This window comes from Mesorhizobium qingshengii (assembly GCF_027563465.1).
Taxonomy (GTDB): domain Bacteria; phylum Pseudomonadota; class Alphaproteobacteria; order Rhizobiales; family Rhizobiaceae; genus Mesorhizobium; species Mesorhizobium qingshengii_A.
Window position 1 is genome coordinate 1 of sequence record NZ_JAPFQA010000019.1, and the last position, 57,494, is coordinate 57,494.

Annotated in this window: 49 protein-coding genes and 7 pseudogenes (1 of these 56 running past the window's edge); 29 read left to right on the forward strand and 27 right to left on the reverse strand. The window is 60.4% G+C overall.

Annotated elements, in window-relative coordinates; all coding sequences use genetic code 11:
• From OOJ09_RS27185 to tnpA, 3 genes are all read right to left on the reverse strand, one after another.
• The coding region (locus tag OOJ09_RS27185; protein WP_269908154.1) for an IS66 family transposase zinc-finger binding domain-containing protein at positions 1 to 463 on the reverse strand (463 nt) is incomplete at its 3' end.
• Positions 464 to 517: 54 nt separating this feature from the next.
• Positions 518 to 871, reverse strand: coding sequence for an IS66 family insertion sequence element accessory protein TnpB (gene tnpB, locus OOJ09_RS27190; RefSeq protein ID WP_269908155.1), 354 nt, complete (start codon positions 869 to 871; stop codon positions 518 to 520).
• Positions 852 to 1,325 carry an IS66-like element accessory protein TnpA gene (tnpA, locus tag OOJ09_RS27195; RefSeq protein ID WP_269908156.1) on the reverse strand — a complete coding sequence of 158 codons (474 nt, stop codon included), beginning with the start codon at positions 1,323 to 1,325 and terminating at the stop codon, positions 852 to 854. The genes tnpB and tnpA overlap by 20 nt, the downstream gene beginning before the upstream one ends.
• A 65-nt stretch (positions 1,326 to 1,390) precedes the next feature.
• On the opposite strand from tnpA, the pseudogene OOJ09_RS27200 reads away from it, so the two are divergent.
• Together OOJ09_RS27200 and OOJ09_RS27205 are read left to right on the forward strand one after the other, a co-directional pair.
• Positions 1,391 to 1,570 (forward strand): annotated as a pseudogene (locus OOJ09_RS27200) (L,D-transpeptidase); the annotation flags it as partial.
• A gap of 275 nt (positions 1,571 to 1,845) precedes the next feature.
• The gene (locus tag OOJ09_RS27205; RefSeq protein WP_269908157.1) at positions 1,846 to 2,262 is read left to right on the forward strand and encodes a rhodanese-like domain-containing protein; all 417 of its coding nucleotides are present in this window, start codon (positions 1,846 to 1,848) and stop codon (positions 2,260 to 2,262) included.
• Positions 2,263 to 2,469: 207 nt separating this feature from the next.
• Here OOJ09_RS27205 and OOJ09_RS27210 read toward each other — a convergent pair whose 3' ends face one another.
• The 3 genes from OOJ09_RS27210 to OOJ09_RS27220 form a co-directional block, all read right to left on the reverse strand.
• Entirely contained in the window at positions 2,470 to 3,093 is a 624-nt protein-coding gene (locus tag OOJ09_RS27210; RefSeq protein WP_269908158.1) for a transglutaminase-like cysteine peptidase, read from the reverse strand.
• Between the two features lie 144 nt (positions 3,094 to 3,237).
• On the reverse strand, positions 3,238 to 4,113 hold the full coding sequence (motA, locus tag OOJ09_RS27215; RefSeq protein WP_269908159.1) for a flagellar motor stator protein MotA: 876 nt from the start codon (positions 4,111 to 4,113) through the stop codon (positions 3,238 to 3,240).
• Positions 4,114 to 4,215: 102 nt separating this feature from the next.
• Positions 4,216 to 4,857 (reverse strand): NrsF family protein, encoded by a 642-nt coding sequence (locus tag OOJ09_RS27220; RefSeq protein WP_269908160.1) that lies wholly within the window; start codon positions 4,855 to 4,857, stop codon positions 4,216 to 4,218.
• 127 nt (positions 4,858 to 4,984) lie between these two features.
• Between OOJ09_RS27220 and OOJ09_RS27225 the strand changes: the two are divergent.
• The 5 genes and pseudogenes from OOJ09_RS27225 to OOJ09_RS27245 all read left to right on the forward strand — a co-directional run.
• Positions 4,985 to 5,610, forward strand: a pseudogene (locus OOJ09_RS27225) (PLP-dependent transferase); the annotation flags it as partial.
• A 208-nt stretch (positions 5,611 to 5,818) separates the two neighbouring features.
• A pseudogene (locus OOJ09_RS32090) lies at positions 5,819 to 6,045 on the forward strand (class D beta-lactamase); the annotation flags it as partial.
• Positions 6,046 to 6,239: 194 nt separating this feature from the next.
• Positions 6,240 to 6,622 (forward strand): annotated as a pseudogene (locus tag OOJ09_RS27235) (phosphatidylglycerol lysyltransferase domain-containing protein); the annotation flags it as partial.
• A 373-nt stretch (positions 6,623 to 6,995) separates the two neighbouring features.
• Positions 6,996 to 9,038, forward strand: coding sequence for a lytic transglycosylase domain-containing protein (locus OOJ09_RS27240; RefSeq protein ID WP_269908161.1), 2,043 nt, complete (start codon positions 6,996 to 6,998; stop codon positions 9,036 to 9,038).
• 756 nt (positions 9,039 to 9,794) lie between these two features.
• Positions 9,795 to 10,802 (forward strand): alpha/beta fold hydrolase, encoded by a 1,008-nt coding sequence (locus tag OOJ09_RS27245; RefSeq protein WP_269908162.1) that lies wholly within the window; start codon positions 9,795 to 9,797, stop codon positions 10,800 to 10,802.
• A gap of 173 nt (positions 10,803 to 10,975) precedes the next feature.
• Here OOJ09_RS27245 and OOJ09_RS27250 read toward each other — a convergent pair.
• Positions 10,976 to 11,466 (reverse strand): annotated as a pseudogene (locus OOJ09_RS27250) (IS5/IS1182 family transposase); the annotation flags it as partial.
• Positions 11,467 to 12,059: 593 nt separating this feature from the next.
• Between OOJ09_RS27250 and OOJ09_RS27255 the strand changes: the two are divergent.
• Positions 12,060 to 14,042, forward strand: coding sequence for a M23 family metallopeptidase (locus OOJ09_RS27255; protein ID WP_269908163.1), 1,983 nt, complete (start codon positions 12,060 to 12,062; stop codon positions 14,040 to 14,042).
• Between the two features lie 73 nt (positions 14,043 to 14,115).
• On the opposite strand, the gene OOJ09_RS27260 is transcribed toward OOJ09_RS27255, so the two are convergent.
• A protein-coding gene (locus tag OOJ09_RS27260) for an IS3 family transposase (protein WP_269908164.1) occupies positions 14,116 to 15,305 on the reverse strand; the annotation gives its coding sequence in 2 pieces (ribosomal slippage) (positions 14,116 to 15,053 and positions 15,053 to 15,305; 1,191 coding nt in all).
• Between the two features lie 101 nt (positions 15,306 to 15,406).
• Between OOJ09_RS27260 and OOJ09_RS27265 the strand changes: the two genes are divergently transcribed.
• Positions 15,407 to 16,075 carry a DUF1007 family protein gene (locus tag OOJ09_RS27265; protein WP_420107552.1) on the forward strand — a complete coding sequence of 223 codons (669 nt, stop codon included), beginning with the start codon at positions 15,407 to 15,409 and terminating at the stop codon, positions 16,073 to 16,075.
• 5 nt (positions 16,076 to 16,080) lie between these two features.
• Here OOJ09_RS27265 and OOJ09_RS27270 read toward each other — a convergent pair.
• A pseudogene (locus OOJ09_RS27270) lies at positions 16,081 to 16,746 on the reverse strand (pyridoxine 5'-phosphate synthase).
• Between the two features lie 681 nt (positions 16,747 to 17,427).
• Here OOJ09_RS27270 and OOJ09_RS27275 point away from each other — a divergent pair.
• Complete coding sequence (locus tag OOJ09_RS27275; protein WP_269908165.1) at positions 17,428 to 17,694, forward strand: hypothetical protein; 267 nt, start codon at positions 17,428 to 17,430, stop codon at positions 17,692 to 17,694.
• Between the two features lie 960 nt (positions 17,695 to 18,654).
• Here OOJ09_RS27275 and OOJ09_RS27280 read toward each other — a convergent pair.
• From OOJ09_RS27280 to OOJ09_RS27300, 5 genes are all read right to left on the reverse strand, one after another.
• Positions 18,655 to 19,596, reverse strand: coding sequence for a transglutaminase-like cysteine peptidase (locus OOJ09_RS27280; protein ID WP_269908166.1), 942 nt, complete (start codon positions 19,594 to 19,596; stop codon positions 18,655 to 18,657).
• Between the two features lie 213 nt (positions 19,597 to 19,809).
• Entirely contained in the window at positions 19,810 to 20,256 is a 447-nt protein-coding gene (locus OOJ09_RS27285; protein ID WP_269908167.1) for a hypothetical protein, read from the reverse strand.
• A gap of 187 nt (positions 20,257 to 20,443) precedes the next feature.
• The gene (locus OOJ09_RS27290; protein WP_269908168.1) at positions 20,444 to 22,210 is read right to left on the reverse strand and encodes a peptidoglycan D,D-transpeptidase FtsI family protein; all 1,767 of its coding nucleotides are present in this window, start codon (positions 22,208 to 22,210) and stop codon (positions 20,444 to 20,446) included.
• 4 nt (positions 22,211 to 22,214) lie between these two features.
• On the reverse strand, positions 22,215 to 22,958 hold the full coding sequence (locus tag OOJ09_RS27295) for a transglutaminase domain-containing protein (RefSeq protein ID WP_269908169.1): 744 nt from the start codon (positions 22,956 to 22,958) through the stop codon (positions 22,215 to 22,217).
• 114 nt (positions 22,959 to 23,072) lie between these two features.
• Positions 23,073 to 23,990 (reverse strand): hypothetical protein, encoded by a 918-nt coding sequence (locus tag OOJ09_RS27300; protein WP_269908170.1) that lies wholly within the window; start codon positions 23,988 to 23,990, stop codon positions 23,073 to 23,075.
• 173 nt (positions 23,991 to 24,163) lie between these two features.
• On the opposite strand from OOJ09_RS27300, the gene OOJ09_RS27305 reads away from it, so the two are divergent.
• Complete coding sequence (locus tag OOJ09_RS27305) at positions 24,164 to 24,400, forward strand: hypothetical protein (RefSeq protein WP_269908171.1); 237 nt, start codon at positions 24,164 to 24,166, stop codon at positions 24,398 to 24,400.
• Between the two features lie 434 nt (positions 24,401 to 24,834).
• Positions 24,835 to 26,088 carry a type II restriction endonuclease gene (locus tag OOJ09_RS27310; RefSeq protein WP_269908226.1) on the forward strand — a complete coding sequence of 418 codons (1,254 nt, stop codon included), beginning with the start codon at positions 24,835 to 24,837 and terminating at the stop codon, positions 26,086 to 26,088.
• A 459-nt stretch (positions 26,089 to 26,547) separates the two neighbouring features.
• Here OOJ09_RS27310 and OOJ09_RS27315 read toward each other — a convergent pair whose 3' ends face one another.
• Positions 26,548 to 27,561, reverse strand: a complete 1,014-nt coding sequence (locus OOJ09_RS27315) for an iron ABC transporter substrate-binding protein (protein ID WP_269908172.1) — start codon at positions 27,559 to 27,561, stop codon at positions 26,548 to 26,550.
• Positions 27,562 to 27,780: 219 nt separating this feature from the next.
• The gene (locus OOJ09_RS27320; protein ID WP_269908173.1) at positions 27,781 to 28,578 is read right to left on the reverse strand and encodes a YdcF family protein; all 798 of its coding nucleotides are present in this window, start codon (positions 28,576 to 28,578) and stop codon (positions 27,781 to 27,783) included.
• 42 nt (positions 28,579 to 28,620) lie between these two features.
• Here OOJ09_RS27320 and OOJ09_RS27325 point away from each other — a divergent pair, with 42 nt between their 5' ends.
• Complete coding sequence (locus OOJ09_RS27325) at positions 28,621 to 29,235, forward strand: cytochrome b (RefSeq protein WP_269908174.1); 615 nt, start codon at positions 28,621 to 28,623, stop codon at positions 29,233 to 29,235.
• Here the strand turns inward: OOJ09_RS27325 and OOJ09_RS27330 are convergent.
• The 4 genes from OOJ09_RS27330 to OOJ09_RS27345 all read right to left on the reverse strand — a co-directional run bounded on the left by OOJ09_RS27330 (position 29,218) and on the right by OOJ09_RS27345 (position 34,253).
• A complete protein-coding gene (locus tag OOJ09_RS27330; protein WP_420107553.1) occupies positions 29,218 to 29,649 on the reverse strand; it encodes a YqaA family protein in 432 nt (143 codons plus the stop codon). The genes OOJ09_RS27325 and OOJ09_RS27330 overlap by 18 nt on opposite strands.
• 22 nt (positions 29,650 to 29,671) lie before the next feature.
• Complete coding sequence (locus OOJ09_RS27335) at positions 29,672 to 31,192, reverse strand: multicopper oxidase family protein (RefSeq protein ID WP_269908176.1); 1,521 nt, start codon at positions 31,190 to 31,192, stop codon at positions 29,672 to 29,674.
• A gap of 30 nt (positions 31,193 to 31,222) precedes the next feature.
• On the reverse strand, positions 31,223 to 31,711 hold the full coding sequence (gene cueR, locus OOJ09_RS27340; protein WP_269908177.1) for a Cu(I)-responsive transcriptional regulator: 489 nt from the start codon (positions 31,709 to 31,711) through the stop codon (positions 31,223 to 31,225).
• Positions 31,712 to 31,790: 79 nt separating this feature from the next.
• Positions 31,791 to 34,253, reverse strand: coding sequence for a heavy metal translocating P-type ATPase (locus tag OOJ09_RS27345; protein WP_420107556.1), 2,463 nt, complete (start codon positions 34,251 to 34,253; stop codon positions 31,791 to 31,793).
• A 265-nt stretch (positions 34,254 to 34,518) separates the two neighbouring features.
• On the opposite strand from OOJ09_RS27345, the gene OOJ09_RS27350 reads away from it, so the two are divergent.
• Complete coding sequence (locus tag OOJ09_RS27350; protein ID WP_269908179.1) at positions 34,519 to 34,722, forward strand: heavy-metal-associated domain-containing protein; 204 nt, start codon at positions 34,519 to 34,521, stop codon at positions 34,720 to 34,722.
• Positions 34,723 to 34,785: 63 nt separating this feature from the next.
• Positions 34,786 to 35,240, forward strand: a pseudogene (locus OOJ09_RS27355) (DUF4396 domain-containing protein); the annotation flags it as partial.
• 325 nt (positions 35,241 to 35,565) lie between these two features.
• Here OOJ09_RS27355 and OOJ09_RS27360 read toward each other — a convergent pair.
• From OOJ09_RS27360 to OOJ09_RS27390, 7 genes are all read right to left on the reverse strand, one after another.
• Complete coding sequence (locus tag OOJ09_RS27360; RefSeq protein WP_269908180.1) at positions 35,566 to 36,564, reverse strand: heparan-alpha-glucosaminide N-acetyltransferase; 999 nt, start codon at positions 36,562 to 36,564, stop codon at positions 35,566 to 35,568.
• 280 nt (positions 36,565 to 36,844) lie between these two features.
• Entirely contained in the window at positions 36,845 to 37,057 is a 213-nt protein-coding gene (locus OOJ09_RS27365; protein ID WP_269908181.1) for a cold-shock protein, read from the reverse strand.
• Positions 37,058 to 37,243: 186 nt separating this feature from the next.
• Positions 37,244 to 37,801 (reverse strand): DUF922 domain-containing protein, encoded by a 558-nt coding sequence (locus OOJ09_RS27370; protein WP_269908182.1) that lies wholly within the window; start codon positions 37,799 to 37,801, stop codon positions 37,244 to 37,246.
• A 51-nt stretch (positions 37,802 to 37,852) separates the two neighbouring features.
• Positions 37,853 to 38,080, reverse strand: coding sequence for a hypothetical protein (locus OOJ09_RS27375; RefSeq protein WP_269908183.1), 228 nt, complete (start codon positions 38,078 to 38,080; stop codon positions 37,853 to 37,855).
• Between the two features lie 87 nt (positions 38,081 to 38,167).
• Positions 38,168 to 40,522, reverse strand: coding sequence for a phosphoketolase (locus tag OOJ09_RS27380; protein ID WP_269908184.1), 2,355 nt, complete (start codon positions 40,520 to 40,522; stop codon positions 38,168 to 38,170).
• Positions 40,523 to 40,526: 4 nt separating this feature from the next.
• Positions 40,527 to 41,732 carry an acetate/propionate family kinase gene (locus tag OOJ09_RS27385; protein ID WP_333474491.1) on the reverse strand — a complete coding sequence of 402 codons (1,206 nt, stop codon included), beginning with the start codon at positions 41,730 to 41,732 and terminating at the stop codon, positions 40,527 to 40,529.
• Positions 41,729 to 42,994 (reverse strand): hypothetical protein, encoded by a 1,266-nt coding sequence (locus tag OOJ09_RS27390; RefSeq protein ID WP_333474492.1) that lies wholly within the window; start codon positions 42,992 to 42,994, stop codon positions 41,729 to 41,731. Before OOJ09_RS27390 ends, OOJ09_RS27385 begins: the two co-directional genes overlap by 4 nt.
• A gap of 366 nt (positions 42,995 to 43,360) precedes the next feature.
• Here OOJ09_RS27390 and OOJ09_RS27395 point away from each other — a divergent pair, with 366 nt between their 5' ends.
• The 14 genes from OOJ09_RS27395 to OOJ09_RS27460 all read left to right on the forward strand — a co-directional run.
• A complete protein-coding gene (locus tag OOJ09_RS27395; RefSeq protein WP_269908187.1) occupies positions 43,361 to 43,750 on the forward strand; it encodes a hypothetical protein in 390 nt (129 codons plus the stop codon).
• 169 nt (positions 43,751 to 43,919) lie between these two features.
• Positions 43,920 to 44,537, forward strand: coding sequence for a DUF305 domain-containing protein (locus OOJ09_RS27400; protein WP_269908188.1), 618 nt, complete (start codon positions 43,920 to 43,922; stop codon positions 44,535 to 44,537).
• Positions 44,538 to 44,549: 12 nt separating this feature from the next.
• Entirely contained in the window at positions 44,550 to 44,828 is a 279-nt protein-coding gene (locus OOJ09_RS27405) for a DUF5676 family membrane protein (RefSeq protein WP_269908189.1), read from the forward strand.
• Between the two features lie 20 nt (positions 44,829 to 44,848).
• Positions 44,849 to 45,337 (forward strand): hypothetical protein, encoded by a 489-nt coding sequence (locus tag OOJ09_RS27410; RefSeq protein ID WP_269908190.1) that lies wholly within the window; start codon positions 44,849 to 44,851, stop codon positions 45,335 to 45,337.
• A 199-nt stretch (positions 45,338 to 45,536) separates the two neighbouring features.
• Entirely contained in the window at positions 45,537 to 46,967 is a 1,431-nt protein-coding gene (locus tag OOJ09_RS27415) for a multicopper oxidase family protein (protein WP_269908191.1), read from the forward strand.
• A gap of 77 nt (positions 46,968 to 47,044) precedes the next feature.
• A complete protein-coding gene (locus tag OOJ09_RS27420) occupies positions 47,045 to 49,489 on the forward strand; it encodes a heavy metal translocating P-type ATPase (protein WP_269908192.1) in 2,445 nt (814 codons plus the stop codon).
• Between the two features lie 109 nt (positions 49,490 to 49,598).
• Positions 49,599 to 49,820, forward strand: a complete 222-nt coding sequence (locus tag OOJ09_RS27425; RefSeq protein WP_269908227.1) for a hypothetical protein — start codon at positions 49,599 to 49,601, stop codon at positions 49,818 to 49,820.
• A 150-nt stretch (positions 49,821 to 49,970) separates the two neighbouring features.
• Complete coding sequence (locus OOJ09_RS27430; RefSeq protein WP_269908193.1) at positions 49,971 to 51,356, forward strand: MBL fold metallo-hydrolase RNA specificity domain-containing protein; 1,386 nt, start codon at positions 49,971 to 49,973, stop codon at positions 51,354 to 51,356.
• Complete coding sequence (locus tag OOJ09_RS27435; RefSeq protein WP_269908194.1) at positions 51,353 to 52,864, forward strand: thymidine phosphorylase family protein; 1,512 nt, start codon at positions 51,353 to 51,355, stop codon at positions 52,862 to 52,864. Before OOJ09_RS27430 ends, OOJ09_RS27435 begins: the two co-directional genes overlap by 4 nt.
• Positions 52,861 to 53,766 carry a ribose-phosphate diphosphokinase gene (locus tag OOJ09_RS27440; protein ID WP_269908195.1) on the forward strand — a complete coding sequence of 302 codons (906 nt, stop codon included), beginning with the start codon at positions 52,861 to 52,863 and terminating at the stop codon, positions 53,764 to 53,766. Before OOJ09_RS27435 ends, OOJ09_RS27440 begins: the two co-directional genes overlap by 4 nt.
• Positions 53,767 to 53,826: 60 nt before the next feature.
• Positions 53,827 to 54,369, forward strand: a complete 543-nt coding sequence (locus OOJ09_RS27445; protein ID WP_269908228.1) for a Chromate resistance protein ChrB — start codon at positions 53,827 to 53,829, stop codon at positions 54,367 to 54,369.
• A gap of 31 nt (positions 54,370 to 54,400) precedes the next feature.
• Positions 54,401 to 55,618 carry an MFS transporter gene (locus tag OOJ09_RS27450; RefSeq protein WP_269908196.1) on the forward strand — a complete coding sequence of 406 codons (1,218 nt, stop codon included), beginning with the start codon at positions 54,401 to 54,403 and terminating at the stop codon, positions 55,616 to 55,618.
• A 93-nt stretch (positions 55,619 to 55,711) separates the two neighbouring features.
• Entirely contained in the window at positions 55,712 to 56,263 is a 552-nt protein-coding gene (locus tag OOJ09_RS27455) for a phosphatase PAP2 family protein (protein ID WP_269908197.1), read from the forward strand.
• Between the two features lie 11 nt (positions 56,264 to 56,274).
• Positions 56,275 to 57,494 carry the 5' portion of a bifunctional DedA family/phosphatase PAP2 family protein gene (locus tag OOJ09_RS27460; protein ID WP_269908198.1) on the forward strand. 820 nt of this gene lie beyond the right edge of the window, so the window shows 1,220 of its 2,040 coding nt (coding positions 1-1,220); its start codon is at positions 56,275 to 56,277; its stop codon lies off the right edge, out of view.

Genomic DNA, 57,494 nt, shown 5'->3' on the forward strand with positions numbered 1-57,494 from the left:
CATATTTGAACCGCACATTCTGCAGGACCTTCGCCTTCACCTCGACATGAAGCTGCTCGGTAACGGTCTCGCCCATGCGATGCATCTGGCCGGCGCAGCAAGGACACGCCTTCTGATCGTCGGGAAGGTCGTACTCGACACGCTCGCGCGGCAGGTTTTCCGGCAAGGCCTTGCGGCCGCGCTTCTTTCCGGTCTTGCTTTCGACCACTGGCAATCCAGTATCCGGAAGGTCGGCGACATCGTCATCTTCGCCGTCGGCGTCATCCTCATCCGCGGCCTGTTCGGCTTCATTGAAGAGACGATCAATGTGCTTTTCGCTCTTCGGCGCAAAACGATGCAGTCGTGCAAGCGCCAGCTCTTCCTCGAGTTTGACGACGCGGTCGGCGAGTTGACGGTTCTGCGCCTGCAGCGCAGCAATACGCGCCATCAACTCTTCAACAGTCGGTTCGCCGGGTCGATTCATCAGATTCTTGAATCGAAAGCATGCCGCCGCGTCAATCGCTCAATTCGAGAGCCCTCAACCGGCAACCTGATATTGCCGCACCGGATGGCGGACCATCGCATCGATATCGATGCCGTCGAGAATCCAGTGCAATTGCTCGGTCGTAAGCGTGACCACCGCTGCCTCCCGGCGCGGCCACCGGAACTTGTCCTCGGTCAGCCGCTTCAGGACCAGCACAAAGCCCGACCGATCGAAGAACAGGAGCTTCATCCGGTCGCGACGGCGATTGCAGAACGCAAAAACCGCCGCAGCAAACGGATCGAGCGCCATCGTCTCTTGGACCAGAACCGCAAGGCTGTTGATGCCGGCCCGGAAGTCGATCGGCTCGCGGTGCAGGTAGACTTTCAGGTTAGCGCCCAGTCTGAACATGACCCAGTGCTCCGATGGTCGCCGTCAATGCATCCACATCACCGCATTCCAGCGTCAGCTTCACGCCGTTCGGCAGTGACGCGCTCACCTTGGCTGGAGAGGAAAAAAGCGCAGTCCTTTTCGATGCCGACCCACGCACCCCATCGCAAGTCCCCGGCAAATCCACCGCAGCCATGCTGCTCTGTCGCAGCAAGGCCCGATCGGAGGTGCTTTCAATCTGAACCGGGAGAAACGCCGGTGATGAGGACGGCGGGAGGGACTGGGTCTCCGTGCGCTTCTTTATCCACTTCCGAAGAAGGTTCGCATTGACCCCATGTTCGAGCGCAAGCCGCGATACCGACACACCAGGCTCAAGGCAGGCCGCGACAAGACGGTCCTTCGATGCGGGGTCGTATCGGCGTCGCCCGTTCCGACCGACAAGCCTCACCCGCAGCTTCTGCTCATCTTCTTCCATAACTTGGTGTCCACCTATTTTGGTGGACACCTCATGCATCAACCCACTCAATGGCAAAAGGTGCGGGGAAATTCGCGCTCACTCTTTATCGGAACGGTCGCGATACCTACTATCGGATTCACGGCACGACAGAGCCTTGGACGATCGGCCGGGCGGTATCCAACGGCTGCATTCGAATGCTCAATGAGCATGTGGCCGATCTCTATGAACGCGTCCCGATCGGAACGATCGTCGTTGTTCTGTGACACAGAGAAAATGTCATCATCCATGTTCGACAGGAGGCTTCGCTGCAGCGCTCTATTGGATACGGCACTCCAAGACGAAATGCGCATCCTGGAGCGTCTTCGTTCCGCTGGTCGAAATCTGCTGGCGGATAGGTCCAACGCTTGGTGCCTTACGACGGAAGTGTGAGAGATATTCGCGCGCGCATGCGCTAGATTGGTGTGCCCGCCCAGACAGAAAAGGGAGGGCCCATGCCGGGCGGTCGTATGGAACCCGCTAGGAATATGGAGGCAGCAAAATGGGACCGGAAAAAAGTGAAATCAATCGACGGACCGCCGTTTTGATCGCAATAGTGTCAGCGGTCACGATGTCTGGCGGCTCGACCGAGGCGGAGGAGGCAAAGTTCACGACCCTGACGAGTTTTCAGTTGGCCGAGATGCTGAAGAAAAAGGACTTCTTCTTCGTGAACGTGCACACGCCATATGAGGGCGAGATCAGAAATACTGACGCCTTTATTGTCTTCGACAAAATCGCGGATAATCTTGACAAGCTTCCGAAGGATAGATCTGCAAAGATCGTACTGTATTGTCGAAGTGGGCGAATGAGCGAAATAGCGGCACGGGAGTTGACGCAACTCGGTTTCAGCCAAGTGTCACATTTATCGGGCGGAATGATCGATTGGAAGAAGACCGGCTACGATATCCTTGAAAAGTAGCGTGCGTGCGGGGAATAGCAACGAGGCTCGGCTGGCAAACGGAAGTCAGTCTCGACTTCCTGACGCCTGCGAGGCTTAGAGCTTTGCCTAAGCAGGTCGGCTATATGTGATCTGTAGTCTGGACCTGGGCGGGAGCTGACATCCCACGCCCCGAGTTCATGCACATAGCCTGAGAAAAAATGTCCGCCTTAGGCGAGACGCACGTCCCTATTGAACCGCGCCAACCAGGACGGGTTGGCCTTCACGGATCGAGACCCATTGTCCGGTGTTGTCGATCGCCTGACGCTTCAAGAAAGTATAGTCTGTCTCATCCCACTGGCGGACTTTGTCGGTCAGATTGTCCAAGAGATAATCGCCCTTGTCGGTGCGCACCGTCAGCACCGCATGGCCTTCGCCGTCGGGCTTGCGCAGGACAGTGATCAGAAGATCGGCTAGCGACATTCCCATGCGGTTCAGTTCACGGCGTTTCTCGAGCACATAGTCCTCGCAGTCGCCGACGCCCCGGTCCGGATAAGCCCAGACCTCATCCTTGCCGTAGATGTCCAAGTCACTCATCGGCTTGATCGCGGCGTTGACCTTTGCGGTGACGCTGGTCAGTTCTCTCCACAGCGCGTCGGTCATGGTGGCGGGTGCCAGTTTGCTTGGGCGAATGGAGCATTCGGCCGGATTGGCCTTGCAAAAATCGTAGTGTCCGATCGGCTGCGAGGTGAGGCCGCCCGTTACCATCGGATGGGCAGCAACGGCAGACACCGCAGCCAATGCCAAAACTACCAATCCCAACGCAGTCCCGGCAGCCGTGCGCACGATCCGCGCCGTCGAAAAGGAAAACATTGTCCCCGCTCGTCCCTGATTGTTAACGAAACGTTAACGACCATTTACAGTGCGTGTCAATGATGCGGCCCGCCAGATCAGCGGCATGGTTACTGACATGTCTGTGGCGACTGCGACAAACGGTCGCCGAACACCGAGAGGCGTTCAGGCGGCCTTCTTCTCGGCGGAGCCGGTGTTCATCGTGCTCTGCTCGACGGCGTCGATGGTCGGCCGTTCATAGGACGAGATGGTCTTGCGGCCGAACTCGATCGCCACCTGCGGCAGCGCGCCGTTCATGTAGGCCAGCAGCGTCTGCTTGACGATGATGTAGAGGCGGTTGTTCTTCTCGCGCACAGTCTTGATCTTGGTGGCGACCGGCCCGACCACCGCATAGGACAGGAAGATGCCAAGGAAGGTGCCGACCAGGGCAGCGCCAATCAGGCCGCCGAGAATTTCCGGCGACTGGTCGAGCGCCCCCATCGCCTTGACCACGCCAAGCACCGCGGCGACGATGCCAAGCGCCGGCAAGCCGTCGCCGACCGCCACCAGCGCGTGATAGGCCTTCATCTTGTCGGACTTGATGGTCTGGATTTCCTCGTCCATCAGCGCCTCTATCTCATGCGAGCGGGCATTGCCGATGATGATGATGCGGCAATAGTCGCAGATGAAGGCCATCAGGTCGTGGTTCTTGAGCACGGTCGGAAAGGCCTGGAAGATCGCCGACTCCTCGGGGTTGTCGATATGCGCCTCGACCTCGCTGCGCGACTTCGAGCGCAGCTCGCGCATCAGGCTGTGCAGCACGCCGAGCGTTTCCAGATAGTCCTGCTCTTTCGGCACCGCTTGCTTGAAGGCTTCAAGGATGCCCCTGCCGGTATCCTTGACCGTCTTCATCGGGTTGGCGACCAGGAAGGTGCCCAGTGCCGCGCCGCAGATGACGACGGCTTCCCATGGCTGGACCAGCACGCGAAGATGGCCGCCCATGGCCATGAAGCCGCCAAGGACGCAGCCGAGCGTCACCACAAGTCCAATCAGAATGCCCACGACAGGTCCTTCCAAATTTCAGGTCAGGATCCTCGAGTATCCCGCGTGTCTTGTGTGAGGCTTGTTGAGCTGCACTGGGGGGTATCCGCCACCCCGAGAATGTCACCAACGCCGCGCAAATATGTTCCCGCTCACGGCTCCAATTGCGGCCAAGCCTGCGATAGCGATCGTATACCACGTGGCAACAAAAAGCGGCGAGTCGTCCGTGCACTGGGCCGCGTAGAGCGTCGCCGCAATCGCTCCCGCAAATATCCCACAAACCGCGCCTGCAAGGGTCGGCCTCGTCGGCGCGCCATAGCGCAGGACCGTCTGAAAAATGGCCAGGGGACCGATGCCAATCAGGGGAATGTAGGTCAGGCAAACCATGCTGTTCTTGCCAATCATCCTCGCCGACCAGACATCCGGAGGAAGAACGAAAAGTTCGACAACCACCGCAATGGCGATGAGGACGGGAGCGATCGCCAAATACGGAATTGCTTTTCGCCACGCGTCGTCTGGGCGGGAAAGTGCGCGAGCAGGACCAAACGCACTCGCAGCGAGCGATATCGTCACAACGAACTTGAACAGAAAACGCGGCGTCCGGGCGGCAGCGAGGATGTCCGGTCGCAGGCCGAGCGTCGCGAAGAAGACGATAGCCGCAATCAGAATTGCCAGTCCCAACGCGCCTAGCCAAACTGTGGAGAGCGGCACCACAGGCCGTCGAGCGTCTGTAGCCAACGCCCTGATGAGATCACTTGTGTTCATTGCAATTCAGCCCGAGTAGTCGATTAAAGGCGCTGCTCTTACCATATTCGTTCAAAGACCCGCCGTGGTTACCTCGATTCATATGTTTAATAGCCGCCGGTGGCCAGCCAGTCTCCAACAGCTCCTAATGACCGTACATCTGATAGGCGTAGGTGACACCTGCCAATCGGATCTGGCGGTGGTGCGGCGTGACGGCAAGAGGATTTGGTGCGGCAAATGCCCGTCCGAACCTGATCGCAGAAGTTCTCCGCAAGCAAGCGCCAGCGGCAAAGCGGGTGGTGTGAGACCGGTCCTTTGTCAGTGTGGTTCTACCACGCCTTGAGCGCAGAAGGGCTTCCGGCGATCTGCATCGACGCCCGGCATGCCAAGGCCGCGCTCGACATGGCGCCCAAGAAGACTGACGCCAATGATGCCGATGGCCTGGCACATCTGGCTGAGGTTGGCTTCTACGGTGAGGTACGGGTGAAGGGCTATGACAGCATGCTGATCCGCACGCTCGTCGCCGCGCGGACAAGGCTGGTCAGGATCACGACCGAGCTGTCCAACCAAATCCGCGGGCTCATGAAGACGTTCGGGCTGGTGATTCCACGAACGCCCTCCAACCCGCTCTGGACGATCACCGACATCGCAGCAGCCGCCGAGATCACCCACAAGGCCTGCGCCAAGCTGGCGGTCGACTCGACCTGCGCCTTGCCGGTCCACGCCCGCCCGCTGACCCTGGGCGCCGACATCGTCATGCATGCCGCGACCAAGGACGATGACTTCCGGGGCCGCATCAAGACCGTGCCGGCGGGTGGATGGGGCTTTTCGCATGCTGCGCTTCCGCTTGGTGTTCAAGCCTTTGCTTCGATCAGGCTTTTACGATCTGTTTAGGTTAACCACACGTATCGCATTTGAGACAAAATCGAGACAAGAGACCTCGCTAAGCCGCTTCTGACATCCCCTCATGAGCGAGCTCCAAATGCGTCACATTGACCGTCTTCCATTCATCTTTGCCGCAGTCCTGTTCCTGCTTGCGTGGTTATTGGGTTTTCCGATGCGTGCCCAATCCGCGCCGCTTGAGGATGTCCAATGCACCGGTGATTTTGGATGCCGCGAGCGGCAAGACACTTTATCAGGACGGCATTTGTGACCAGCGTTTCAGCCCGGCCTCGACATTCAAGGTCCCCCTTGTCCCTCATAGGGTATGGGAATCCTGGACGACGAGAGCGCTGGCTCCGGTTGTCTGAACAGTTTCCCGCGAACTATAAGTGGGGTTCGGCCGGGTTTCATTGATTCGATTGCGCCGGGTGTCGGGCGTGAAGCAGGGAGGGCGATAGCCCGAGCGTAGTCGCATCCAACACCCGGCGGCGGAAAATTCATGCCGCCGCCATGGTCGCGGCTTCATCATGTATGCGCGTTCAGGCGGGAGCCTTATCGCGCTTGGTGGCCCGATCGGGCCGGTGGAGGGCGCCAAGCTCGCCTGGGCCTTTCACGATCTTGCCGACCGTTCGGCTGTCCGCACCGCCTTTTATGGCGTGGAGCCGGACCAACTGCCATGTATCTCGACATGGGCCTGGTCACACTGAAGCATGGCGAAGTCGCGCGCGTCGATTTAGCCGCGTTCAATCTCGACGGCCTGCGCCGCCAGCCGCTCCGCTACGCCGATCGCCGCGCCGAAAAGGACGGTCTGGTCTTCGAGGTCGTCGAGGCCAACGACGTGGCGCCACTGCTTGGCGAATTGCGACAGGTGTCGGACGCCTGGCTGGAGATGAAAGCGGGCAGCATCCCGGTCCATTTGCGGGTTTTGGGCCGTTGCTTTGCCCGACCTTCCTACCCCTATCCCATAGCCCTGGGGGCTACAGTTCTCCTCGACAAGGTAAAGAAACCGGTCCGAGGCGTCGGCGACAACGGTTCGGCGGAATAGACCGAGAGGGAACTCCACCTGCGGCAGGTAGGCCGGGTCGACCGAAAAGGGCTCCGATGATCTATGGGGCAATGGCCACTTGGGGAGCGAAAGCGACGCTCGTTCCAAAGCCAGCCAGCGCAATTCGAACGACCTCTGTAACCTTTGTTTACGGGCTCTTCATGACATCCACCTAGGCTTTACCCTATTTGTGCCTGTTGATAATGTGCAAGGGCAGAGAATGACGGAACCCATGGCGACCAGACGGCCTCATATTCTCGCGTTGTTCGGCGCCTTTGTCGCGCTGACGCCGAGCGTGGCGGTTAGCGACAGCATCGACATGCAAGTCACGTCGGCCATTCCGACACCTAGCTTGCATGACCCGAGCCTGGAGAACAAAGGACTATCGCAATTCGCCAGCGTTTCCCGGCTAAAAACGGGCCTCGATGCGCTCGCAGCTGGCGACATTCCCGGCGCCCGTGCCGTGCGTGATGCTCTTCCCGCCAACTCGCTCGACCAGCACATCCTTGCCTGGGCGATTGCGCTGTACGGCGGCGACAAGGTTCCGAGCGGCGACATCGCCGCCGCGGCAAAGATGTTGCCCAACTGGCCGGGCACCGTTGCCTTGCGCAAGAACAGCGAGCGCGCGCTCTATCGCGAGAACCCTGCCCCCGACATCGTTATCAGGGCGTTCGACGGCAGCCAGCCGTCGACATTCGAAGGCGTGATGGTTCTCGCCCGCGCCTATGTCTCGTCCGGCAACGCCAAGGCGGCGCGTTCGGTGCTGTCACCGTTCTGGCGCACCGCGATCCTGGAAGCCAAGGACGAAACCGCGCTGATCAAGGAATTCGGCAGCCTGATCCCGGCCGCGGATCACCGTTTTCGCATGGAGCGCATGTTCTATGCCGATCGGGTTGGCTCCGCGCAGCGCGTCGCCAGCCTCGCCGGCGCCCAACAGCTTGCGGAGGCCTGGGCGGCGGCGGATAGAGGCGACAAGAACACCGCCAAACTGCTGAAGGCAGTGCCGGCGGCGCAGCGTTCGGCCGGCTATTTCTTCGCGCAGGCCGAATATCTGCGCAAGCAGGAGAATTTTGCCGGCGCCGCTTCTGTCGTGATGCAGGCGCCGACCGATCGCGAAGCGCTGGTCGATCCGGACGCCTGGTGGGTCGAGCGCCGGGTGTTGTCGCGCGAACTGGTCGACCAGGGCGACATGAAGACGGCATACCGGATTGTCGCCATGCATGCCGCCGAAAGTGCCGCCAATGCGGCGGATGCCGAATTCCACGCCGGCTGGTACGCGCTGCGTGGCCTGAACGACCCCAAACTTGCTGCAACGCATTTCGTGCGCATCGCCGACCTTGCACAGGGACCGATGACCCTGTCGCGCGCCTACTACTGGCTCGGCCGTGCGGCGGAAGTCGGTGGTCCGGGCAATGCCAAGGACTATTTTGCGCGCGCCGCTGCCTACGGCACGACATTTTACGGCCAGCTTGCCGCCGAACGCGTCGGCCGGCAGGCGCTCAACATCGTCTACCCCCAGCCTGATACCGCCGATCGCCAGAATTTTACCGGCCGCGAGGCCGTTAGCGCCATCAAGCGGCTACAGGAGGCCGGCTACGACCGCTATGCCGAAACGCTCTATCGCGACCTAGCCGGCCAATTGACCAGCCCGGGCGAACTGGCGCTGCTCGCTGTTCTTGCCGAGAAGCAAGGCAACCATTTCATGGCGCTGAAGGTCGGCAAGATCGCCGGGGCGCGAGGCATCGATGTCGGCGCGCTGTCGCATCCGCTCGGCGTCATTCCCGATTCGGCCAATATCTCCGGCTCCGGCAAGGCGCTGGCCTATGCCATCGCCCGCCAGGAAAGCGAATTCAACATCGGCGCGGTATCAAGTGCTGGGGCGCGCGGGCTGCTGCAGCTGATGCCGGCAACCGCCAAACAACTGGCGAAGAAGGCCGGATTGCAGTTTTCGCAGACAAAGCTGACCACCGACGCCGGCTATAACGCGACGCTTGGTTCGGCCTTTCTTGGCGAGCAGCTTGACCGCTTCAACGGTTCCTATGTGCTGACCTTCGCCGGCTACAATGCGGGCCCTAACCGGGCAAGCCAATGGGTGGCGAAATACGGCGACCCACGCGGCAAGGACATCGATGCCGTCGTCGACTGGATCGAGCGGATTCCTTACACGGAAACAAGAAGTTACGTGCAGCGCGTGATGGAGAATTACGAAGTCTACAAGATGCGTATTTCCGGCAAATACGACATTGTCGGCGACCTCGTGAACGGACGGAAGTGATCCATCCCTGTCTGCCCGCTCTTGGTGAGCGGAACGGATTTTCAAAATCCAAACCTCGCGCGGCGCGGTGGATTGCCTGTGCCACCGCGGAGACTAGGTGCTCGTCAGATAGAGGCCCGAGATCCTGCAGAGCCCTTAGCCGGGCTTCAAAGTCGGCATATCTCGGTGCCACGTCGGGATCCGGCCAGGTCCTGAATTTCCCGGCCGATGGCCTGAATGGGCACGGTTCGGATGCGCGGCTCCTCCGGACTGCGCATTTTGGCCCATCCCTCACGGCCGTATCAGCATAGGCCGGAGCCCAGCGCGCGACCTCATTCAATGCATCGCGTGTAATGGCGATAAGACTGTAGCTGGTGCTCCGACCTGCCGGCCGCATCGCGGGCCAGAATGCCTTGGCGGGATAGGTCCTCGATGTCACGGGCCGCCGTATCCTGCGAGCGCTCGGCCAAAGCCGCGTAGTTGGACGAGGTCAGCTTTCCCTTCGAACCCGCCAAGTAAGCGGCCGATGGCGAGACGCTGGCGGTAGTAGAGTTGAGTGCTGCCCCGGCGTGGGCATCCCAGACCGGGCTTTGCGCAGAACCGAAACGAGGATCGTCTCCGCGCCCTCGAAGGCGCGGTCCAGGCACTCCAGGAACCAGGCGATCCACGGCGTGGTGTCGAGATCGCCCTTTTTGGGTTCGCTCCATTGAGATAAATCAACTTGCTTCCAAGCAAGATAGGTCAATATTCACCCGTCCTTTTGTGGGGCTTTTTGCAATGAGTCGAACTGGAGGTTTCCTGCTGACCATGTTCATCGCCATGGCGGCTGCCGCCGGTGTGGTTTTCTTGCTTTACAAGACTGAGCTTGGTCTTATGCGCGACGCCGCCAGCCGAGGCAGTCTGGTCGCCAACCTCGACATGGGCCCGATCGAATACGCCGACAAGGGTGCGGGCATTCCGCTCCTATCGATCCACGGCGCCGGCGGCGGCTTTGACCAAGGCCTTGCCCTTGCTGCCGATCTTGTGGGTGACGGCTTTCGGGTCATCGCGCCGTCGCGCTTCGGCTATCTGCGCACGCCCGTTCCGCAAGACCCCTCTCCAGCCGCGCAGGCCGATGCGCACGCGGCGTTGCTTTCCAAACTGAATGTTCCCAAAGCGGTGGTTGTCGGCGTTTCGGCAGGCGCGCGTTCTGCAGTTGAGTTGACACTTCGGCACCCGGACAAGGTCGCCGTTCTCATTCTGATCGTCCCTGCCCTTTATTCGCCTACCAGTCCGGTCTCGATCGAAGCGAGCCGCGGCAACAGGTTCGCATTGTGGGCCGTCAATGCTGGTGGCGATTTCGCTTGGTGGGCCACCGAGCAGATCGCGCCTTCAGTGCTCATTCGCTTCCTCGGCGTTCGACCCGCGCTGGTAGCGGCTGCGCCTCAGGCCGAGCGGGACCGCGTGATGAGTTTCGTCAAGAGCGTAGAGCCGTTGTCGCTGCGTTTCCCCGGAATCAATATCGATAGCACCCCCGCGTTGCATGAACTGCCATTGGAACAAATTACTGCGCCGACAATGATCATCTCTGCGCGCGACGATTTGTTCAACACGCTGCCAGCAGCCAAGTTCGCAGCGAGCAAGATCCCCGGTGCCAAGCTGGTCGTCTACGACACTGGCGGACACCTTTTGGTTGGACAGGTGCAGGAAGTTCGCACTGCAGTTCGCAGGTTTCTGGCTAGCGCGGGCTTGATCCCGTCATCCGATGCCACCGAGACAGTGCTACAATATCGCGTACGCTCCTGAGAGCCCTAAAACAGAGCATCGAACTTCCCGACCGCGTTGTCGCTTTGCAGATAATTAGTCGTCCGTGAAGACGGCCCAATTCGCCGATGGTGAGTTGCGAGCAGGGCTCGGTAGGATGGGGCTGGTATTGGCACGTCGGTTAGGCTGATCGCTGCTGGAGCGGCGGCTGCGAACAGCGCCAGGAAGAAGGCACACAAAAGCCTCAGCCAGTTGAGCAAGAGGCTGAAGTTATAGCCGACGGCGGCGAGCACTGCGTTGTTGGTATCGCCTTCGGCGAAGGCCAGGAAGTTGCGGCCCATGCGATGGTCGTTCTTAGATGGCCGATGACCGGTTCGAGGGCGGCCAGGCGTCGCAGTGCCCGCTCGATGGCCTTGGTGAGGCCGCGCCTGTAGCCGGCGACATGGACCTTGAACATCTTGTCGTTCGGCGCGTTGTGGCCGTGATAGCCAGCATCGGCGACGATCTTGCCGAGATTGGCGCCGATCGCGGTCTCGATGGCGGGAATGACGGTGGCCAGCGTGTGGCCGTCATAGGGATTGCCGGGCAGCGCCTTGACGTGGGCGACGAACTGGCCGCCGCGGCTGCGCTGCAGCGTGGTGGCGACCGAGACCTTGACGCCGAACTCATAGGGCTTGTGGGCCTTGCCCTTGAGGAGCGTCCTGATCACCGAAACGGGCACACTCAGCTTGGCAGTTCTGGTTGTCTCGGTCGTCAGCCCCGTAGTGCTCTACCTGCTGGTCAAGCGTACTGGGATTGGCGCCTTCCTGTTTGAACGGCCAAACTGGGCGCGCATCGCAAGATCGGACCAAATGGGGGCTCCACTCGGGCACATTTCGTTAGGTGCAGCGCTGAAGGCCGTTGAGTGAACTAGCGCCGAGTGCGGCTGATTGTATCGTCTTTTGAGGTCTCGGACCCGGCAATACGGAAGCAATCTCAGTCGAGGCTATGACGTCGCAAAATCACGCGCGCGCCATGGTACCGAAGGCCGAACCACTTCTGGCTGCCTGGCCAGGCATGTTGGTGAAGCGCGAAGACAAACACAGCGGCTCGAATCCCGGCTATTAGAGCTAGATAGCCACATTTGGACCCAACTGCCGCCACAATGCCATCCGAAGCCAATCAGCACGATGCGGTCGAGTGGTGCGAAACCCTGTCTTTGGCCAGCCGCTTCGTTGACTTTATCAGCCGTGACGGGCAACTGTTTCGGCTCAAAATGGCGACAAGCCGTTCCGCCCGGGGAAGAAGCAGCCTTTCTGAATGCACGACACGGCAGAGGTGATAGCTGCGCTCGGCAATGAGCCCCCGCTGGTTGCGGACGGCCGCAGTCGCGCACCAGACCGGCGCGAAGTTTCGGCGCGCTGGCTGTCGGGCACCTTCCTTACCGGCGTGACCTCGAGCGTCCTGATGGGCGTGGCGCTGTTCGCCGCCCTTGACGGTCGCCAGCAACTGGCGACGCCGCCAGAGATCGCCGAACTGGGTCATCCCTCCAACAGCGACGATTCCGGCGAGGTCGCCAAGACCACTAGGCTGGTGGCGCCGCGCCAGATCGCCAAGGCCAAGGACCGCCGACGCATGGAAGTGTCGATGGTGACCAAGGTCGGCGACCGCGATGTCATCCACACAATGCCTTTCGTGCAGATCAAGATGGCGCTAGCTGCAGGACACACGACCAACCGCCCCTACCCGCCTTTCGACCCGATACAGGTGTTTGGCGACGACGGCGATGACAATTCGGGCCAGCCGGCCGCCGCTGCCGCTGCAACCGCCGGCCAGATCTATGGCGCCAAGGTCGAAAGCGAGATGAGCCTGAAGACGGTCGACTTCCCGGTCGAGACGGCGTCCTTCGATGAAAAAAGCGACCTGTCCGCCGACGAGGTGGAAAAAGTGGTGCGTGGGGCCGGCACAGGTCTGAGTGACGGCGCCGTCCAGGTGGCGTCGCTGCGTTATGTCGACCCGCAGCGATTCGGCGATTCGCTGGCACAGAGCATGGCCGGCTCCTACGTCAAGATCGTGCCGGAAAACGTCTCGGTGTCGCCGCGCGCCGTTGCCCACGACCAGACGCCAGCCTTCGCCGAGGAAATCATTCCCTTCACCAAGGATCGCGACATAATCGAAGCCCTCGCGGATTCGGGCTATACGGGCGAGGACGCCACCGGCATGGCCGAGGCGATCTCCAAATTGCTGAACGCCCCGGCGCTCAAGGCAGGAACCGTGCTGCGCGTCGGGCTGGAAGTCCATGGCGACGCCGCCAAGGTCGTGCGTACCAGCGTCTACGACAAAACCCAGCACATCGTGACCATCGCGCTCGATGATCATGGCCAGTATGTGCCGGCGCAGGAGCCGGAGCCCAATCCCGAATTGCTGAGGGCGTTCGACGATTCGCCGCCGGTGGTGGAACGCGCCAATTTGCCGAACGTCTACGACGGCATCTATCGCACCGCCTATTCCTACGGCATGTCGAAGAAGTTGACCCAGCGGCTGGTCAAGCTTCTGGCGTCCGATGTCGACTTCCAGTCGCGGCTCAGCCCGTCGGACCGTCTCGAAGTGCTGTTCTCGCAGCCGGACGGTGACGACCAGGCGTCCGACGAATCCGAGCTGCTTTATGTGTCGTCGACCTTCGGCGGACAGACCCGCAATTTCTACCGCTTCCAGATGCCGGACGGCAGCACCGACTATTTCGACGAGAACGGCAGCAGCGCCCGGCAGTTCCTGCTGCGCAAGCCGGTTCCAAACGGTCGTTTTACATCTGGCTTTGGTGGGCGGGTGCATCCTGTTCTCGGTTATTTCAAGATGCACACCGGCGTGGATTGGGCCGCGCCTTCTGGCACGCCCATCATTGCCGCCGGCAACGGCGTCGTCGAGAAGGCCGGCTGGGCCGGCGGCTACGGCAAGCAGACGGTCATCCAGCACGCCAACGGCTATCGGACAACCTACAATCACCAGAGCAGGATCGCGGACGGGATGGAGCCGGGCGTCAGAATACGACAGGGCCAGGTCATCGGCTATGTGGGATCGACTGGCCTCTCGACGGGCAATCATTTGCATTTCGAAATCGCCGTCAACGGCACCAAGGTCGACCCGATGCGCGTTCGCCTGCCGGTCGGCAAGGTACTAAAGGGCGACGATCTCGTTGCCTTCAAGCGCGAGCGCGAACGCATTGATGACCTGCTCAAGCAGGAAGACAGCGACCAGTTGAAGGTCGCGAGCACAAAAGTCGACGACTGTGCAACAATTTGCTAAATTATTGCACAGTCTTGATGGGCCATCGCTGACATAGTTCCAGTTTGAGTCGAGCTGACCTGCCACTGAACTGTCATCCAGCTGCGATTAGAGCCTCGACCGTTTTTGTTACGCCTTGTGGCGCGGGTTGAGCAACCGGCGGAGGCGCGGAGCCTTCCATCAGCACAGCGTCGGAGCCGGTTGCGGTGATGACCTCGGCATAGGCTGCCGGGGTCTGGTAGCCGAGCGAGGAATGTGGCCTGGCGGTGTTGAAGTCCTCCCTCCATTCGGCGATGGCGCTTCGGGCGTGGTCGAGACCGAAGAACAGGCTCTCGTTCAACAGCTCGTCGCGCATCCGGCCGTTGAAACTCTCGACGTAACCGTTTTGCATCGGCTTGCCCGGCGCGATGTAGTGCCATTCGATCCTGCAATCCTTCGACCAGGCGAGGATGGCGTTCGAGGTAAACTCGGTGCCGTGGTCGGAGACGATCATGCCCGGCTTGCCGCGGTGGGTGATCAGTTCCGTCAGTTCACGGGCAACCCGACGGCCGGAGATCGAGGTGTCCGGGATCGCGGCCAGGCATTCGCGCGTCACGTCGTCGACGATGTTGAGCACGCGGAACCTCCGGCCGCAGGCGAACTGGTCATGCACGAAATCCAGCGACCAGCGCGCGTTCGGCTTTGCCTCGACCAGGATCGGCGTCCGCGTGCCGACCGCTCGCCGCCTTGCCCGGCGCTTGCGCACCGTCAGGCCTTCCTCGCGGTAGAGACGATAGATGCGGTTGACCCCAGATGCCTCGCCCTCGCGCCTGAGCAGGATGAACAGCCGCCTGTAGCCAAAGCGTCGGCGCTCGTTGGCGAGGTCGCGCAACCTGCCACGCAGCTCCGTCTCGGGCGGACGCCGGGACTGGTAGCGGATCATCTTGCGATCGGCGCCGACGAAGGAACAGGCCCGACGCTGCGACAAGCCCATGACGGCCTGCAGATGCGCGACGGCTTCGCGCTTAACGGCGGGCCCTACCATTTTTTTGACAGAAGCTCACGCAGCGCCGAGGCTTCCAGCATCTGATCGGCGAGCAGCTTCTTCAGCTTGGCGTTCTCGTCTTCCAGCGCCTTCAGCCGCTTGGCGTCGGACACGTCCATCCCTCCATACTTCGCCTTCCAATTATACAGCGTCGCCTCCGAGACCCCGTGCTTGCGAGCCAAATCGCCCGCCTTCGCTCCCGCCTCGTGCTCGCGCAGAACCGCAATGATCTGCTCTTCCGTGAACCGCTTTCTCTTCATCAGTCCGTCCTTCGATCAAGGGCCGGACTCTAATCTCAGATGGAGGAAATTCTCAGTGGCAGGTCAGAGCCATCCGCTTGTGATGCCCTGGAGAAGTGCCCATGAACGGCAAATCAATATTTTCAGTTGCGTCAGTGGCGCAAATGGTAGCCTTTTCGTTGCCTGGCCAAGCTAACGCACATCCGCATGTCTTTGCCGAAGCACAGCTCCGTATCACACTCTCCGCCGATCAGTCATCCGTCACGTCGCTGCAGCACTTTTGGCGCTTCGACGAGATATTTTCAAGCACAGTAATGATGGAGTTCGATAAGAATCTTGACCTCCAGCTTGATCCATCAGAAATGAAACTTGTTTCCGAAACAGTTTACGCGTCGCTCGCCGACTACAACTATTTCCAGATTGTGACCGTTAATGGAAAAGACGTTTTGATGAACTCCCCACCTTCGCTCACGACAACATTTGAGAATGACCAGTTGACCGTCTCATTTGAATCAAAGCCAAACAAACCGCTTATGCTTGCCGGAAGAATTGATTTTGGGGTCTACGATCCGACCTTCTATACCGCCATCGATTTTCTAACGGATGACAACCTTGTAGTCGATCAATTGCCCGCCGCGTGCACGCGCACCGTCATCCGGCCCAATGCCGATGAAGCCATTTCACAGAACCAGAAAACCCTCACGGATGCGTTTTTCAACGATCCCACAGGGACTGATATGAGCAAGATATTTGCGACGAAACTTGAATTATCCTGCGGCGCCAAGGGTTAGCAACTTCACCACCCGCAGGCCTTCAGAACCGCGTAACGGTGCCGGCCAGGCCATACTCCAGCGCATCGGCTGTCAACCCGTGCTCGACCGAGGCTTCCGCCAGTGCCGGAATGCGCTCTGCCAGCGCCGGCAGATTGCTCACCACCAGATCATGCCCGGCATTGACCGTAGCCCGGCGGGCGGCATCGGCGATTTTTCCCAGTCTTTCCAGTTCCATGGCCGCTCTGGCGGGATCGGAATGGCAGCTTCCATAAGGCCCTGTATAGAGCTCGATGCGATCGGCGCCGGTGTCGCGCGCGGCCGAAACGCCCTCGGGGTCCGGATCGGAAAACAGCGACACCAGAAAGCCACCCTTCTTCAGCCGCTTGACGATCGGCATCAGGAACGCGGCCTCGGCGACGAAGTTCCAACCATGGTCGGACGTCGCCTGAGCCGGATCGTCCGGCACCAGCGTCACCTGTTCCGGCTGGTTGCTTTTAACCCTCGATGTTGAATTCAGCCTTGGGAAACTCGTCGTCGATGAGCGCCCTGATCTCGGGCAGGTCGGAATGTCGCGTATGCCTCTCGTCGGGGCGTGGATGCACGGTCAGCCCATGTGCACCCGATGCAAGGGCAATTCGCCCGAGCCCAGTCACGCTCGGCCATGGCAGGTCGCGCCGGTTGCGCAGCAGACATCATTGACGCCTTGCGTAGCGACGGCCAGCAGGCCATTTACGGTCACCTCGAGATTGTGAGGACGATCAGGCACCTCCGCGTGCCAGACGGTCTGGTTCGAGCTAGTATCAACGCCCGAGACCAATCCGGCGCCCTCGCTTGTGACGTAGGCGATGTGGGAGCTTTGCGCGACGGCACCGGTTGGCAGCAGCCACAAGGAAAGGGATGCGTTGACCAATGCCGTCAGCCACGGCACCGTTCGGAAGACCTTTTGTTGCTTCTCCCTGCCATGTCAGCCTCGTCCTCGCTACGGAGACGTAGTGCGGTGGAAAGGGTTTGCCAGGAGGCATGGCGTCATCATTCTAGTGCCTTGGCGACTCGGCCGTCACATGATTTGCATTCCCAGGACTTGGGCATTTCTACATGCCGCTGCCGCTGTCCAATAGGGGTGCTTTTTCTACGGCTTTCGGTAATTTCCTGCGTTGCCGACGCCGAGCGATCTCTTCAGATCGGCCGTTTCAAGTTGTAGTTCGCGGCCGGACCCCGGCTTGAGGACGAAACACGAAGTGGCTCAGCTTGTTGAATAGGCAAAAACCAGTACCCGGCAAAACTCCAAACACTCTTCACAAAAAGGCCTATTTTGTACACGAATTTTTGTTGGTCAACGTCGCGCAATTTTCAACTCAGGAGGCATTGAGATGATCACCAAGTTATTTTTCGTGGCCGCGGTTTTCTTGGCAGTAGCCGGCGCTGCTCAGGCCCAGAGCATGAACGCAGATTGCACGGAAGACAATATGACGAAAATGCAATCCCAGATTGATTCGATGACCAGCGAAAGCCAGAAAGCTCAGAAACAGATGGCAATGGCTGACATGGAGAAGGCCAAGGCATCGATGCAGACCAAGGACATGAAAGACTGCAAGGCCCATATGGAAAAGGCCATGAAGGCCATGATGCCGGGCTGATCAAAACAGCAGCGCTTGTTGACGCGCGTTTGGCGAGAAGGAAGAGGTCGCCTCACCGCCCCCGGCAGCGCTGCCTATCTCCCGGACGCGCTGCCGTCAGATTATTCACCGGCAGGCACTGAGGTCCACCCAACCGGCGGCGACAGCAGAGTTCCCTTCTGACGGCATGGTGCAAACTCGTCAGCTAGTCACCTTTGGATTCCACTTGACGTCGCTGCCGATTATTCCCGCAACATGAACCGAAAGGATTGCTGTTTCTCTCCCTGTTGCAGAAAGACCTGCCACCGCCCTCGCATTGGAAAGATTCCGTTTGCCTGGAGTTGATGGTTTGAGATGAGCTGAACCGCCGGCTTCAGTGGCGGCATGTCATGATCGAGCATGCGGAAGACGAGAGTCGGAGTTTCTGGACTCCTCTGTGCATCCGTAGCAAGAACCACTATGAACCGCCCAAACGTGTCGACTTGAAGCTCGACCGTGGTCGACGCGTCGCCATCCTTGTACTCGAACGAGGTGGGGCTCCCAGGGCCAACGACCGGAAGAGTATCCCGGGCGATGAAGGTACACTAATCAGAATCCCAACGACTCCGAAGAGCACCGTGAACATCAGAATGATGGCAAGGCGCGGCATCATGGGTTCTCCTTCATCCTCGCGCTATGAAGGCCGACCGAGTGCGACCTGAGAATGCTGCTGTTACGAGTGGTGCTAGCCCGATACGGGCGCCGCGTTGTCCGGCAGGCATGATCCTGGAAACCAAGTTGGTCTAGATCATACCTCATCCGATCCAGCTCGCCAGCGGAATGGCCCAAGCGCCTTGAGACGATCGTCCAGCGCCGAAGGCGTAGTCCGGTGAATGCGACGACAAGCGTTTCCTCTTTCCTTCAGGGAGCATCGAACGGATAGCAGCCTGAGGAAATCGAAGACTTCAGGAAGCGGCCAATCTGCATACATGACCGAATGGGTTACTGCAGACCTTCGCCAGGAGCGACCGATGCGAAGCCGCCTTTGATGTCGGCCACCTGCGCTGCACCAGATTTTGCACCGTGGATCCAGGCCCGGTTTGTGCTGACTGAATAGAGCGGCTGATAGGTCGGGAGATCGCTGTCCCGCAGAACAATGTTGCTGAGGTTGTCCAGAATGAACGTGCCACTGCTCGTGCTTACCGACAGCACCGCATGAAAGAAATTTCTCTTGCGGTCCTGGAGAACAACGAGTGACATGCTCTGCGCCGGAATGCCCGCCCTCAGCAGCGCCGTCATCTTGAGTATGGCGAAATCCTCGCAGTCGCCGGCTCGCCGATCGAGGATTTCCGAAGGCTTCGCCCAATAGTCGAATTTCCCGTAGACTGTGCTGTCTTTCTTGTAAGCGATCAGGCGATTTACGCTGCTGTTGATGTAGGATAGCTTGTCGCTGAATTCCTTGCCTCGAACCACGTCGATGATAGCGGCAAAAGCGGCGCTCTTGCGCTCGCAGGCGCTGCCCGCCGAACAGCCGACGATCGCCTGGTAGACAGGCGCCCAGCGTGCCGAAGCGGGAAAGTTGCGCATGGACAAGGCGACCGATCCGAACACACCCGGGATGATCGCCGCCGTCTGCACGGGATCTATGCCGATATCGCCTTGCGCCATCGAAGGGTCAATCTCTCGATCTGCGATGGCTGGGCCGTAGCCGCCGAGAACCACACCGATCCGGTAGGCTGCGGCAGGCTGCGATGGCCGTGGCCTTTCCAGCGAAACGCCGCCGAGATAAGACGGCGCCTGGACTTTTTCCAGGAGTGCCCCGGCAGGGGCGGCTGTGCCGAAACCGTTGTTGGCAAGGGAAGGCTGCGCCAAACCGGCAACGCCGATTGCCAGCAACAGCACTTTGAGCCTGGTTGTTCCCCGAGCAGTGTTTTGTTTTTTCATAACGCCCACCTTTAATCGTGGACGCTACCAATCTTGTCTCAAATTACTGGAAAGGAAGGTAGATACTGTTTCGGAAAGTCGTTCTGTCCATCTTATCTAAAATTTTAAACAACTTTATACTTACCAGATGGTCACAGGCAACGCGACGCCGGCTCTATCGACACAACTGATATTCGCTCGCGATACCCAAGAGAAACCTGTCGCGTCTCCAACCTAAATGGTTGCCGGAGGCTGATCGCGGAAAGGCAGAGACGACTGGAGAGACGATACGGCCCGGAAGTTTCGCCAGCGGATGAGGACGGCGACCATCGTCACGAGGGCCCCGCCCGCCGCCAGATAAATTCGCACGGGCTCCAGATAGGTCAGCAGCGCGTTTGCGCCGAACATGAAGAGCAGTATCTTGTTACAGATCGGGCAAGCGATGCCGATGTAGTTGGCAATCCCGCCGACGCTCGCGAGCTTGACCGCGCACGCGGGAACCGGGATCGCCACATAGACCCCAAGCAAAAGCGCCTGGAGGGTGAGGAACGCGACCTCAAATCCGCTTGTCGGCGTCATTCGGATAAAAAACGGATTGGCCCATAGGGCGGCCACCGTCCCAAGCATTGCGAAAGAAACGACCGCGACCAAAGCTCCCTTAAAAAATGAGCCAAACGTCATTTCCATCTCCTTATTTTGGTATCATTGACAGGCGCGGATAGCTCGATCCCGACGAGCAAAACGTCCGCAGATGCGACAAGGTTGCGCAAGAAACAGCTGAATATGTGGCTGAGCGGCGTATAAATGCTTGAGGTCCGTCGTGGATATCGCACCAATGGCAGCGATGGATATGGCTCGCAGGATTTCCTCATTCTGCCGCGGCCTTGCTCGGGGCGGCAACCGTTTGAAGCGCCGGAAGGGTCGGCTCCGGGGGTAATGGCTGAAAACGCTCGGAACCCCAGGCCGCAATCCTTACCATCGTCGGAAACGGATTGGCCGGCCGCTCTTTTTGCGGTGCGATCGGCAGAAAGGGTAGAACCCGCGCCATGATGGTCCCGGTCACCGGAACCGCGTTCCAGCCCGAGGTTCTGAACCCGCTGGTTTCCGGTAACCCTTTTGGCTCATCGAGAATTGTAAGGAAAAGATAGCGAGGTTTGTCGGCAGGGACTATGCCCATGAAGGCCGTCAGCACCCGGTCTCCCGAGTAGGCGCCATTTACCACTTTCTCCGAAGTGCCTGTCTTGCCCCCAATAAAATACCCGGCGACATCGGCTTTTTTGGCGGAGCCAACCTCGGCATTCAGGCGCATCAGAAACCGCACCGCTTCGCCTGTTTGCGGCGTGACCACATCTGTCGCCAAAATGCGTTTCTCGACCGGGGTACCTTCTATGAAGGTCGGCCGGATCAGGCGCCCACCGTTGACAATTGCGCTGATAGCCATGCTCGCCTGAAGCGGTGTGACTGCCATGCCGTGGCCAAAGGCGATGGTGGCAGTACTGATCTCACTCCAATTCGGGGGAATGAGAGGCTGTGCGTTCTCCGGCAGTTCGGTTACGAGACGGTCGAACTGGCCCAGCCGCCTCAAAAAGGCCTTGTGTTTTTCGACGCCCACCCCCATCGCCATTCGCGCCATGGCGATGTTCGAAGAGTAGATAAATGCTTCGGGAACAAACAAGGGGCGCCCTTGGCCACGGTAGTCGTTGATTGAAAACCGGCCGAAGCGCAAAGGCTGGCTGGCGTCGAGGACGGAGTGGATGTTGAACACTCCCGAGTCCAGAGCCATGGCGGTGGTCATGGCTTTGAAGGTGGAGCCCATTTCATATGTGCCGACGCTGACACGATTGATGCGGTCCGGCTTCAATGCGTCGGCGGGAATGTTGGGGTCGAAATCCGGCAGCGAAACAAGCGCGAGCACCTCCCCATTCGTTACATCCATTACCAGCCCTGCCCCCGCGATAGCTTCGAAACGGGTGACGGCTTTCCTCAATTCATCGCTCAATGCATACTGAACCCTCAGATCCAGACTGAGAACAATCGGTTCGAGATTTCGTCGATTGAGGTTCAAGCCAGCGGATCTAAGGTCTTGGAGTCCCTGTTCGTCGATCCAGCGTTCGATGCCGGCGATTCCGGCATTGTCTATGTTGACCGACCCCAGGACATGTGCAGCAGCAGGCCCATTGGGATAAAGACGCCGGGTTTCATCCCGAATGCCGACACCTGGAATTCCAAGTGCCCACAGGCGATCCTTTTCAGCAGGCGTTATGCCACGCTTGATCCAGGTAAAGCCGCTGTTGCTGGCTAGGCGCTTATGAATATCGATCATGTCTAGGTCGGGAAAGACGCTCGTCAGGCCTTCGGCTGCTTCGTCGACATCGATAATCCGGCGAGGCTCGGCATAGACGGAACGGCTTGCGACATCCATGGCAAGAGTGACGTTGTTGCGATCGACTATGTCCGGCCGCGCAACAGACGGCGGTACCGCTGCGTACGCTTTATCTGGCCGTTCCATGTTTCCAAGGATCACCAGGCGTACCCCTATCGCGGCAAAGAAGGCGGAAAACAGCGCCATAACCATGTAGATCCGGACGCGGTAATTGGTGGATAACGGGTTGGTCTGTGAAGACGAGTCATCCATGACGTTATCCTCTGACGGGATTTTCGCGCGCGCGCAATTCATCGGTCCAGGCGTTGAAAGCGCGGTTGAAGGCCAATGTGCGAGCGCGTTCCGGCCACCTGATTCCGAAATGTGCGTAAAGATCGGTCCCCGCCTTAAAATCCCCTTGCCGTATGACTCCGTTGGCGCGGGGAGTAATCGCTGGCGTTGGTTCAATGCCGTCCCAGTTTGCGAGAAAGGGAAATCCTGCTTTGGCAAGCACAGGATCCCAGGTCGGGTCGACCAGCGTCATCTTGCCATTGATCCGGACCTCCACGGTATCATGAAAGCCGCGGGTTTCGGCCAGGGGTGCAAGCACTGCTTTGGGTATCGGCAGGTCAGCCCAGTCGAATGGCAATTGGATGGGCCGGGCATCGAACTTTCGGGCTCGCATCAGTCGAAGTAGGGCGGCCGACTTGTGACGGCAATCGCCGCGACCGTTCGCGAAAAGGCTGTCGGGATCACCAGTCCACGCCGTTAGCCTATAAGGGAGATTCTGAACGATTTTGAATGCCGCGACCCGCCGGTCACGGTCGGTCAGACCGGCTTCCAGCTTGCCGGCAACCCAGCCGGTGGAAATTGGTTTGCCTTCGGCACGCAGAGTTGCCATTTCGCGCTCCAACTCGGCGACGCGTGCATCAAGTGGCTCCGAGGTCTGACTTTGCGCTACTGCGTAAGCAGGCGCGAAAGCAGTCAGGCCGGCGCCGATCAAGAACATCCGCCTGTTCATCGAACCCCCTCCAAAAGCGGTGCCATGCTAGGCTGGCTGTGCCGCAGCCGCTGCGGGATTTCGACCGTCAAGGCCGCCTTGACAAGGATCCGTCTCGGTGCCGTGACGGATCGTCTAACGTTGGTTGCTCGCATATGGGCGCCCCTTCTCAGCCGGATACTGTTTTGCGCGGAGCGACTTCATGCCGGTCATGTCGACGACGGCCGCGCGACCTTTCTTGAGTGAAGGCTGCTTTTCGAACGCAACAACGACCCCGTTCATGCCACCAAGATCGCAAGATTTGCGCATCGTCAGACCGCCGGTGCCGGCACAGTCTGAAACCAATCCGACATATTCCGGACGAAGGTTGAATATGAGCAGTCCGCCAGGACACAGCAGGGCTGCGGCTGCGGCCAGAAACGATTTTACATCTGTTTCGAAATAGGCCGCTGCTTGCGAATAGAGGATGCCGACCGTCCCAGGCGGAATTCCTTGTGTGTCAAGGACCGGCAGGCCCGCAGCTGTGACATAAGGGTGTTCAAAGATCCCCTTTGGCAGGTCGGCGTGCCACTGCGTCAGATTCGTGAAGTGGAGAAAGACGCTCTGACCAAGATCGCGTTCAAAATGTTTGGCAAGGCCTGCAATATCGCGAGAGCTCCCTGACGCAGGGCTTTTCAATCCTGCCCAGCCGCCGCCGACTTCCAGATATCGTAAGGTTCCGTCCGCCTGCAGACGGCGATTCGCTTCGTGGACCAGATCGAAGCCAAGCTGTTCAGCAAGACGAAACGACCCGCCGCTAGAGGTCCATGTTCCGTCATGAAGAAAGGAAACAAGGGTATCGTAGATCGACCCAGTCTCGCGAAACATCGCTTTCAGATACCTGACCGGGTTCCGCCGCGATGGTATCGGTACGTTGGGACGCAGTCTGTGAGCTTGCAGGTCCCGTTTCACGCCCATTCGGATCGAGCGCCACGCGGCCTCGTCCGGTTCGTATCCAATGGCTTCGAGGTTGCGTAGAATCAATTTGCGCGCGCGCGCCGCTGCGATGAACATTGTGAAATTCCGCTATAGCTTCAAATGCCGCCCGCATTGCGGGCGGCGGGTGGGCACTGAGCGGAAGAAGAACAGGCGCCATCGGCGCCGGCAAAAACACACTCAGTGCATCAGCACCAAGCGGATCGCGGAGGGCGATCGAAAGTTATCTGGACTATGCGCACGTCGTCCTGATGGGCAACAAAGGTTGGGCGGTCCTTCATCCCTGCAATGTCAATTGCCTGCTGACTGATCATCTCGAAATGATGATCGTGATGCAGAACCTGATGCGACAAAGCGCCCGCATCCTTGGATCCCTGATCGTGAACGTGAGTGAGCTGCGCGAGTGGAAGATCGACAGCCTCAAGCGCCGGCGGATGCGCAGCAAATGCCAACAACAGCATCACCAAAGTGATGGCTGCAGCAATTAGGCGACGGGCCGGCCAAGCTGAGCGAGGAATGCGCATAGTTCCAGTTTGCATCACATTGTTAAGGTCTGGTTAAGGCCAGACAGCTTCGCCGAATCGTAAGGCGTCACTTAGTCTAGGGATAATCCCAGGCGCTCAACGTGTCCATGCATTCGTGCGACGGAGCATCGCATGTTCGCGGCGACGCCTGGCGTTGCCGCCTTGGCCTTCCCTCGCCGAAGATCACCCTTGGCGACGGCGGTGGCCGGGGGGCCTTCGACGGTGCTATTCTTTGGATCCAGCTCCTATGATGCAAGGCATGCACTGAACCCTGGAACCCGTTCTGTGATTTTGTGGCAAGCGCCCTTGCCGCGGGTCACGGTAACACGCCAAAATGCACCTTGGCGGTTGCAGTTCGCAAGCGAGCGCAGCTTAGGGAGGTCGGCTTGTCAGAAGCGATGGCGGCGTTGTTGAACCGTTGGCGCAGTGATCCCAACGGGACCTATCGATCATGGTTCTTGTGGGAAGAGCGCATCAAGAACTTTCGCTCGATACGCCGTGGCATTCAGCAGGTCGTGAGCGAGATCGGTGCGGGCGCGTTCGGAAACGCCTACAGAGGGTCCTCGTTGGAAGTGGTCGTCCATTCGATCGCCGAGCAAAGACAGATTTTCAAGGGGGCCGATCACGCCTTTCTTTGGAAACCCAAGCTACGAATCCCGGACATCTACGAGAATGCCGACAACCAGCGCGCATTCGGACGAATGCTCGACACCTGCGTGTGCTGCAACGAGGAGTCGGTGATGCTCGCGGCGATACAGGAAATCGACGCACGGGCGATCAAGGGGCTAGGCCCTGCCGTCGCAAATCTTCTTTATTTCCTGCATCCGACGTTGGCGCCGCCCTTCAATACCGCGATCGTCAACGGCTACAATGCGCTCACCGGGGCCAAAGTGAAGCTCGGCCGATGGGAGCAATATCTGGCAATGAGGAAGGGAATCCTTGTCCTGAACGCCAAAAACCGCGCTTCGCTTTCGAACGATCTTGGAGCGATTGGCGGCCTGCTGTTCGATATTGGCAGTGGCCGGTACGCCGCGCCGCCGCTCGAGGACAGTCCTGTGGCGATGGCCGCCTGGCGCGACGACCTGGCGCGCGTTCGGGAGGAGGCGATAGCCGACCGTCTGATCAATGCGGCGCGCGAGAACGATCACACACACACAGAGATCCAAGGTTGGTTGCGCGATCTCGGTTTCGCTATGGGCTACGATGTTTGGGTGGCTTCCAACGACCGCAACCGTGCTTTTGGCGGTGGGAAGCTCAGCGACTTCTGTCTTGAAGTCCTTCCATTTCCCGAAGGCGTTTCGGCCGCGGACGCAGTTCGGCTCATCGACGTGCTGTGGCTCGATAAGGCGACGAGGCGGATCGTCGCTGCCTACGAGGTAGAGCACACCACATCGATCTATTCCGGAATAGTCCGCATGTTGGATCTTGCCCTTGGCGAGGAAGTGCAAGGGCTGGAGGGGCTATTCCTTGTAGCGCCCGACGCGCGGGAGCAAGATGTCCGCAATCAGCTCAACAGGCCGGCATTCAGCCGAATTGCGGATCTGAAGGTGCGATATTTGGCGTACGGCGAACTCAAGCACAATCGCGAGGCTATCGCCAAATTCGGCCATGGCATGAAGCCCATCCACGCGATTTCGCGGACGCTCAGTTGAGAGTCGATATTATTCGAACCCGCGCACCTCGGCTACGCGGACCGAAACAAGATAGCGTTTAAGAGCTGGAACTCATGGTTGAGGGATGCTGGCTTGGAAAAGTTGTCGAGTGATCGAGGTGTCGGCGAACCACAGCGCACAAAAGTTGGAGCGGCCACGTGCCGGCGGCCGCTCCATATCGCCGTGGCCCTTGAAGTGAAAGGAACACGCGCGACGGCCTCATCACCCTACATCCCCTGGCCGCTAGGGGAGCAAGGCCCATCGGGCAGGTCACAAGAATGTGTTGGCTAAGCTGTTGGTCGGCTTCTGCCGCAGCGATCATTTGATGCGAACGTTTCGGCCGCCCGAAGAGTGGGTTTGTTTCTCTTCCGCCTAAACAAAAGGCTCACTGCCGGATATGGCAGTGAGCCTAGGTATCGGGTGGGAAAAATGCGGCTATCGTCGCCAATGGTAAGCCGCTCAGAGCAACCCGGCAGCGGTCATAAGGTCGGTGACCTTCTTGCTGTTCAAATTCGACGGATCGACTTTCGGCGCCTGAAGATCCTTCAGCGGAACCAGCGCTGGATTGCTGTCGGCACCGACGCTGACGGCATATTCGAACGACGTTCCGGTCTTAAGGACGTCCTGGCCATCCTTGCCGGTGATCCACTTCAGGAAGGCCTGCGCCTCCTTGGCATGCTTGCTCGAAGCAAGCACGCCCCCTCCAGAAATGCTGACAAATGCGCCCGGATCCTGATCCTTGAAATAGAGGAGCCCCACGTTCTTGCTGTTTTCTCCAGTCTGGGCCTGATCTCCATAATAGTAGTAGTGGAAGATCACCGCACCTTCGATTTCACCAGCATTGACCGCCTTCATGGCGGCACTATTGCTTCGGTAGGCGGTGACATTGGCCTTTGTCGCGTTCAGCCATTCCGCCGTATCGGCTTCGCCCTTTATCTCAAGCAGGGCCCCAATGATCGACTGAAAATCGGCACCCGACGGAGAAGCAGCCCAACGGCCCTTCCAGCCCGGGTCAGCCAGATCCAGCAGCGACTTTGGAAGCTTGTCGGCAGTCAGCTTGGTCTTGTCGTAAGCAAAGACGGTACTGCGCGCGGCAATACCGACCCAATGCCCATTAGCAGGACGGAATTCTTTGGACACCTGCGCCAGCGTGTCTCCATCGACCGGCGCGAACAGGCCCGCCGCGTCGACAAGTGCCATGGCGGGCGAATTTTCTGTCAGGAATACATCGGCCGGCGTGGCGGCGCCTTCGGTGACGATCTGGTTGGCGAATTCAGGGTCTTCGCCGTTGCGCAGTGTGACCTTGATTCCTGTGTCCCTGGTGAAGCCCTTTACCCATTCGTTGGCCAGGCTCTCGTGCTGGGCATTGTAGACGATGATACCGTCGTTTGTGTCCTGGGCCAGCGCCGGTGCAGCGAGAAAGGCGTAGCATAGCGCCATGGCGCTCGCGAAAATTGAAAGGGCGGATCTCATCGGATGCTCCAGGCTACAGGCTGATGTGCCGGCCGGCTCTTAGCAATACTGGAGTATTGATGTCAACATAACTACACAGGTCGCAGTAGCCGCCGAGGCGGGAAAAATATGGCGTCTGGCTGAGCGATTTGTCGTTCGACAGCAATCCTTGGCGGGAGGTGGCTTCGGAAATCGTCTCCCCTCACGACCGGAGCGATAACTTCGCCTCGCGAATGATACCTAATGCACGGAAGGAAACAACTCAGCCGTCAGCCCTGCAATCCGGTAAGTCAATAAGCCGAACCATTCATGCGCGGCGAGATCGGTCGCTGCAAGACCGACCGTGATTGAATCAGTCGGGCGTTTGAGATCTGCCGCGCCGCGCGTACGATAGTCGACAGGGTAAGGGGTCACATCAAAACCGGCAGCGCGAAAACATCCGATCGCCCTCGGCATGTGGCTCGCCGACGTGACCAGGAGCCAAAGCTCGCCTGGCTTCGGTTGGATCGAGGCGGCGCTCTCCGTGCCGTTCTCGCAGGTATTTCGAGATCGTTCCTCCATCTCGATGCGCTCGGGCGACACGCCCAGCGACACGAGAATATCGCGGGCGACCTTTGATTCCGTCAGTGTGCTGGCACCATGACTCTGGCCCAACCCTCCGGAGAGAAAAATTCGTGCATCTGGATAACGCCTGCTGAGATCGACAGTCGCGGTCAGCCGTTCTCCCGCCTCATTCATCGCCAAAGTGCCGCGATAGCTGCTGATATGCGGGTCGACGGCCCCGCCAAGCAGGATGATACCAGCCACCGGCATATCGATGACCGGCTGGGGGAAGCGGTTCTCGAGCAACATCAACGCAGCCGGTCCCAGAGGGCTCCAACCGCAGATGGCCAACAACAGAACCGACGCTATGATGCATGCCCGTCCCAGGCGGAATCTGCCGAGGAGCGCGGCAGGAATGCCGACCATGCCGAGCAGCGCGATCAGATTGGAAGGGATCAGGAAAAACTCGACGAGCTTTGAGATGACGAAAAACATCACGCCCTCTCACGCGCATTTGACAACCGGCGGGCCTCAAAGGTGAGAGAGAATCCTCGCCTGCACTGGCATTTCGGCATTCGGCTGCTGCATTGGCTGACCGTGATCGCGCTCGCGGCGCAAATCGCCATTGCCTTCGGACCGATGAACGGGCCGGGGATGGCGACGATGAACTGGCTTCCGCTCCACATGTCGATCGGCGTGACGATCCTTGCCATCATTGTCCTTAGGCTTTGCTGGCGCATCTTCACCCACCCCCCCGTGAGGCAGCCCAAACGAACCGTGCGGTTTGCGACTTCTTTCTTCCACGTGTTTCTCTACGCAATGATTCTTGCCGTCTTGATAACGGGATGGCTGGGCTACCAGCCAATGCCCTTCATGCCTCCCGCACGGCTTTTCGGAAACTTGCCCGTGCCGTTGCCACCATCTGTCGGCGCGCTGTCGGCAAGGGCTTTCGCGTTCGTCCATGCAAAGCTCGTCTGGATCTTGCTTGGGTTCATTGGTGCTCACGTCCTGGGCGCGCTGGTGCATTTCGTGCTGCTTCGCGATGGTGTAATGCGAAGCATGTTCTTCAATCGGTCGAACACGGCCTCGCGGGAGCAGAAGGTGCCGGTTGCGGTCGGCGATAAAGCCGGCAGCTCAGGCGATCGCCCATAATCCTCCCGCGATGATCACCGCATATCGTGCAGCCTTCCCAAGTGCGACGAGCACCACGAACAAACCAAAATGCACGCGCGCTGCGCCGGCCGCTACCGTGAAAGCATCTCCGACGACCGGCAGCCAGGCGAACAGGAGCGTCCACGCGCCAAAGCGGCGAAACGTCCGGCTCGCATGCTCATACTGTTCACGAGTGATTGGAAACCATCGCTTGGTCTGGAGCGTGTCGATGCCCCGCCCCATTATCCAGTTCATCACCGAGCCGAGCGTGTTGCCGATCGTGGCAACCGTAAAGAGCAGCGCCGGATCGCCACGGCCCGCGGCGACTAAGCCCGCGAGCACCACCTCCGATGAGACTGGCAAGACGGTTGCGGCGAGGAATGCGCTGACGAACAGACCGCCATAGATGGCCAACGCTGCCACGTCGAGCGACCGGCTACGCCTGCACGTCGACGATGCCCATCATGCCAAGCTGCTCGTGTTCCAGGATGTGGCAATGAAACATTCGCAGCCCCGGCCGGTCCTGTCGTAGCAGGAGCCGCACCGTCTCGCCGCGCGCCACGTTGACCGTGTCCTTCCAGGCCAGGTAGGCCGGTTTCGAGACCTGGCCATCGCGTTCGTGCTCGATCACCTGAAACTGCGTCCCATGCACATGGAACGGATGGTCCATGTCCGCCTTGTTGACAATTTCCCAGAGTTCGACCTGTCCTGCTTTAGACACGACATCGATGCGGCCCATGTCAAAGGCGGCGCCGTTGATCAGGAACCCCATCTCCATGTTTGTCGCGGTCATCGTCATGGTTTCGGTGAAGACGAAGCGCCGGCTGACGACAGGGGCGTTAAGTTGCGCAATCGGCCGCAGCCTGTCCGGCAGCGGCGGGAGCGGCTCTGCAGGTGTCTCCGAAACATTGACCGTAAGCAGTGTCAGGCCTGCATCCGCAGGGCGGCCTGCGCCCATCCAGCCGCGATCGTAGTCAAGCGTGTACAGCGTGGCTGGGCCGGGCTTGTCGAAGGTAACAATCAGCTCAAGGCGTTCCGCCGGGCTGAGAAGGATTTCGTCGGCTTCGATCGGTGCTTCCAACAGACCGCCGTCCGTTCCGACAACCATCATTGACGCTTCAAACGACAGTCGAAGGAAGCGCGCATTGGTGGCGTTGTAGAGCCGGAAGCGCCGCTTCGTGCCAAAGGGGACCGTTAGCGCAGGATTCTTCTGGCCATTGACGAGTACGTGATCGCCGACGCGCCCGTTCATCAGATCGACCATCGTATTGTCCGGCATCGTGCCGTCGGCAGCAAGGCGAAGGTCGGTGAACACCAGTACGGTATCGCCATACTCCGCCGGAATTGGATCGACCTTCGGCTTGACCAGGAACACGCCGGCAAGGCCGCGATAAACTTGCTCGGCCGTCTTGCCGTGCGGATGCGGATGGTACCAGTACGCTGCTGCGCTTCCCTCGGGCAGTTCGAAGCTGTAGGTGCGATCGCCCGCCGTTGCGACCGGATCCATCGGATTGCCGTCCTGGTCCGCCGGCACCGGCATGCCGTGCCAGTGGAGGGTGCTCGCCTCGCCCGGAATGCGGTTTGCGAAGGTGATCTCGACGCGGTCGCCCTCGACCGCCTCGATCAGCGGACCGGGACTCATGCCGTTGTAGCCAAGAATCGGCGTGTCGAGCCCCGCGGCGAAGCGAGCCGTAGCGGGCTCGGCGGTGAGTTTCGCCCTGAACAGGCCGGGCGTATTGGCTTCGTTGACGAGGAGAGGCAATTGACGAAGCGGCTCTCCCTCAGGCAGCATGAGCGCGTTCTTCGGTGCCGCCATGTCGTTGCCACCCATATCCATGCCGGGCATGTCATCCATGCCGGGCATGTCATCCATGCCGTCCATCTTCATTTGAGCGATCGCACGCCGGCTAACAAAAACCGTCGCAAGACCTGCCGCCAGAAAACCGCGTCGATGCATCTGTCGTCTCCTACGTCACAGAGTAGCGCGTCAGCGCGCGGTACGATGAGAAAGTCCACCAACGCTTGGCGCTGTCGCCGCCACCACGGGGCTCCGGCGCTTTTTCGGTGCCCTGGCTGGCCCGGCCTCGTGACCGCTGGAAAGGCTTTCGATGATCGGGCAATGCGGGCGATCATCGCCTTGGCAGTGTTCGGCCAGATGACGCAGAGTTTTACTCATGTCGCGGAGTTCGCGCATTTTCCGCTCGAGCTCCGCGACATGTTCCATGGCAATCCGCTTGACATCGGCGCTCGCCCGCGAGCGGTCGCTCCAGAGCGCCAGCAGAGCGGTCATCTGCTCCACCGAAAAGCCAAGATCGCGAGCTCGACGGACGAAACGAAGCATGTGGACGTCGTCGTCGGAATAGACCCGGTAACCGGCATCGGTCCGGACAACGTTCGAGATGAGTCCGATCGTCTCGTAATAACGGATCATCTTGGCCGAGACGCCAGACGCCGCTGCTGCTTCACCGATGTTCATGAGCGAATTCCTGCAGGTTGAGGCTTCCGGCGACAGCAGAGCCGGGATCCGGGGATAAGACACATCTGAACTAGCCCCTTCATATGACCGGGACCGGCCCGGAGAACTGGTCGGCGCGCGGCCTGCCGTCGATCGGCGGCTGGAAGCGCCTGACGCGCAAGGCATTGGTCAGGACGAAGACGCTGGACAGCGCCATGGCGCCCGCCGCGAGCATCGGCGACAGAAGCGTGCCGGAGAACGGGTACAGCACCCCGGCGGCGACGGGTATGAGCGCGATGTTGTAGGCGAAGGCCCAGAACAGATTCTGGCCGATGTTGCGGATCGTGGCCTTGGAGAGCGCGATCGCATTCGCCACGCCGCGCAGATCGCCAGACATCAGGACGACGTCGGCGCTTTCTATGGCGATGTCCGTGCCAGTGCCGATGGCGATGCCGACATCGGCCGCGGCAAGCGCGGGCGCGTCGTTGATGCCGTCGCCGACGAAGGCGACGCGAGCACCGTGCTGGCCAAGCCGCTTGACGGCGTCGACCTTACCGTCCGGCAGCACCTCTGCCACGATTTCGTCGATGCCGATCCGCCGCCCGATCGCCTCAGCCGTGCGCCGGTTGTCGCCGGTCACCATGGCCACTTTGAGACCGAGCGCATGCAGGGCAGCGATGGCCGCCGGCGTCGATGCCTTGATCGGATCAGCGACCGCGATGATTGCAGCAAGCCTGCCATCGATGGCCGCATAAAGCGGGGTCTTGCCCTCGTCGCCGAGCCGTGCTGCCGCCGAAGCAAACATCGAGATGTCCAGGCCGAGCCGTGTCATCAGGCGATCAGCGCCAATTTCAAGCTTGCGGCCTTCGACGGCAGCACTGACGCCAAAACCGGGGACGGCCTCGAAGTCCTTGATATCGGCAAGCACAAGACCGCGCCGCTCCGCGGCCCGAACGATCGCCTCGGCGACTGGATGCTCGGAACGAGCCTCCACCGAGCCGACGAGCCGGAGCACGTCGGCTTCGACAAAACCGTCAGTCACGACGAAATCGGTCAGTTCGGGGCGGCCCTCGGTGAGCGTTCCCGTCTTGTCGAGAGCAATGACCGTAGCATCACGCAGTGTCTGCAGCGCCTCGCCCTTGCGGAAGAGCACACCCATTTCGGCCGCCCGCCCCGTGCCGACCATAATCGAGGTCGGCGTGGCGAGGCCCATGGCGCACGGGCAGGCAATGATAAGCACGGCAACGGCGTTGACGAGCGCGAAGGACAGCGCCGGCTCCGGCCCGAGGAAAAGCCAGGCCCCGAACGTGAGCAAGGCCGCAGCAATGACCGCCGGCACGAACCACGCCGTCACCTTGTCGACGAGCGCCTGGATCGGCAGCTTGGAGCCTTGAGCGGCTTCGACCATCCTGATGATCTGGGCGAGCAGCGTGGCCGAGCCGACCTTGGTGGCACGGAAGGAAAAACTCCCGGTACTGTTGATGGTGCCGCCGACCACTTCCGCGCCAAGACCCTTGGCGACGGGCAGCGGTTCGCCAGTCATCATGGACTCGTCGACAAAGGATGATCCTCCGACGATCTCGCCATCGACCGCGATCTTTTCACCCGGCCGAACCATGACCATGTCACCGACCCGCACTTCGGCGAGCGGCACGTCTACCGTGATGCCGTTCTTGACGACGCGCGCCGTCTTGGGCTGCAGTCCGACGAGTTTCTTGATCGCCTCGCTGGTCCGGCCCTTGGCCCGCGCTTCGAGGGTGCGTCCGAGCAGGATCAGCGTCACGATCACGGCCGCTGCTTCATAATAGACGTTGGCTGTGCCTGCCGGCAGAACACCGGGAAGGAAAGTCGCGACGATCGAGTAGGCCCAGGCAGCACCCGACCCAAGCGCGACCAGCGCGTTCATGTCTGGTGCGCCCCTGAGCAGCGCCGGCATTCCCTTCCTGAAGAAACGCAGACCGGGGCCAAACAGAACAATCGTGGTCAGGACGAATTGCAGGCGCCAGTTCCAATCGCCAAGCGTCATCATCACCCAGTGATGGAACGCTGGCACGAGATGGGAGCCCATTTCGAGCGTGAAGACGGGCAGCGTCAGAAGCGCCGCCAAAGCGAGCGAACGGCCGAGCACGCGGATTTCGGTTTCGCGCCCATCCCGCTCGCGGTCCTCGCCTGCATCCGGCAGGATCTGACGCGCTCCGTAGCCGGCGGCCGCCACCGCCTTTTCAAGTGCATCAGCCTCGGCGGCACCCGTGACGATCCGGACGGTGGCGCGCTCCGTTGCCAGGTTAACATTCGCCTCCGCCACGCCCGGCACTTTCTTGAGTGCCTTTTCGATACGCGCGACGCAGGAGGCGCAGGTCATGCCTTCGATGGCGAGTTCAATCGTATCCGCGCGCGCTTCGTATCCCACCGCCGATACTGCCGCGAGAACGGGAGCAAGCTCCGGCTTGCCGGAGAAAGTCACCTCGGCACGTTGGGTCGCCAGATTGACCGATGCCCTGGCGACGCCCGGCGCGGAGGCAATTGCTTTTTCGACGCGCCGCACGCACGAGGCACACGTCATGCCCTCGATGCCGATCTGAATTGTGGAACCAAGAGCTGAAACGGGGTCGGCTGGTGTGTGGGGGGTAACGGCGTTCACGGTCTGCAACTCCATTCGGTAGCAGCCACACTATATAAAGGTTCCCATAATTGGAAGGTCAAGAGGCAAAATTCGATCATTACGTCGCCGTGGGCTACGACGATCTAACCGGCCCAGAAAAAAGCTCTTGACCTTCCAACGATGGGAAGCCCCATATGACTCGCATCAGCAAGAAAGGAAAGCAGTGATGTTGAAACTGAAGGTTCCGGACATGAGCTGCGGCCATTGCGCCAGCACGATCGAAAAGGCGGTAAAGAGCGTCGATCCGACAGCTCGCGTGGCAGTCGACCTCGGGTCATCGACGGTCGCTGTCGAAACCAAGGCGGACGAAACGTCAATCCGCGACGTCATCAGGTCGGCTGGTTACGACAACGAAAAGTTGGCTCCCTAATCGTCTCGCGCGCGGCCGGCGCGGATCAAAACCGCGTCGGCCGCGTTCATACACTAAAGTCCATTGAGGCTTAGTAGGAAGAGCCGCCGGCAGGGCGTCGGCTCGACAATCCATTGCGTCGCCGGGGACGCGACCGGCATCATCCTCGCCGCCGTCATCACGGCGACGCTAGGCCTGCCGATGTGGCTCGATCTCATCGTTGAATATCTCGCGGGCGTCGCCTTCGGACTGTTCATATTCCAGTCGCTGTTCATGAAATCGATGATGGGCGGCACCTATTGGGAAAACGTTCGCAAAAGCTTCTGCCCGAGTTCATCTCCATGAATTTCATGATGGCCGGCATGGCCCCCGTCATGAGCTTCCTGATGATGGGTCGCGACAGGCGCGGGATGGAGCCGACTGAGCTTTTGTTCTGGGGCGTGATGTCGATCGGCGTCATTGCCGGCTTTGCGCTCGCCTACCCTGCCAATGTCTGGCTGGTCGCACGCAAGCTGAAGCATGGGCTGATGACGCAGCGCCTGCAAATCGCCGAATGCACGACCGCGTCACACCAGTCCCATTTGGTCACGCTCTCGTTTGCCAACAGAAAGGCCGGACTATGAAAGTCCGGCCAAGAATGAAGGTCGGAACCTCCAGAGGGAAACGCGCCGGACGAATGGGAGGAGACATCCGACGCACTGAATATATGGGGGCCACGACGCAGACGCTGCGTTCCAACGAGGATGACGACGTCGTGCAGCGGTGAGCCCACCTTACCCGGCTCTTTCGCCCGCCTAGGACCAGCGTCTCATCCGCCATGCAGGGCAAGGCGCGGACCTGCGTATGAGGGGCAGTTGGCTTCGGTCATTTGACCCCTTTCTCCATCTTGATGTCGGTGCTGGCGGTGCACATGCCGACGAGATCACCCAGATGCGCCCTCCATTCCGCAGTCTGATCGTTGTTGTTGTAGAGCCGATCAAGCGAGGCTTCGCCCTCCAGCGTATCGAGCATGCAGGCACAATAGCTGGAGCAGAACTTGCTGTCGCGCGACTGTTCGCACGATAGCTGGCAGGTTTTCAGGAAGTTAACCTGTGGGGTTTCAACCTTGGCCGGCATCAATTGAGAAAACAGCCAGACGCAGCCGATCAGCAGCGGCTGGTGGATCAGGTAAAAGGCCAGGCTGTGGCGGCTGATGAAGACCAGCGGGTTGGCCCATCGGCCGGGTGCGAGGCTTGCCAGGCGCGCCCGTATACCGGAGGTGGAGGCAAACTTCGCCGTCGCGATCCCCGACAGCACCGCGCCGAACCACGGGAACAGCGGCACATAGTCGTTGGAACGCGGATTGATGGCGGAAAGGCCGACCCACCATAGCCAGGGATGATCGAAGGCCTCCAACCGCAGGTAAACGGGTGCCGCGATGAGAAACGCGGCAACGGCAAGCGTCAGCACCGCCGGAAGGCGCAGGAAGGCGAGACCCAGCAGGCTGGCCAGCGCGATCTCATGCAATATGCCAAAGAAGATGAAGCCGTCCGGCATGGCGACGCGGGTGACGACCGAAATGGCGATCGCGGCTCCGGCAACCATGGCGAACCGCTTCCAGAAGCCGTTCCAGCGGATCTGCCTGCCATGGGCAAGGTACAGGCTGACGCCGACCAGTACCAGGAAGGTCGAAGCGATGCAGCGGGCGTAGATCCTCCACCAACCATAGGCGGTCAGGCCGGGATCGGTATATCCGAAGAACTCCAGATCCCAGGCGAAATGGTAGCTCGCCATGGTGACGAACGCGAAGCCGCGCACGATGTCGATGGCGATGATGCGCTTCGGTTGATCCTGAACGGGTGCGGTCAGCGTATGGATGCTCATGGTCTCGCGATCTGATTCAGCCCCGCATGACGACTATCACTGTTGCGCCGGACAAAAGAAGCTGGCCACGCGTAGCGCCAGAAGCGGTTGCGCCGTCGCGTCCTGCATCCAGACCTTTCGTCTGTGAGCTTACATCACATAGAAGCCGCTTTAGGCCAGCACGATGTATCGCCGCCTCAGACAGTCAAGCGATCTAGCGGAACGAAGGAACCCAATCATGTCGACCAAACCCAGCTGCCGACGCTCGGTTGCGCGGCTCTGGCTCCTGCCCGGACAGAAATCAGCCTGCTTTGCTGAGATTGCCAGCAGAAGATTTACCGGTACGGCGGTCCTGCTCGACCTCATAGTTGATCTTCTGGCCATCAACCAGGGTCGAGAGGCCCGCGCGTTCGACTGCGGAAATATGAACAAACACATCTTGACCGCCGTTGTCGGGCTGAATGAATCCAAAGCCCTTGGTGCTGTTGAACCACTTCACGGTGCCAGTAGCCATGTGCGTATCCCTTGTAGCCAGACCGATTTGTATCGAGATTTGAGATAGACGCACAAAAGCGAAAAATTGCAAGCAAAGGCTCCAGCAGCCAAGAACCACATCGATGTGGGTGTCCCGAAGGCCGCCAAGATGCCCGCAAATATCTTTCCCTATTGGACGATCCGTCCTCGGAAATCGAACGTCGATTCATTCGAGTGTATATGACGGGAGGGTGGCCTCAAGCTGATCCTGCGCCTTTTCTGATTTCTCGACAATCTGTTTGGCAGCGCGATTTAGGGATTGCTCCAGAGCTGTACATGAGCCAGGTGCCGTCGCGCCATGGGTCAGCTTGCTAACCTGTTCTGCCGCATCAACGGCAATCGTTTTGTGACCATATTCATGGGCCTTCAGCTCCTGAAAGTAACTAGCCCAAGCCGTGCGCACGGCTTGGTCGGCGCGCTCTTCGTCGGCCCAGGTCGGAAGTAAAATGTTGAGTTTGAGAACGATTTCGTCCGAGCTGACCCGGCAGGAGTTCTCCGCCGCTTCAAACTGGAAATTCCAGTGCCAATCATCTGACACTTCGCCTTCAATGATACCGTCGCTGTCCCGCTTGGCCACCCGGTGCAAGTCTTCATGTATCGCTTGCCGGCTAAGGCCTCGCAACTGATAAGTCGAATAGGTGATATCGAGCTTCACGTCCGCGCGGGCCGCTCCGACACCAACCATAAAGACAAAACCGCTAAAAACGGCGGTGTATTTGCTCATTGTCAATAACTGGCATTGCATCGTGGCGCTCCTTCAATCGTGTCCGTCTCCTTAAACGAACAGTTGGGGCATATTGCGGCTGCTGCGCCACATGACGAGGGCAGGCCACAAACAGGGAAAGGTTCGTCCCGCAGCGCGTTGATGGCGGGCAAGGTTCAGATCCGGCAGAAAAGCGTCGGCTTCGGCGAGCTGGACCAGCGACGCCGCCAGCACGTCGCCGCGTCGCCAGAGATCGTCGGTGGAGAGCAGGGACGCATCGGCCCGCGACGCGACGATCACGATGCTGAAATTGTCATTAGTCCTAACTGCCTTGGTTGGGTCCGAGAAGGTAACGACCGTCAGCCAGATCGTCTGATAGGAGCCTCGCTAGGCACTCCATTTCCAATTCTGGATTTCGGGCATGTCTTCACCATGTTGCCTGATGTAGCGGGCATGATCGGCGAGCTTGTCGCGGATCTCTTGGCCAAACTGCTCCGCACGTGAGCCCAGGCGCGACGCCCGATCAACGGCATCCATGGCCAGATGAAACCTGTCGATCTCGTTGAGAACCGCCATATCGAACGGCGTAGTGGTGGTGCCCTCTTCCTTATAGCCGTGGACGTGAAAATTCTGATGGTTGGTGCGCCTATAGGTCAGCCGATGGATCAGTGTCGGATAGCCGTGATAGGCAAAGATCACGGGCTTGTCCCTGGTGAACATCTCGTCGAAAGCACCGTCGCTCAAACCATGGGGGTGTTGGTTTGGAGACTGCAATGCCATCAGGTCAACAACGTTGATGACGCGGATTTTTAGATCCGGGACATGCTGCCGAAGCAAGTCGACCGCGGCCAAGGTCTCGAGCGTTGGTACATCCCCGGCGCAAGCCATCACCACGTCGGGCTCGCCATCACTGGTGGCCCATTCCCATATGCTTGCGCCGACCGCACAATGAGCTGCTGCGGCGTCGATATCCAACCACTGTAGCTCTGGCGCCTTTCCCGCAACGATCACGTTGATATAGTTGCGGCTACGCAAGCAATGATCTGTGACCGAGAGCAGCGTATTGGCATCGGCCGGCAGATAGACCCGGATAATATCGGCTTTCTTGTTAGCGACATGGTCGATAAAACCGGGATCCTGATGGCTGAATCCATTGTGATCCTGCTGCCAAACGTGAGAGGTAAGCAGATAGGTCAACGATGCGATCGGGCGCCGCCAAGCGACCTTGCGCGAGACCTTCAACCATTTAGCATGTTGGTTGAACATCGAGTCGACAATGTGGATAAAGGCCTCATAACAGGAAAAAAATCCGTGGCGGCCGGTGAGCAGGTATCCCTCCAGCCAGCCTTGGCAAAGATGCTCGCTCAGGACTTCCATCACGCGGCCGTCCGGCGCGATTTGGGTGTCGTCCTCGATGAGCTCGCCAGCGAAAGCCCGGTCGGTGACTTCGAACAGCGCGGAGAGACGGTTCGATTCGGTTTCATCCGGACCGAAGACGCGGAAGTTGTGCCCAGCCATATTGAGCTTCATCACGTCCCGCAGAAAGGTGCCTGCAATTCGGGTGGCTTGACCGACAACCGTGCCCGGAGCAGGCACATCGACGGCATAATCGCGGAAATCGGGCAGCTCCAGTTCGCGCAAAAGCAATCCGCCATTGGCGTGCGGATTCGCTCCCATCCGGCGAGCACCTTTGGGCGCCAGTTCCCTCAACTCAGTAACAAGCCTGCCCGTTTCATCGAACAGTTCTTTCGGCCGATAGCTCCGCATCCAAGTCTCCAGTACCGCGAGATGGCTGGGATCGCCAGCAAGATTGGCCAGCGGAACCTGGTGTGAGCGCCATGACCCTTCGGTCTTCTTGCCATCGACCTCCTTGGGTCCTGTCCATCCTTTGGGCGTCCGAAGCACGATCATCGGCCAAGCGGGCCTGCTGGTGAACCCGTTGGCCCGGGCGTCGGATTGGATCTGCCGGATTTCCCCGACGACCTGATCTAGCGTTCCGGCCATGAGCTGATGCAGCGTCTGCGGATCATCGCCTTCGACGAAGTATGGCTTGTATCCGTAGCCGCGAAACAGCGCCTCGAGTTCCTCGTGACCAATCCTAGCGAGGATTGTCGGACTCGCGATCTTGTAACCGTTGAGGTGCAGGATCGGCAGTACTGCGCCGTCGCGCGCCGGATTGAGAAACTTGTTTGAGTGCCAGCTCGTGGCCAAGGCGCCGGTTTCGGCTTCACCGTCGCCCACCACGCAGGCGACCAGAAGGTCCGGGTTGTCGAAAGCGGCACCGTAGGCGTGCATCAGCGAATAGCCGAGTTCACCACCCTCGTTGATCGAACCCGGCGTTTCAGCCGCGACATGGCTCGAAATGCCACCAGGAAAGGAAAACTGGGTGAAAAGCTTCTTCAGGCCGTCTTCGTCCTGGGAAATTGCCGGATAGAATTCGCTGTAAGTACCTTCGAGATAGGTATTGGCCACCACGCCCGGGCCGCCGTGCCCCGGTCCGGCGACATAAATCATGTCGAGGTCGAACTGCTTTATGATCCGGTTGAGATGGACATAGATAAAGTTCAGCCCCGGGGTCGTGCCCCAATGCCCAAGCAGCCGCGGCTTCACGTGCTCCAAGAGCAGCGGCTCCTTTAGCAATGGATTGTCGCGCAGGTAGATCTGGCCGACGGAAAGAAAGTTAGCTGCCCGCCAGTAGGCGTGCATCTTCCGGAGGAGTTCCGGCGAGAGTGGCTCGTTCATGCGTCTATTCCTTTGAGTGAGTGCGGTCCAAAATGCCACTGACCGCTTTGGCGATCATCATTTCTTCATCGGTGGCGATAACGCGAACGCAGACGCAGCCAGAGTCGGTTGAGATGACCGGCTCGCTGCCATCGTTCCGCGTCGCGTCGAGTTGGACGCCGAGGAAATCGAGATCGGCGCAAATGCGTGCACGTATGGCAGACGAATTCTCGCCAATGCCACCTGTGAAGACCAGCGTATCGAGCCCGCCGAGCGCGGTGGCAAATGACCCGATGCTCTTCTTGACCTGGTAGCAGAACAGATCAACGGCTTCGGATGCCCTGACATCACGGGTTTCGCGATCCAGGAGGTCGCGCAGATCAGAGCTCGTTTCGGAAACGCCAAGCAATCCCGCCTCGTGATTGACCATGCGATGAAATCGTTCGGCGCTCAGGCCTTCGGCTTGGGCGAAGAACAAGACCAGGCCCGGATCGAGATCGCCCGACCGTGTGCCCATCGGCACGCCGGCCGCAGGGGTGAATCCCATGGTTGTGTCGATGCATTTGCCGCCGCGCACCGCCGACAGACTGGCGCCATTGCCGAGGTGGGCCATGATCACGCGGCTAGAGGCCGCCTCTACGCCAGCGACACGCGTCAGTTCCTCGACGAGGAATGCATAGGAAAGACCGTGGAATCCGAGCCGCTCAACTCCCAACGCCTCGTAACGCCGCGGGATTGGCAGGATTTTCGCGACGCGCGGCATGTGTTGGTGAAACGCGGTGTCGAAGCATGCGGCCTGCAGCAAGGTCGGAGCGCGGCCGCTGAACAGCTCGATCATTGCGATCTCGGATGGCAGATGCTCCGGCGCGTAGGCGCTTATCCGCCGCAATTCGTCCATCAGTTCGCTTGTGATCGGTTGCGGTTCCTTGTAGCGCGCGCCGCCATTGACAATACGATGACCTACCGCCTTCAGCGAGGCCAATCCGACGCGCTCCTCGAGCCAGTCAAGCAGGTAGCCCGTTGCAGACCTGTGATCCAACGCGCCAACCGAGCGGATCTGATTTTCGCCACTGGCTAAATCTGTCAAGGTTATTGTGGCATCGCGCTCGCCGAGACGATCTATTTTGCCGCGCAGTTGGCGGATCGGAGCGTCCGCCACCGCGAATAATGCGAACTTGATGCTCGACGAGCCGCCATTGATCGTCAGCACCGATGATTCTTGCATGTTCATATGACCAGGACAGGAGCAAAACCGCCGCCGGGTGTGCGGAAATTTGTGGTCTGGCCCTGGTAGAGGCGCGCGGCCGCGAGCAGCACCTTGCCATCATATGTATAAAGCCGCACGTCCATTTTGCGCGGTGAGAGTGCACCATCGATCTCGATCATACGCTGCCCGGGTGCGGCAAATGCCTGGGCGACATAGCCACCACGGGCGATCTCGGCCCACATCCCTTTCGTCACCTTGTCGCCTCGATAGACCGCTTTGCTGCCGTGGCCCGAGAGCGGTTTGAAGAACATGTCCTTGCGGGACTGCCAGGCGGCATCCGAATTGTCGGGCGTGACCAGCGTAGTCCGCGGAATGCCGGCGAGCCGCGAGCGCATGTCCGGAGGAAGGCCGAATGCTTCCAGCGCCGCCGGATCGGACAGCAAGGTCAGATTGCGCTTGCTGGCAAGGAGCGCGTGGTTGTGCGGATTGGGAGTGAGCACCACGGCGCCGTCCTGATAAGCCGCTCTGAGCGCGGCATGTTCCGGGCGGTCAAGTGTGAAATCCACCAGGCGATTGTAAACGAGGTCGATCTGCTGTCCGCCGAGCCGAAGCCTGCCGCCATCATATTTCAGCTCACTCGCGTCCCCGATCATCGCCTCCACGCCGTGCTTCAGAAATAGCTGCCGGGCCAGCACGAATTCAGGATAGAGATACTGCTCCCTAGGCTGATCATCGACGATCGCAATCGTTCGCGGCGAGCCGGCTCCGCGCTGACGGCGCCATTCATTCTCGAACATCGCAATGACACTGGTTTCGAAGTGATCGTCCCTGGCGCCGATCAACGCCTGATCGACTTCGGAGCAGCAGGCCTTCTGTGCTCTGGCCAATAAGGCATTGAGGAAAGCCCCGCCGGCGTTGGTGTTGACCTCGATCAGCTTGGGATCCTGATCGTCGAGATGGAAGTCGTAGCCCATCAGAGCGCCGACGGGTCCAAAATCCCTTTGCGCGATTTCGGGAGCCCAGGAGAGGACCGTTTCGCGGTAAGCTGGCAACTTTGCTGTCGCCTCGATGGCGACGACGATTCTCTGCATCTCGTCGAGGGCGGACGCGGCGAGGAAGACCGGCACATTGGAAAACAAATGCGGCCGCGACGCCATGAAAGCTTCGCAGAAACCAGCGTCGCCGGCTTCGTGATCCAGTGCCGCCCGAAGCTCCGCTCGGTCGAGCGTGATGCAGAAGCATTTGCGGTTGAGCCGCGCCGATAAGGACGGGGTGATTTCCGCCACGCCGGGGACTGTTAGCATGTCAGTATCTCCTCGCTGCCGGCGGCTGCGGTTTCCTGCCAGTAAACCTGGCCGAGACCCGATCAGCCTATCGACGGGACCCAGTGCGAGGGGCTCATATGAGCACCCAGATGCCCGTGGTCGTGGAGACAGGCGATAAGGTCTTGGCGCCGAATTCTATCCTGACGGTACCCTCGGTGGAACGCGGCACTACCGGCATTTGCCTCAACTCCTGCTTAGGTCACCCAACGTTATCGGCAAAGGCCTTTGATCCGCGTCCGATGAGACTTGGCCACTTAAGAAGTTCCACCGGCTCGCGGCATTGATTTGCGTCAAAGTGGCGACGCGCAACTGGGCTATACTGAATCTATGAAAATCGCGATGGCTCAGCTTCGATTACTGCTCGCCGTGATCCTGCTGATCGCGGGCGGGGCTATTGCTGGTTTTGCCGAGCAGGCTCTTGGAATGGGTGCTGACGTTACTGCTAACGTTGCAACGCGCTCGACGAGCGCCTCACACAAGGTGATGGGTCACGTCGCGTCCGCAGACCGGGACAACCATCGCCCCCCATGTGATGGCTGCCTGGATTGCGTGCACTCGACCGGATCGGGCTGTTGTGCCGCAAGCATTTCCGCCACCGGCGAATGCAGGGTTCTCCATGACGCGCCGGATGCCGTCCGGTTCATGGCAGGCAAGGCGTTCTTGGCAACGGGCGTCGATCCAGAGGCCCTCCTGCGACCTCCCCAGATCTTCGCCTGATATCGCGCCGTCGCTGTCCTTGGGACTGTTGAACCCTGCGGCGCCCTTCAAGGCCCGACAGCGCGCGAGCGATCCACCAAAACCAAACCGGTACCGGCGCTCCCGCTGCCCTGCGCACCCAATTCCAGATTTCGCCTATCCGTTTCACATCAACGATAAGGAAACAGTCATGAAAGCCCATCTTCGATTGATCACGCTTGCCGCATTCACAACCCTGTCGAGCGCGGCCCTTGCCCAGACGGATCCGCACCATCCGGCGGCTGACGTACCACAATCCACGACAGCGGCCCCCGCCGCGGAGGCGATGCCCGGTAATTTGCCCGAGCAGTGCACAACGATGATGTCAATGATGCAGAAAATGATGCCCATGATGGAGAAAATGGCTCCCATGATGCAGCAGATGATGCCGATGATGCAGCAGATGATGCAAGGCGGCACGACGCAGAGCGGCGGCATGATGCAAGGCGGACAGGGCGGCGGAATGCAAGGCGGCATGGCGAACGGCATGCCGATGAACACTGACAACATGCCGGAGGCGTCCAGGAATTACATGGAGGCCATGAAGCGAATGGACGGGCCGATGATGCAGGGCATCCAGGCCGGCGATCCCGATGTCGCTTTCGTCCAGGCGATGATCCCGCACCATCAAGGAGCCATCGACATGGCCCGTGCGGTCCTGCAATTTGGCAAGGATGATCAGGTCAAGGGCTGGGCCAATCAGATCATCACGGCTCAGCAGGCCGAGATCGCCGCAATGCAGGAATGGCTCAAGCAACACGCGAAATGACAGGAGGAAGCCATGAACAAACTCAGCGTTCTGTCCGTCGGCATTGCGCTTGGCGTGACGCTGGCCCTGATGAGCATGCTCTGTGCTCTGGCCTTCGCCATCTGGCCGGACGCAACGCTCGATTTCTTCGGAGCCTTCACGCATGGGCTCGACCTCAGCGCGGTCAAATCGACGGCGCCGATGAGCCCTGGCCGGATTGTCTACGGCGTTCTCGGCATTGGTGTCGTCGGCCTCGTGGCGGGTGTCGTGTACGCCTCGATCTACAATGTTGTCGCAACCGGTAGCCGGTAGGGCAAGGCGAGGAACCGCTTGTGAAAGCTGCAGCCAATCCATGGACGATGTCGTCTGCAATTCTTGCCCTGGCGGGAATGATCATCGCCGGGATCGGACTGTATTTCATCGTTCTCCGGCCGCCACTGCTGCCCGAGGATATCCGCTATATGCGCCTGTCGGCCGCCGAGCTCGAAGCCATCGGTCCGCGTCTTGCTATGTGGCTCACATACGTCTTCAGGGTGCTCGGTGGCTATGCATTCGCCACCGGCGTTCTCCTGATTGCGCTAGCACTCACCGCGTTCCGCGCGCGCCACCCAATCGCGCTGGCAGGCGCTCTGGTCGGAGGAGCGTCATCCATCGGACTGATGTCAGTGGTCAATTTCACGATTGGCTCCGATTTCAGGTGGCCCCTGTTTGCCTGCGCGCTGGTCTGGGCCCTGAGCTTCGTCGCGTACGGCTTCGAAGCCTCCGCATCGACCGCCGTGCCCGAGCAACGACAATCTCTAACGAAGAGAAGCAGCCAATGACCCCAACGCGCACCGCATGTCCGTACGCCCGACCTGCCCAACCAGAGCCGGAGGTCGAGGCCGGATCGGGCGGAAATTTCGAAGACCGGCTTGGTCACGATTGGCTTCCAACGCGCGGCAAGCCGCGAACGTGCGTTTGTTACACCCTAACCCGGGCCGAATGTTTCGAGACCGAGAGTTCAAACCGAAGGAGATGATGATGAAGCGCCGAGATTTCTTGAAAGGTGCGTTAGCCGGTGCGGCAGGTCTTGCGGCGCCAGCGTTCTCGTTCAGGCCGGCTTTCGCCGGTCAGTCAGGCGCCCAGCCGCTTGGCATCTCACGCCGCACTATCGAGGTGAACGGCAAAGCTGCCAGCGTCTTCGGCCTGCGAAGGGCCGACGGCGCGCCTGGCCTGCGCTTGCGGGCGGGCGAAGCCTTCAACGTGCTGCTTCGAAACGAGACAGCCGAGCCAACGATCATACACTGGCACGGGTTGACGCCGCCGTGGCCGAGCGACGGCGTCGCCGACGCGCCACTGCCGCTCATCGGCGCTAGAGCCGATCGCAGTTTCGATTTTCCGGTCGGCGGGCCCGGCACTTTCTGGATGCACGCGCATACCTTGCAGGAGCAATTGCTGCTCGCCGCTCCGCTCATTGTCGCCGATCCCGCCGATGACGCAAAGGACGAGCAGGAGGTTGTCATCCTGCTCCACGATTTCTCGTTCTCGTCGCCGGAAGAGCTGCTGGCCGGGTTGCAGAGCAAGAACACCGGCGGCTCCATGCCGATGGGCGGGATGGATATGTCGGGAGCGAAGACCGACGCCATGGCAGGGACGAAAAATGGCGGCATGGCGACCGATATCAACGATATCGACTATGACGCCTATCTGGCCAACGACCGGTCCCTGAACGACCCCGAGATCGTCCCGGTCGAACGGGGTGGACGTGTGCGGGTGCGGATCATCAACGGCGCCACGGCGACGGCGTTCACGATCGACTTTGGCGCGCTTGAAGGCGAACTGATTGCGGTCGACGGTCAGCCTGTCGAACCGGTCAGGGGTCGGCGGTTTCCGATGACAATGGGGCAGCGCATCGACGTGCGCCTGCAGTTGCCGCGCGACGTCAGCTCCTCCTTTCCGATCCTGGCGCTGCGCGAGGGAAGCAAGGAACGCACCGGAATTGTCCTGCGTCCGGCCGGCGCAGCGGTGGCCAAGCTCGGGACGGCGGCGGATGCCGACGCTCCAGTTCTCGACCTGGCGCTCGAGGCACAACTTCGGGCAATCGCGCCACTTGCATCGCGCCCTGCCGACAAGACGTTCGACATGGCGCTAACGGGCGACATGGCCGCCTACCGCTGGGGCTTGCAGACCAACCCACCGCTCGTCGTCGATCCGGGCGACCGGGTGGAAGTGACGCTGCGCAACACCAGCATGATGGCCCATCCAATGCACCTGCACGGCCATCATTTCCAGGTGGTCGCGATTGATGGACAGCGCTTTGCGGGAGCGGTGAGGGATACGGTCCTGCTGCCCCCTAATCGCTCCGTGACGATCGCTGTCGACGCCGTCAATCCCGGAAAATGGGCGTTCCACTGTCACCATCTCTACCACATGGCGACCGGCATGATGTCGACCTTTGCCTATCGGGTTTAGGATATTCCGCGGGCCGCAACGATCCGGGGCCTGCATAACAACGATGGCAATGCAGCAGGAAGCATAGGAGACCGTTGATGAAAAAGGTCAATCTGGAAGTGCGCGGCCTTGTCGGCATAATGGATTTCGCAGCGGTCGAAATGCATCTCGCGGCTTTGCCGGGTGTCGCCGGTGTCGCGATGAACGCGGGGTCGACAACCGCGAGCGTCGAATTCGACGAGGGGCGGACGAGCCCGGAGATCCTCGCCAGCGAAATTGAGGCCTGCGGCTTCCATTGCCGTGGCGAGGTCGTGCCGCGGCATGTGTGCATTCCCGACAGCACGACGATACCGCCGGGGCATCCGCGCGCGACCTCCGGGCACGATTACGCCCAGCACGATCATAGGGGGCACGATCATGGGGGGCACGCCGCCATGATCGAGCCGGCTCCGGCGGGCAAGAGCACGGCTGCAGCCAAGGCGCCGCACGACGCCATGGCCCATGAGATGGGACACGGCGCCGGCATGGACATGCAGGGCATGGTCAAGGACATGCGCAATCGTTTCCTCGTCAGCCTGGTTTTCACGCTGCCGATTTTCGCCATGGAGCCGATGGGCCTGGGCGAGCCGTGGCTGCGCCCGCCTTTCGGACTGAGTGAAGACCTTGCAATGTTTTTCCTCGCCAGCGCCGCGATCCTCTACCCGGTCTGGCCATTCCTGGTCGCCGCCTGGCGGGCCTTGCGCAACGGCGTCCTCAACATGGCCGTGCTGGTGGTGCTGAGCGTTGGCACCGGCTACCTGTTCAGCGTTGGCGCGACCTTCTTCTTCGAGGGGCAGCAATTCTACGAGGCGGCGAGCGTGCTGCTCGTGTTCATCCTGCTCGGCCATTGGCTGGAGATGCGCGCCCGTGCGGGGGCGTCGGCCGCGATCAGGGCCCTGCTCAACCTAGCACCGCCCAGGGCCTCCGTTTTCCGCGATGGCAAGGAGGTCGAGGTTGCAACCGCCGACGTCGTGCTCGGCGACATTGTGGTCCTGCGGCCCGGCAACAAGCTACCCGTCGACGGCGAGGTGATCGAAGGCACGTCGACGATCGATGAATCGATGCTGACCGGCGAGTCGATGCCGGTGACCAAGAAGGTCGGCGACAAGGTCATCGGGGCGACGATCAACAAGAGCGGCTCGCTGCGCTACCGCTCTACCAAGGTGGGTGCCGACACTGCGCTTGCCCAGATCGTCAAGCTCGTCCAGGAGGCCCAGAACTCGAAGGCGCCGGCCCAACTGCTCGCCGATCGCGCTTCGCAATGGCTGGTGCTTGCCGCGATCCTCATCGGGCTTGCGACCTTCGCCGTCTGGTTCTGGTGGCTCGGCCAGCCTCTGCTGTTCGCGATGACCTTGACCATAACCGTCTTCGTCATCGCTTGTCCCGATGCGCTCGGCCTCGCTACGCCGATGGCTGTCATGGTCGGCACCGGCCTTGGCGCTTCAAACGGGATCCTGTTCAAGAATGCCGCCGCTCTCGAGGAGGCGACCAAGCTCAACGTGATCGTCTTCGACAAGACCGGCACGCTCACGATGGGGCAACCCAAGGTCGTCGAAATCGTCTCCGCTGCCGGCGTTTCCCCCGACGAGGTCCTACAAGTCGCGGCCGCCGTGGATCAGGGCTCGGACCATCCGCTCGCCGTCGCCATCGTCGAGCGAGCCAAAGACCTGAAGCTTCCCAAAGTGTCGGACTTTCTGAATATCGAAGGCGAAGGCGCCACAGCCGCGATCGCCGGAGCGCCGGTTTTCCTTGGCAACCGGCGCCTCATGGACGAGCAGAAGATCGATCTTCTGGCGCTCGGTGACAAGGCCGAAACGCTCAAGGGCGAAGGCCGCACCGTCATCCATGTGGCACGCTCTGGCAAGCTGCTCGGGCTGATCGCTATCGCCGATACGCCGCGCCCGACAGCCATCGCAACGATCGCCAAACTGCACGACCAGGGTGTTCGCGTGGCCATGCTCACGGGCGACAATGCCGGCACCGCCAAGCGCATCGCCGACGAACTCGGCATCGACATCGTCCTGGCCGATGTCTTGCCAGGGCAGAAGGCCGAGAAAATCAAGGAACTGCAAGGCCAAGGCCTGAAGGTCGGCATGGTTGGCGACGGCGTCAACGACGCGCCAGCCCTGACGCAAGCCGACGTCGGATTTGCGATCGGTGCGGGCACCGACGTCGCCATTGAAAGCGCCGACATCGTGCTGATGAAGAGCGATCCCTACGACGTGGTCGGTGCGATGACGCTCTCGCGCGCCACGCTACGCAAGATGCACCAGAACCTGTGGTGGGCGGTCGGCTACAATCTCATCGCCTTCCCGATCGCGGCAGGCGTATTCTACCCATTCCTGCTGAGCCCCGAGATTGCAGCGCTGGCAATGTCGGGCAGTTCGGCTCTCGTGGCCGTCAACGCCCTGCTGCTGAAGCGAACCAGGCTCGCGGGCATCCGGCCCGCCGGGTCGATGACCGAAGGTGTTGCTCACGAGCATCCGACTGGCGCCCCGGCATGAGCGTATCCACGAAAGGCCCCCTGCCCGCATCGCGGTGGTTCCTGGGCGCACTTCCGGCTTCGGCCTTGGTCGTTGCGTGCGGCTATGAGATCTGGGGCGGTTGTCGGATTTGATCGGACGCAGGCCCATCCTTGTCATCGGTCTGATCGGCTTTGCCGTCACCTTGGCGGCTTTGGCGCTCGTGCCGAGTTTGCCCGTGCTTTATGTCGGGCGGATCTTGAATGGCGGCCTCGCTGCTGGAGAGGTTTTGACTTCGGCAGCGCGGGTTCCTCCTCTGCGCAAGTCGTCCCGCTGCCTCTCGCGGCCGCCCTGGTTCTGGCCACTGCTGTAGGTAACGGGACTGCTCTTCCTGGAGGTCGATCAACCAGCCGCTTCACGCCACCGCGGCCGGTGCTTGAGACGGCTGGGCCTCGCGCCGTTTACGGGAGTGGTATTGCCGAATGAGCATTCTCGGACTTTTGCCCGCTATTTGGAGAGCTACGTGAAATCACATTCCTCACCGTCGCTTCAATTTCTCGGGGCCGCAGGAACAGTTACCGGATCGCGGTACCTGCTTGAAACGGATGGTCACCGCGTCCTCATCGACTGCGGTCTTTTTCAGGGCTACAAGCAGCTGCGTGATCGCAATCGCGCGGCATTCCCGGTGCCGCCCGAAACCATCGGCACGGTGTTGCTCACTCATGCGCATCTCGACCATTCGGGCTATATTCCCGCGTTGGTGCGCGATGGCTTTCGCGGCAAAATCATATGCACTCCCGCCACCGCCGAGTTGTGTTCACTGCTACTGCCCGACAGCGGCCACCTTCAGGAAGAAGAGGCAAGGTACGCGAAGGAGCGAGGCTATTCCAAGCATGCCAACCCTGCGCCGCTCTACACTCTCGAAGATGCGAGGGCTTCGCTGGAACATATCGAGACTCGGGATTTCGATAGCGAATTCGAAGTCCGGCCCGGCGTTCGAGCCCGTTTCATCCACGCTGGGCATCTTCTTGGCGCCGCGCAGATAAGCTTGAAATTGGCCGGCATGACTCTGCATTTCAGCGGCGATCTCGGGCGCCCGCAAGACCCACTGATGCGGCCACCCCAACCGCTGCTTGAAGCCGACATACTCGTGTGCGAGTCCACCTATGGCAACCGCAGACATCCGCGACTTGATGCCCAGGCGGAACTCGCTCCGGTGATCCGGCGTGTCGCAGCGCGAGGCGGTGTGATCGTCATCCCGGCGTTCGCCGTCGGCCGCGCCCAAGGCATCATGCTGCACATTGCTCGCCTAAGTCAGCGTGGCGAGATCCCAACCATGCCCGTCTTCCTCAACAGCCCGATGGCTGTCGACGCCACGGAAATCTACCACCGTTTCCATGACGAGCATCACGTCAGCGTCGATGAATGCCGGGCCATGTACTCGATCGCGACACTGGTGCGTTCTGTCGAAGAATCCAAAGCCCTGAACCACAGGCGCGGGCCCATGATAATCATATCGGCAAGTGGTATGCTCACGGGAGGACGGGTGCTGCACCATCTTCAGGCGTTCGGATCAGATGCGCGCAATGCGATTCTGCTTTCCGGTTATCAGGCTGGAGGCACGCGAGGTGCGGCTCTTGCAGCCGGCGCCGATCACTTGCGGATGTTTGGACACGACATCCCAATCCGTGCCGAAGTCGTTCAGCTTGAGAGCTTTTCCGGTCATGCGGACGCCGACGAAATTCTTGAGTGGATGCGGCATGCTCGCCGCGCACCCAGGATGACGTACCTCACGCACGGCGAACCGGACGCCGCGGATACGCTGCGTGGCCGCATCAATCGCGAACTGCAGTGGCAGGCCCGTGTCCCCGAGCATCTAGAAGAGATTAGCTTGGAGGACCCGGCATGAACAGCGCTCACAGCCGGTTGCGCCTCGTCCGAGCGGGTATCGACACCTATCAGCAACCCGTCGTCTACATGCATCGCGACTGCCATGTCTGCCGGTCGGAGGGCTTTACGGCACTCACCCGGGTTCTGGCGCGTAGCGGCGACCGCGAGGTGGTCGCCACACTCAACGTCGTTGTCGATGACCACCTTGAACTGGATGTGGCTGCATTGTCCGAGTCCGCCTGGACGGCGCTCTGGCCAGGCCCTGAAGCATGGGGCGTATTCAGTCACCCAGAGCCGCCCGCTTCGGCACCGGCGCTGCGGGCGAAGGTCTTCGGCCAGCGGCTCGGGGAGACGGACTTCCTCGCCCTGATGCGCGACACCGTCAGCAACCGCCTGTCGGACATTGAACTGACGGCATTCGTCACGGCCTGCGCCGGCGAGCGGCTCGACAAAGAAGAGACGGTTGCTCTCACAAAGGCAATGTTGGCGGTCGGAGAGCGCATTGATTGGGGCAGCGGCGCGGTGTTGGACAAGCATTGCGTCGGCGGCCTTCCGGGAAATCGCACCACGCCGATTATCGTCGCGATCGTTGCCGCCGCCGGCTACCGGATTCCCAAGACTTCCTCACGTGCCATCACATCTCCCGCGGGCACCGCCGACGCCATGGAGGTCATGGCGCCGGTGGCGCTGGACCTCGAGGCCATGCGACGGGTGGTCGAGCGCGAAGGAGGCTGCATAGTCTGGGGCGGAAAAGTCCGGCTCAGCCCAGCCGACGACATTCTGATCCGCATCGAGCGTCCACTCGACTTCGACAGCGACGGACAGTTGGTCGCAAGTGTGCTTTCGAAGAAGGTCGCCGCCGGCTCGACACACGTGCTGATCGACATTCCGATCGGACCGACTGCCAAGGTGCGTTCTTCCTCAGCCGCCGCGTTGCTTGAGGCAAGGCTCCTGGCGACAGCTCAGGCTCTCGGACTTAACCTGTCGGTGCTGCGCACCGATGGCTTCCAACCGGTTGGATACGGCATCGGCCCGGCCCTTGAAGCCCGCGACGTGCTGAGCGTCCTGCGCAATGACGCGGCGGCCCCCCGCGATCTCCGCGGCCGTGCGCTCGACCTTGCTGGCGCCTTGCTCGATGCCGCACCCGGGGCGGAACCAGGAAAAGGCCGGGCCATTGCATCCACATTGCTCGACAACGGCGCCGCTCTCCGGAAGTTTATGGCGATCTGTGAGGCACAGGGCGGCTTTACCGAGCCAGGAATAGCTCCCCACATCCGTCCGGTTTTCGCCAACCGAACCGGCCAGATAGGTCAGATCGACAACCGTCGGCTCGCAAAGGTCGCCAAGCTTGCCGGCGCTCCCGGCAGCGCTATTGCTGGAATTGATTCCCGCCTTCGCATCGGCGACGGTATCAAGATCGGCGAGCCGCTTTTTGAAGTCCACGCCCGGTCGCCAGGAGAGCTGGAATACGCATTTGAATATGCTTCGGCTCATCCGGACATATTCGAAATCGGGGTCGGACAATGACCCGCATGCTGCTTCCTTTCCCGTTGCAGCGAACCCTGGCTGCCGCGATAGCCCCTTTGCTGGGCGCGCGAACCGGCCGGCTGGACTGGCGCCACTTTCCGGATGGCGAATCCCTGGTCGCGATCGAACAGGATTTGCGCGGCTTTGATGTCGCGCTCGTTGCCAGTTTGCGCAATCCCGATGCACTTGCCCTGCCGCTGCGGTTCGCCGCCGCGACAGCGCGCGAGTTCGGCGCTCGCTCCGTTGGCCTCATAGCGCCTTATCTGGCCTACATGCGCCAGGATAAGCGGTTCAATCCCGGCGAAGCGGTAAGCGCGCCAGTGTTCGCACGTTTCCTGGCGGAAAGTTTCGATTGGCTGGTGACGGCAGATCCCCATTTGCACAGGAATCCCAAGCTTTCCGAGCTGTTTCGGATCCCGGCCCATGCGGTGGCCACGGCTTCCCTTATCGCAGAATGGATTCGTGACAACATCCCCAACGCCATCCTGATAGGTCCCGACAGTGAAAGCGACCAATGGGTATCCGAGATCGCCCACCGCGCTGGTGTTGCCTTTCAGATCTTGACGAAAATCCGACGAGGTGACCGCGACGTCGAGGTGAGCCTTCCTTCGATCGATGCGGCTCGCAGCCGAACCCCAATCATCGTTGATGACATCGTCTCGTCGGGAGGGACCATGCTTGAAACCCTGGATCACCTGAGGCAGCTTGGTCTGCCTCCCGTAGTCTGCATTGTCATTCATCCCGTGTTCGCTCAAAACGCCTACGCGCAGCTGTTGGCGGCCGGTGCCGAAAGGATCGTGAGCACGGACTCAATTCCGCATCCGTCGAATACGATTTCCATTGCCGGCTTGCTGGCTGAGGCCAGCGCCGAATTGTTCGGGAACGCCCTCTCTGCCCGGTAGTGATGAACAATGCCGCCCGTTTATATTGATTTGTAACGGTCGTTGCATTATTGCTGCTATATGACCGCTACAGCTTGGCTCTTGCTCACGTACAAAGTGCCCCCGGAACCGGCGACGAAGCGTATCGCGCTGTGGCGCCGGCTCAAGGGTATGGGTGCGATCTACCTGCAGAACGGCGTCTGCCTGCTGCCGAAGACTGACGATCATGTCCGTCGGCTGAAAATGCTGGAGAACGACGTTTCCGAGATGGGTGGAGAATCCGTCATCCTGGAGACCATCGCCCTCGATCGCGCTCAAGAGGACAAGGTGGTCGCCCGCTTCAAGGCGGATCGCGACGACCAGTACCGCGAGTTTCTCGGTCGGTGCGCTGATTTTGAGATCGAGATCGCCAAGGAGATCTCGATCAACAAGTTCACCTATGCCGAACTTGAAGAGGAAGACACCGATCTGAAGAAGCTCCAGGGCTGGCTGGAGAAGATCAAGAAGCTCGATTTCTACGGTGCATCACTCGCGGATGAAGCCGCCGAACGGCTACGGGCCTGCGAGGCTTTGCTCGACAGTTACGCTCAACGGGTCTTCGACGCTCACGATGAAAATCGGTGAGGTGAGCAGCTAGGATGACGGAACAGGCGCGATGACAGCCGCGGCAGTGGATCGCTCCGGAGTCCGGCAGGGGATTCCCGTCGGCATTTGGGTCCTCGGCTTCGTTTCGATGCTGATGGACATCTCGTCGGAGATGATCCACGCGCTGTTGCCCATCTACATGGTGACGGTGCTCGGAACTTCGGCTCTGACCATCGGAACCATCGAGGGCATTGCCGAAGCAACTGCCTCGATCACCAAGGTCTTCTCCGGCGCGTTCAGCGACTGGCTCGGCAAGCGCAAATTCCTCGCCGCGTTCGGTTATGGCCTGGCGGCCCTCACCAGGCCGATCTTTCCGTTGGCGCATTCGATCGAATGGCTCATCGCGGCGCGATTCATCGATCGTGTCGGCAAGGGCATTCGCGGCGCGCCACGCGATGCACTTGTCGCCGACATCGCCCCGCCGCATCTGCGCGGCGCGAGCTTCGGTCTGCGCCAGTCGCTTGACACCGTCGGCGCGTTCGTCGGCCCGCTTCTCGCTATCGGCTTGATGTGGCTGACGGCGGATCATTTTCAGGCGGTGTTCTGGATTGCCGTCATTCCGGCATTCCTGTCCTTTGGCCTGATCCTCGTCGCCGTGAAAGAACCAGAGCGCCCGAAGGAGCAGCGCCGTGTCCGCATGCCGTTGCATCGCGACGAACTGCAGCGGATGGGAGCGACCTATTGGTGGGTTGTGGGGATCGCGGCAATCTTCACGCTCGCTCGCTTCAGCGAAGCCTTCCTCGTTTTGCGCGCGCAATCGATCGGCCTGCCGTTGGCATTGGTCCCGGTTGTTCTAGTGATCATGAGTCTCGCCTATTCCCTGTCGGCCTATCCGATTGGCGTGCTGTCCGATCGAGTGAATCGCCTGGCTCTCCTGGCCGTTGGCCTCGTCCTTCTTCTACTGGCCGATCTCGTGCTCGCGTTCGCGGCAGGCATTGTCTGGGTCGGGATCGGCGTTGTGCTCTGGGGCCTGCATATGGGCTTCACGCAAGGCCTGCTGGCAACCTTGATTGCCGAGACCGCGCCAGCGGAGTTGCGTGGAACCGCCTTCGGCATGTTCAATCTCGTGACCGGTGTCGCGTTGCTCGTCGCAAGCATCGTCGCCGGCGCTCTTTGGGATCTGGCAGGGCCGCAAGGCACGTTCCTGGCGGGAGCCGCCTTCACCGTGGTGACCCTCGCAGGATTGTTTGTCATTCGCGGTCGGCTGAGAGAGCGGGCCGATGTCTGATATCCGCGGCGCCCACCTGCCAACCCTTACCCGTCAATCGCCCCAGAGTACCGCACATGCGTCGACACTGGAGGTCGAACCTAGGAGTCGCCCATGTTTGAACTCGACGCCGCGGTAACGCACGCAATCAATGGATTGGCGGAACGCAGTGCGGTCGTCGATTTTCTGATGATCTGGGTTTCCTCCATCGGCGTCCCCCTTCTGGTGCTTGCGGTCGCCGGACAATGGTGGCGGCAAGCCGAAAGGCCTCACACTCGCCACGCGCTTGTCGCGGCCGGACTCTCGTTCCTTCTTGGTGTCGCCCTTAATCAGCTTATCCTACTCTTCGTTCACAGGATGCGGCCCTATGACAGCGGCGCAACTCATGTCCTGATCGCCCCCAGCGCCGATCCATCATTCCCCTCTGATCACGCGACAGCGACCTTTGCCATCGCGGCGGCGTTCCTTCTGCATGGCATGCGGCGCGTGGGGCTGGGTTTCCTCGCGGCGGCGGCACTCGTGACCTTCTCTCGCGTCTATATCGGAACCCGCTACGCCAGTGACGTTCTGGGCGGGGCGCTGACTGGGGTTATTGCCGCCTTCGCCGTTCGCGCGGTCTATCGGCAAGACACCCGCATCGACCGCCTCGTCACTGGCATTCTATAGGAAGCCTCGGGATGCTGACGTCCCTGGTCTCATCGGTGGTCGAATTGCTGACGGCGCACCCGCATGTGGCCTATCTGGCGGTGTTTCTGCTGGCGCTTTCGGAGTCGATCCCGATCATCGGCGTTGTCATCCCAGGCACCGCCGTGATCCTCGCGCTCAGCACCCTGGTGCCGAGCGGCGTATTGTTGCTCTGGCCATTGCTGATCGCAGCCACTTCAGGCGCCATCGCCGGTGATGGTTTTTCATTCTGGCTCGGGCACCAATACCATCGCGAGATTCTTGGCCTCTGGCCACTGAACCGGAACCCCGAACTGATCGAGCGCAGTGATGCCTTTTTCACGCGTCACGGCGACAAGAGTGTTTTTCTCGCACGCTTCACGCCGGGCGTCCGCGCCTTCATTCCGCTGCTCGCCGGCATGCTGGGAATGCCGGTCAGACGGTTCTATGCCGTCAATGTCGCGTCGGCGATCGCCTGGGCGCCGTCGCATATCCTGCCGGGTGTGCTCGTCGGTGCCGCCTTCGGCATCTTCGGTGCAGCCGCAAAGCCGCTCGCGATCCTGCTGGTCGTTCTGGTCGTGGCAGGTTGGGTGGTTGTACATGTCGTGCGCTGGACGTTGCGCCGCGGCATACCACTGCTCATCGTTGGTGTGGAACGGCTGCGGAGCTGGGCCGGCGCCCGCGACAGCTGGCTCAGCCGCAATCTCACCAGTTTGCTTGATCCTTCGCAGCACGAGGCGCGGGCTCTCGCATTGCCGATGGTTCTGCTGATCGGTGCAGCATGGCTGTTCTTCGGCGTCCTTGAAGATGTCGTCAGTGGCGACCCTTTGGTGCTCGCCGACGGCGCGATCTATCGCGCCCTCCAGGATCTTCGCACCGCACCCGGCGATGCGTTGATGATAGCCATCACCGAACTCGGCGACACCGTCGTCGTGGTCGCGGTCACGATCATCATCTTTCTATGGCTTGCCTGGAAGCGGGCCTGGCGCACTGCCGGTTACTGGATCGCTGCAATCGCCGGCGCATCGGCGCTCAACACGGCCATCAAGGTGGCATTGCATCGAGCCCGGCCCGGTGAGTCGCTGTATTCTGGCTGGAGCGCCTTTTCCTTTCCAAGCGGCCATAGCACCATCAACATGGTGCTCTACGGATTCCTCGCCTTCCTCATCGCGCGTGAACTTCGCCCGGCGCTGCGCTTGTCGGTCACTCTCGGCGCCGCGGTCCTGATATTTAT

Excerpts from the sequence above, each read along its gene's own strand:
- OOJ09_RS27335 (WP_269908176.1), bottom strand. The coding sequence starts at position 31,192 with ATGCATCGACGCGGTTTTCTGGCGGCAGGTCTTGCGACGGTTTTTGTT.
- OOJ09_RS27285 (WP_269908167.1), bottom strand. The coding sequence starts at position 20,256 with ATGACGTTTGGCTCATTTTTTAAGGGAGCTTTGGTCGCGGTCGTTTCT.
- OOJ09_RS27305 (WP_269908171.1), top strand. The coding sequence starts at position 24,164 with ATGGGCAACAAAGGTTGGGCGGTCCTTCATCCCTGCAATGTCAATTGC.
- OOJ09_RS27240 (WP_269908161.1), top strand. The coding sequence starts at position 6,996 with ATGGCGACCAGACGGCCTCATATTCTCGCGTTGTTCGGCGCCTTTGTC.
- OOJ09_RS27295 (WP_269908169.1), bottom strand. The coding sequence starts at position 22,958 with ATGAACAGGCGGATGTTCTTGATCGGCGCCGGCCTGACTGCTTTCGCG.
- tnpB (WP_269908155.1), bottom strand. The coding sequence starts at position 871 with ATGTTCAGACTGGGCGCTAACCTGAAAGTCTACCTGCACCGCGAGCCG.
- OOJ09_RS27320 (WP_269908173.1), bottom strand. The coding sequence starts at position 28,578 with ATGTTTTTCGTCATCTCAAAGCTCGTCGAGTTTTTCCTGATCCCTTCC.
- OOJ09_RS27300 (WP_269908170.1), bottom strand. The coding sequence starts at position 23,990 with ATGTTCATCGCAGCGGCGCGCGCGCGCAAATTGATTCTACGCAACCTC.
- OOJ09_RS27385 (WP_333474491.1), bottom strand. The coding sequence starts at position 41,732 with ATGAACATGCAAGAATCATCGGTGCTGACGATCAATGGCGGCTCGTCG.
- OOJ09_RS27455 (WP_269908197.1), top strand. The coding sequence starts at position 55,712 with ATGTTTGAACTCGACGCCGCGGTAACGCACGCAATCAATGGATTGGCG.
- OOJ09_RS27360 (WP_269908180.1), bottom strand. The coding sequence starts at position 36,564 with ATGAGCATCCATACGCTGACCGCACCCGTTCAGGATCAACCGAAGCGC.
- OOJ09_RS27395 (WP_269908187.1), top strand. The coding sequence starts at position 43,361 with ATGAAAATCGCGATGGCTCAGCTTCGATTACTGCTCGCCGTGATCCTG.
- OOJ09_RS27220 (WP_269908160.1), bottom strand. The coding sequence starts at position 4,857 with ATGAACACAAGTGATCTCATCAGGGCGTTGGCTACAGACGCTCGACGG.
- OOJ09_RS27205 (WP_269908157.1), top strand. The coding sequence starts at position 1,846 with ATGGGACCGGAAAAAAGTGAAATCAATCGACGGACCGCCGTTTTGATC.
- OOJ09_RS27405 (WP_269908189.1), top strand. The coding sequence starts at position 44,550 with ATGAACAAACTCAGCGTTCTGTCCGTCGGCATTGCGCTTGGCGTGACG.
- OOJ09_RS27290 (WP_269908168.1), bottom strand. The coding sequence starts at position 22,210 with ATGGATGACTCGTCTTCACAGACCAACCCGTTATCCACCAATTACCGC.
- OOJ09_RS27245 (WP_269908162.1), top strand. The coding sequence starts at position 9,795 with ATGAGTCGAACTGGAGGTTTCCTGCTGACCATGTTCATCGCCATGGCG.
- OOJ09_RS27380 (WP_269908184.1), bottom strand. The coding sequence starts at position 40,522 with ATGAACGAGCCACTCTCGCCGGAACTCCTCCGGAAGATGCACGCCTAC.
- OOJ09_RS27370 (WP_269908182.1), bottom strand. The coding sequence starts at position 37,801 with ATGAGCAAATACACCGCCGTTTTTAGCGGTTTTGTCTTTATGGTTGGT.
- tnpA (WP_269908156.1), bottom strand. The coding sequence starts at position 1,325 with ATGGAAGAAGATGAGCAGAAGCTGCGGGTGAGGCTTGTCGGTCGGAAC.
- OOJ09_RS27255 (WP_269908163.1), top strand. The coding sequence starts at position 12,060 with ATGCACGACACGGCAGAGGTGATAGCTGCGCTCGGCAATGAGCCCCCG.
- OOJ09_RS27275 (WP_269908165.1), top strand. The coding sequence starts at position 17,428 with ATGATCACCAAGTTATTTTTCGTGGCCGCGGTTTTCTTGGCAGTAGCC.
- OOJ09_RS27445 (WP_269908228.1), top strand. The coding sequence starts at position 53,827 with ATGACCGCTACAGCTTGGCTCTTGCTCACGTACAAAGTGCCCCCGGAA.
- OOJ09_RS27210 (WP_269908158.1), bottom strand. The coding sequence starts at position 3,093 with ATGTTTTCCTTTTCGACGGCGCGGATCGTGCGCACGGCTGCCGGGACT.
- OOJ09_RS27315 (WP_269908172.1), bottom strand. The coding sequence starts at position 27,561 with ATGAGATCCGCCCTTTCAATTTTCGCGAGCGCCATGGCGCTATGCTAC.
- OOJ09_RS27350 (WP_269908179.1), top strand. The coding sequence starts at position 34,519 with ATGTTGAAACTGAAGGTTCCGGACATGAGCTGCGGCCATTGCGCCAGC.
- OOJ09_RS27310 (WP_269908226.1), top strand. The coding sequence starts at position 24,835 with ATGGCGGCGTTGTTGAACCGTTGGCGCAGTGATCCCAACGGGACCTAT.
- OOJ09_RS27415 (WP_269908191.1), top strand. The coding sequence starts at position 45,537 with ATGAAGCGCCGAGATTTCTTGAAAGGTGCGTTAGCCGGTGCGGCAGGT.
- OOJ09_RS27440 (WP_269908195.1), top strand. The coding sequence starts at position 52,861 with ATGACCCGCATGCTGCTTCCTTTCCCGTTGCAGCGAACCCTGGCTGCC.
- OOJ09_RS27345 (WP_420107556.1), bottom strand. The coding sequence starts at position 34,253 with ATGACGTGTGCCTCGTGCGTGCGGCGCGTCGAAAAAGCAATTGCCTCC.
- OOJ09_RS27400 (WP_269908188.1), top strand. The coding sequence starts at position 43,920 with ATGAAAGCCCATCTTCGATTGATCACGCTTGCCGCATTCACAACCCTG.
- OOJ09_RS27265 (WP_420107552.1), top strand. The coding sequence starts at position 15,407 with ATGAACGGCAAATCAATATTTTCAGTTGCGTCAGTGGCGCAAATGGTA.
- OOJ09_RS27365 (WP_269908181.1), bottom strand. The coding sequence starts at position 37,057 with ATGGCTACTGGCACCGTGAAGTGGTTCAACAGCACCAAGGGCTTTGGA.
- OOJ09_RS27450 (WP_269908196.1), top strand. The coding sequence starts at position 54,401 with ATGACAGCCGCGGCAGTGGATCGCTCCGGAGTCCGGCAGGGGATTCCC.
- OOJ09_RS27420 (WP_269908192.1), top strand. The coding sequence starts at position 47,045 with ATGAAAAAGGTCAATCTGGAAGTGCGCGGCCTTGTCGGCATAATGGAT.
- OOJ09_RS27280 (WP_269908166.1), bottom strand. The coding sequence starts at position 19,596 with ATGAAAAAACAAAACACTGCTCGGGGAACAACCAGGCTCAAAGTGCTG.
- cueR (WP_269908177.1), bottom strand. The coding sequence starts at position 31,711 with ATGAACATCGGTGAAGCAGCAGCGGCGTCTGGCGTCTCGGCCAAGATG.
- OOJ09_RS27435 (WP_269908194.1), top strand. The coding sequence starts at position 51,353 with ATGAACAGCGCTCACAGCCGGTTGCGCCTCGTCCGAGCGGGTATCGAC.